The sequence below is a fragment of the Uliginosibacterium paludis genome, assembly GCF_039631355.1.
GTDB lineage: Bacteria > Pseudomonadota > Gammaproteobacteria > Burkholderiales > Rhodocyclaceae > Uliginosibacterium > Uliginosibacterium paludis.
This window is the reverse complement of record NZ_JBDIVF010000001.1, coordinates 609361-665798: the sequence shown is the minus strand read 5'-3', so window position 1 is coordinate 665798 and position 56438 is coordinate 609361. Positions and strand designations below refer to the sequence as shown.

49 protein-coding genes and 1 tRNA gene (2 of these 50 only partly in view) are annotated in these 56438 nt (G+C 66.6%); 11 read left to right on the top strand and 39 right to left on the bottom strand.

The features are described from left to right. The 6 genes from ABDB87_RS03195 to ABDB87_RS03170 form a co-directional block, all read right to left on the bottom strand. A protein-coding gene (locus ABDB87_RS03195; RefSeq protein WP_345924044.1) for a glutathione S-transferase family protein crosses the window boundary here: on the bottom strand, positions 1 to 627 show its 5' portion. Its footprint begins 57 nt before the window's first position; only the first 627 of its 684 coding nucleotides appear in the window; the start codon lies at positions 625 to 627; its stop codon lies off the left edge, out of view. 71 nt (positions 628 to 698) lie between these two features. Beyond that, entirely contained in the window at positions 699 to 3791 is a 3093-nt protein-coding gene (locus ABDB87_RS03190) for an efflux RND transporter permease subunit (RefSeq protein WP_345924042.1), read from the bottom strand. 10 nt (positions 3792 to 3801) lie between these two features. Further along, a complete protein-coding gene (locus ABDB87_RS03185) occupies positions 3802 to 4962 on the bottom strand; it encodes an efflux RND transporter periplasmic adaptor subunit (protein WP_345924040.1) in 1161 nt (386 codons plus the stop codon). An 11-nt stretch (positions 4963 to 4973) separates the two neighbouring features. Beyond that, positions 4974 to 6401 (bottom strand): efflux transporter outer membrane subunit, encoded by a 1428-nt coding sequence (locus tag ABDB87_RS03180; RefSeq protein ID WP_345924038.1) that lies wholly within the window; start codon positions 6399 to 6401, stop codon positions 4974 to 4976. Beyond that, positions 6398 to 6979 (bottom strand): TetR/AcrR family transcriptional regulator, encoded by a 582-nt coding sequence (locus tag ABDB87_RS03175; RefSeq protein ID WP_345924036.1) that lies wholly within the window; start codon positions 6977 to 6979, stop codon positions 6398 to 6400. Before ABDB87_RS03175 ends, ABDB87_RS03180 begins: the two co-directional genes overlap by 4 nt. A 72-nt stretch (positions 6980 to 7051) precedes the next feature. Then, on the bottom strand, positions 7052 to 7999 hold the full coding sequence (locus ABDB87_RS03170; RefSeq protein WP_345924034.1) for a LysR family transcriptional regulator: 948 nt from the start codon (positions 7997 to 7999) through the stop codon (positions 7052 to 7054). A gap of 86 nt (positions 8000 to 8085) precedes the next feature. Between ABDB87_RS03170 and ABDB87_RS03165 the strand changes: the two genes are divergently transcribed. Then, positions 8086 to 9576 carry an MFS transporter gene (locus tag ABDB87_RS03165; RefSeq protein WP_345924032.1) on the top strand — a complete coding sequence of 497 codons (1491 nt, stop codon included), beginning with the start codon at positions 8086 to 8088 and terminating at the stop codon, positions 9574 to 9576. Positions 9577 to 9580: 4 nt separating this feature from the next. Here the strand turns inward: ABDB87_RS03165 and ABDB87_RS03160 are convergent, their stop codons facing one another. Further along, entirely contained in the window at positions 9581 to 9904 is a 324-nt protein-coding gene (locus ABDB87_RS03160; protein WP_345924031.1) for a hypothetical protein, read from the bottom strand. 122 nt (positions 9905 to 10026) lie between these two features. On the opposite strand from ABDB87_RS03160, the gene ABDB87_RS03155 reads away from it, so the two are divergent. Beyond that, on the top strand, positions 10027 to 11709 hold the full coding sequence (locus tag ABDB87_RS03155; RefSeq protein WP_345924029.1) for a histidine-type phosphatase: 1683 nt from the start codon (positions 10027 to 10029) through the stop codon (positions 11707 to 11709). Positions 11710 to 11775: 66 nt separating this feature from the next. Here the strand turns inward: ABDB87_RS03155 and ABDB87_RS03150 are convergent, their stop codons facing one another. Continuing rightward, entirely contained in the window at positions 11776 to 14013 is a 2238-nt protein-coding gene (locus tag ABDB87_RS03150) for a right-handed parallel beta-helix repeat-containing protein (RefSeq protein WP_345924027.1), read from the bottom strand. A 182-nt stretch (positions 14014 to 14195) separates the two neighbouring features. Here ABDB87_RS03150 and ABDB87_RS03145 point away from each other — a divergent pair, with 182 nt between their 5' ends. Both ABDB87_RS03145 and ABDB87_RS03140 read left to right on the top strand, forming a co-directional pair. Beyond that, positions 14196 to 14930 carry a response regulator gene (locus ABDB87_RS03145; RefSeq protein WP_345924025.1) on the top strand — a complete coding sequence of 245 codons (735 nt, stop codon included), beginning with the start codon at positions 14196 to 14198 and terminating at the stop codon, positions 14928 to 14930. Then, positions 14915 to 16078, top strand: a complete 1164-nt coding sequence (locus ABDB87_RS03140; RefSeq protein WP_345924023.1) for a sensor histidine kinase — start codon at positions 14915 to 14917, stop codon at positions 16076 to 16078. The genes ABDB87_RS03145 and ABDB87_RS03140 overlap by 16 nt, the downstream gene beginning before the upstream one ends. Before the next feature lie 4 nt (positions 16079 to 16082). On the opposite strand, the gene ABDB87_RS03135 is transcribed toward ABDB87_RS03140, so the two are convergent. Further along, a complete protein-coding gene (locus ABDB87_RS03135) occupies positions 16083 to 16478 on the bottom strand; it encodes a cupin domain-containing protein (protein WP_345924021.1) in 396 nt (131 codons plus the stop codon). Between the two features lie 181 nt (positions 16479 to 16659). Between ABDB87_RS03135 and ABDB87_RS03130 the strand changes: the two genes are divergently transcribed. Next, positions 16660 to 17520, top strand: coding sequence for an NAD(P)-dependent oxidoreductase (locus tag ABDB87_RS03130; protein ID WP_345924019.1), 861 nt, complete (start codon positions 16660 to 16662; stop codon positions 17518 to 17520). Between the two features lie 71 nt (positions 17521 to 17591). Here ABDB87_RS03130 and bfr read toward each other — a convergent pair whose 3' ends face one another. From bfr to dacB, 8 genes are all read right to left on the bottom strand, one after another. Next, positions 17592 to 18071 (bottom strand): bacterioferritin, encoded by a 480-nt coding sequence (gene bfr, locus ABDB87_RS03125; protein WP_345924017.1) that lies wholly within the window; start codon positions 18069 to 18071, stop codon positions 17592 to 17594. A 193-nt stretch (positions 18072 to 18264) separates the two neighbouring features. Beyond that, positions 18265 to 18510 (bottom strand): (2Fe-2S)-binding protein, encoded by a 246-nt coding sequence (locus ABDB87_RS03120; protein WP_345924015.1) that lies wholly within the window; start codon positions 18508 to 18510, stop codon positions 18265 to 18267. 182 nt (positions 18511 to 18692) lie between these two features. Continuing rightward, on the bottom strand, positions 18693 to 19673 hold the full coding sequence (locus tag ABDB87_RS03115; RefSeq protein WP_345924013.1) for a dipeptide ABC transporter ATP-binding protein: 981 nt from the start codon (positions 19671 to 19673) through the stop codon (positions 18693 to 18695). Beyond that, complete coding sequence (locus ABDB87_RS03110; protein ID WP_345924011.1) at positions 19670 to 20638, bottom strand: ABC transporter ATP-binding protein; 969 nt, start codon at positions 20636 to 20638, stop codon at positions 19670 to 19672. Before ABDB87_RS03110 ends, ABDB87_RS03115 begins: the two co-directional genes overlap by 4 nt. Positions 20639 to 20642: 4 nt before the next feature. Then, positions 20643 to 21548 carry an ABC transporter permease subunit gene (locus ABDB87_RS03105; RefSeq protein WP_345924009.1) on the bottom strand — a complete coding sequence of 302 codons (906 nt, stop codon included), beginning with the start codon at positions 21546 to 21548 and terminating at the stop codon, positions 20643 to 20645. Between the two features lies 1 nt (position 21549). Continuing rightward, positions 21550 to 22560 (bottom strand): ABC transporter permease subunit, encoded by a 1011-nt coding sequence (locus tag ABDB87_RS03100; RefSeq protein WP_345924007.1) that lies wholly within the window; start codon positions 22558 to 22560, stop codon positions 21550 to 21552. 216 nt (positions 22561 to 22776) lie between these two features. Beyond that, on the bottom strand, positions 22777 to 24381 hold the full coding sequence (locus tag ABDB87_RS03095) for an ABC transporter substrate-binding protein (RefSeq protein ID WP_345924005.1): 1605 nt from the start codon (positions 24379 to 24381) through the stop codon (positions 22777 to 22779). A 217-nt stretch (positions 24382 to 24598) separates the two neighbouring features. Next, a complete protein-coding gene (dacB, locus tag ABDB87_RS03090) occupies positions 24599 to 26017 on the bottom strand; it encodes a D-alanyl-D-alanine carboxypeptidase/D-alanyl-D-alanine endopeptidase (RefSeq protein WP_345924003.1) in 1419 nt (472 codons plus the stop codon). 116 nt (positions 26018 to 26133) lie between these two features. On the opposite strand from dacB, the gene ABDB87_RS03085 reads away from it, so the two are divergent. Beyond that, positions 26134 to 27081 (top strand): patatin-like phospholipase family protein, encoded by a 948-nt coding sequence (locus ABDB87_RS03085; RefSeq protein WP_345924001.1) that lies wholly within the window; start codon positions 26134 to 26136, stop codon positions 27079 to 27081. 11 nt (positions 27082 to 27092) lie between these two features. Here ABDB87_RS03085 and fghA read toward each other — a convergent pair whose 3' ends face one another. Both fghA and ABDB87_RS03075 read right to left on the bottom strand, forming a co-directional pair. Next, positions 27093 to 27941 (bottom strand): S-formylglutathione hydrolase, encoded by an 849-nt coding sequence (gene fghA, locus ABDB87_RS03080; RefSeq protein WP_345923999.1) that lies wholly within the window; start codon positions 27939 to 27941, stop codon positions 27093 to 27095. 10 nt (positions 27942 to 27951) lie between these two features. Then, entirely contained in the window at positions 27952 to 29076 is a 1125-nt protein-coding gene (locus tag ABDB87_RS03075) for an S-(hydroxymethyl)glutathione dehydrogenase/class III alcohol dehydrogenase (RefSeq protein ID WP_345923997.1), read from the bottom strand. 241 nt (positions 29077 to 29317) lie between these two features. Between ABDB87_RS03075 and ABDB87_RS03070 the strand changes: the two genes are divergently transcribed. Both ABDB87_RS03070 and ABDB87_RS03065 read left to right on the top strand, forming a co-directional pair. Then, entirely contained in the window at positions 29318 to 30217 is a 900-nt protein-coding gene (locus ABDB87_RS03070; protein WP_345923996.1) for a LysR family transcriptional regulator, read from the top strand. A 194-nt stretch (positions 30218 to 30411) separates the two neighbouring features. Continuing rightward, positions 30412 to 30876 (top strand): hypothetical protein, encoded by a 465-nt coding sequence (locus tag ABDB87_RS03065; protein WP_345923995.1) that lies wholly within the window; start codon positions 30412 to 30414, stop codon positions 30874 to 30876. Between the two features lie 28 nt (positions 30877 to 30904). Here ABDB87_RS03065 and ABDB87_RS03060 read toward each other — a convergent pair whose 3' ends face one another. The 4 genes from ABDB87_RS03060 to ABDB87_RS03045 form a co-directional block, all read right to left on the bottom strand. Continuing rightward, the gene (locus ABDB87_RS03060) at positions 30905 to 32131 is read right to left on the bottom strand and encodes an MFS transporter (protein WP_345923994.1); all 1227 of its coding nucleotides are present in this window, start codon (positions 32129 to 32131) and stop codon (positions 30905 to 30907) included. Next, positions 32128 to 33225 carry an alpha/beta hydrolase gene (locus ABDB87_RS03055; RefSeq protein ID WP_345923992.1) on the bottom strand — a complete coding sequence of 366 codons (1098 nt, stop codon included), beginning with the start codon at positions 33223 to 33225 and terminating at the stop codon, positions 32128 to 32130. The genes ABDB87_RS03060 and ABDB87_RS03055 overlap by 4 nt, the downstream gene beginning before the upstream one ends. Positions 33226 to 33244: 19 nt before the next feature. Beyond that, positions 33245 to 34294, bottom strand: coding sequence for an NAD(P)-dependent alcohol dehydrogenase (locus tag ABDB87_RS03050; RefSeq protein ID WP_345923990.1), 1050 nt, complete (start codon positions 34292 to 34294; stop codon positions 33245 to 33247). A 169-nt stretch (positions 34295 to 34463) separates the two neighbouring features. Next, on the bottom strand, positions 34464 to 35354 hold the full coding sequence (locus tag ABDB87_RS03045) for a LysR family transcriptional regulator (RefSeq protein ID WP_345923988.1): 891 nt from the start codon (positions 35352 to 35354) through the stop codon (positions 34464 to 34466). Between the two features lie 176 nt (positions 35355 to 35530). Between ABDB87_RS03045 and ABDB87_RS03040 the strand changes: the two genes are divergently transcribed. Further along, on the top strand, positions 35531 to 37594 hold the full coding sequence (locus ABDB87_RS03040) for a prolyl oligopeptidase family serine peptidase (protein WP_345923986.1): 2064 nt from the start codon (positions 35531 to 35533) through the stop codon (positions 37592 to 37594). A gap of 358 nt (positions 37595 to 37952) precedes the next feature. Here the strand turns inward: ABDB87_RS03040 and ABDB87_RS03035 are convergent, their stop codons facing one another. The 11 genes from ABDB87_RS03035 to ABDB87_RS02985 all read right to left on the bottom strand — a co-directional run bounded on the left by ABDB87_RS03035 (position 37953) and on the right by ABDB87_RS02985 (position 49380). Continuing rightward, positions 37953 to 39107 (bottom strand): FAD-dependent monooxygenase, encoded by a 1155-nt coding sequence (locus ABDB87_RS03035; protein WP_345923984.1) that lies wholly within the window; start codon positions 39105 to 39107, stop codon positions 37953 to 37955. A gap of 11 nt (positions 39108 to 39118) precedes the next feature. Next, a complete protein-coding gene (gene pepP / locus ABDB87_RS03030; RefSeq protein WP_345923982.1) occupies positions 39119 to 40441 on the bottom strand; it encodes a Xaa-Pro aminopeptidase in 1323 nt (440 codons plus the stop codon). Between the two features lie 47 nt (positions 40442 to 40488). Then, entirely contained in the window at positions 40489 to 41169 is a 681-nt protein-coding gene (murU, locus tag ABDB87_RS03025) for an N-acetylmuramate alpha-1-phosphate uridylyltransferase MurU (protein ID WP_345924680.1), read from the bottom strand. 5 nt (positions 41170 to 41174) lie between these two features. Then, on the bottom strand, positions 41175 to 42188 hold the full coding sequence (locus tag ABDB87_RS03020; protein WP_345923981.1) for a PhoH family protein: 1014 nt from the start codon (positions 42186 to 42188) through the stop codon (positions 41175 to 41177). A 4-nt stretch (positions 42189 to 42192) separates the two neighbouring features. Next, complete coding sequence (locus ABDB87_RS03015; protein ID WP_345923979.1) at positions 42193 to 42594, bottom strand: VOC family protein; 402 nt, start codon at positions 42592 to 42594, stop codon at positions 42193 to 42195. Between the two features lie 25 nt (positions 42595 to 42619). Further along, positions 42620 to 43372, bottom strand: coding sequence for an amino acid ABC transporter ATP-binding protein (locus ABDB87_RS03010; RefSeq protein WP_345924678.1), 753 nt, complete (start codon positions 43370 to 43372; stop codon positions 42620 to 42622). Between the two features lie 10 nt (positions 43373 to 43382). After that, positions 43383 to 44036: an amino acid ABC transporter permease gene (locus ABDB87_RS03005; protein ID WP_345923977.1), complete on the bottom strand. Its 654-nt coding sequence runs from the start codon at positions 44034 to 44036 to the stop codon at positions 43383 to 43385. A gap of 81 nt (positions 44037 to 44117) precedes the next feature. Continuing rightward, entirely contained in the window at positions 44118 to 44918 is an 801-nt protein-coding gene (locus tag ABDB87_RS03000) for an amino acid ABC transporter substrate-binding protein (protein WP_345923976.1), read from the bottom strand. A gap of 94 nt (positions 44919 to 45012) precedes the next feature. Continuing rightward, positions 45013 to 47676, bottom strand: a complete 2664-nt coding sequence (locus ABDB87_RS02995) for a zinc-dependent metalloprotease (RefSeq protein WP_345923974.1) — start codon at positions 47674 to 47676, stop codon at positions 45013 to 45015. Beyond that, positions 47666 to 49000, bottom strand: a complete 1335-nt coding sequence (gene miaB / locus ABDB87_RS02990; protein WP_345923973.1) for a tRNA (N6-isopentenyl adenosine(37)-C2)-methylthiotransferase MiaB — start codon at positions 48998 to 49000, stop codon at positions 47666 to 47668. The genes ABDB87_RS02995 and miaB overlap by 11 nt, the downstream gene beginning before the upstream one ends. Positions 49001 to 49029: 29 nt before the next feature. Beyond that, positions 49030 to 49380, bottom strand: a complete 351-nt coding sequence (locus ABDB87_RS02985) for a hypothetical protein (RefSeq protein WP_345923971.1) — start codon at positions 49378 to 49380, stop codon at positions 49030 to 49032. A 196-nt stretch (positions 49381 to 49576) separates the two neighbouring features. Here ABDB87_RS02985 and ABDB87_RS02980 point away from each other — a divergent pair. Beyond that, positions 49577 to 49653: transfer RNA gene (locus ABDB87_RS02980), tRNA-Met, on the top strand. A gap of 66 nt (positions 49654 to 49719) precedes the next feature. Here the strand turns inward: ABDB87_RS02980 and ABDB87_RS02975 are convergent. The 5 genes from ABDB87_RS02975 to ABDB87_RS02955 all read right to left on the bottom strand — a co-directional run bounded on the left by ABDB87_RS02975 (position 49720) and on the right by ABDB87_RS02955 (position 55770). Then, positions 49720 to 50481: a sulfite exporter TauE/SafE family protein gene (locus ABDB87_RS02975; RefSeq protein ID WP_345923970.1), complete on the bottom strand. Its 762-nt coding sequence runs from the start codon at positions 50479 to 50481 to the stop codon at positions 49720 to 49722. A gap of 33 nt (positions 50482 to 50514) precedes the next feature. Further along, positions 50515 to 52737, bottom strand: coding sequence for a patatin-like phospholipase family protein (locus ABDB87_RS02970; protein WP_345923969.1), 2223 nt, complete (start codon positions 52735 to 52737; stop codon positions 50515 to 50517). A gap of 163 nt (positions 52738 to 52900) precedes the next feature. Beyond that, positions 52901 to 54199 (bottom strand): TRAP transporter large permease, encoded by a 1299-nt coding sequence (locus ABDB87_RS02965; protein WP_345923968.1) that lies wholly within the window; start codon positions 54197 to 54199, stop codon positions 52901 to 52903. A 9-nt stretch (positions 54200 to 54208) separates the two neighbouring features. Next, a complete protein-coding gene (locus tag ABDB87_RS02960) occupies positions 54209 to 54727 on the bottom strand; it encodes a TRAP transporter small permease (protein ID WP_345923967.1) in 519 nt (172 codons plus the stop codon). Positions 54728 to 54786: 59 nt separating this feature from the next. Next, complete coding sequence (locus ABDB87_RS02955; protein ID WP_345923965.1) at positions 54787 to 55770, bottom strand: TRAP transporter substrate-binding protein; 984 nt, start codon at positions 55768 to 55770, stop codon at positions 54787 to 54789. A gap of 197 nt (positions 55771 to 55967) precedes the next feature. Between ABDB87_RS02955 and ABDB87_RS02950 the strand changes: the two genes are divergently transcribed. After that, positions 55968 to 56438: the 5' portion of a winged helix DNA-binding protein gene (locus ABDB87_RS02950; RefSeq protein WP_345923963.1), read on the top strand. 69 nt of this gene lie beyond the right edge of the window; only the first 471 of its 540 coding nucleotides appear in the window; the start codon lies at positions 55968 to 55970; its stop codon lies beyond the right edge, outside the window.

Genomic DNA, 56438 nt, shown 5'->3' with positions numbered 1-56438 from the left:
CACGCGTTCGAGCCAGGCGGTGATGTGCGGAGCCTGGCTGGCGGCCGCGCTGCGCGAGAAGAGGGCTTCGAGCGCGAAGCTCATCTGGAAGTCGGCGAGGCTGATCGCGTCCCCCGCAAACCAGGTGTGCGTGGCGAGGTGGGCGTCGATGAACTTCGTGGCCGTTTCGAGGTTGGGTGCGATCAGTTTCGTGATGACCTTGTCGCACAGACCGCGCGCAATCGGCTTCACGAAGAAGGGCATGGGCTGACGCGGGATGGTGCTGAACACCAGCTTCATGACCAGCCAGTTCATCAGCGAACCTTCGGCGTAATGCAGCCAGAAGCGGCACAGGCGGTGGGCTTCGGTGCCGCGCGCGGGTTCGAGCCCGGCGAGTTCGGCAGGTGCCTGTGCGCCGTAGATTTCGGCGATGTATTCCAGGATCGCGGCGGATTCGGCCAGTACCAGGCCGCCGTCATCCACGACCGGCGCCTTGCCCAGCGGATGGATCTTTTTCAGCGAAGCGGGCGCGAGCCGGGTGGCCGGATCGCGCTTGTGCTCGACCATTTCGTAAGGCAGGCCCAGCTCTTCGAGCAGCCAGAGGATGCGGTGGGAACGGGATTTTTCGAGGTGATGGACGATCAGCATGCGGGGCTCCTGTGAGTGGGGCGGGAATGCCGGCAGGATATCAGCCCTGCCGGCATCCGGTTCGCCCGGCCTCAGTGCTTCGCGGGGCGTGAAAGCATCCGCCGGCCGAGGGCGGCCAGGTCGTCCACCATGGTGAAGACCGCCGGGATTACCAGCAGGCTCAGCAGGGTGGAGGTGATCAGGCCGCCGATCACGGTCACCGCCATCGGGCTGCGGAAGCTCGGGTCGGCGTTGCCCATGCCGAGCGCGATCGGCAGCATGCCCGCGCCCATCGCGAGGGTGGTCATGATGACCGGGCGGGCGCGCTTGTGGCCGGCATCGATGAGCGCGTCGAAGCGGTTCAGCGGCGCGGTGGTCGGCACGCCGTCCGGGCCGGGATGGCCGCGGCGCGCCTCGATTGCGTATTCCACCAGCAGGATGGAATTCTTGGTGGCGATGCCCATCAGCATGATCAGGCCGATCAGGGACGAGAGCGAGAAGCTCTTGCCGGCGAGCAGCAGGGCAACGAAGGCGCCGCCGAGCGAGAGCGGCAGGGCGGCGAGGATGGTGACCGGCTGCAGGAAATCCTTGAACAGCAGCACCAGCACGATGTAGATCGCGAGGATGCCGGTGAGCATGGCCAGACCGAAGCCGGAGAAGAGCTCTTCCATCATCTCTTCATCGCCCTGAGTGAGCTGGCGCACGCCGGGCGGCAGGGCCTTGATCGAAGGCAGCTGCGCCACCGCCTCGGTGACCTTGCCCAGCGGAATGCCGGAGAGCTCCACTTCGATGGTCACGCTGCGGGCGCGGTTGACGCGGTCGATGCGAGCCGGCCCGCCGCCCTGATCGATGGATACCACCTGGCTCAGCATCACCGGGCCGCGGCTGCCCGGCACCATCAGGCGGCCGAGCTGTTCGAGATCCTTGCGCACCGATTCCTTCAGCGTGACCACGATCGGGATCTGGCGCTGCTCCAGATCCAGTTTGGAGAGCAGCTGGTCGTAGTCGCCCACGGTCGTCACGCGCAGGGTCTCGGCGATCGCGGCGGCGGTCACGCCCAGTTCGGCGGCACGTGCGAAGTCCGGCCGAAGGATGACTTCATTGCGGACCAGGCTGGCGGTGGATGCGATGTTGCCCAGGCCGGGAATCGTGCGCAGATCCTTCTGTACGGCGTCTGCAGCTTCGGCCAGCGCCTGCGGATTGTCTCCGGTGAGCACCAGCTGGTACTTCTCGCCCGAGCCGCCAAGGCCTACCTTGCTGCGCACGCCGGCGAGCCCGCTCATGGCCTGGCGGATGTCGGCCTCGACGGTCTGCTTCACCGGGCGCTCGGCGCGCGGATCGAGCAGCACGGTGAGGGTTGCGGTGTGCACGTTCTGCGAGTTGGCGGCCGCCATGATGTCTCCGCCCACCGAGCCGCCGCCGATGGTGGTGTAGACGCTGCGCACGTGGCGCACGCGGCTCAGGCGCTGGCGGGCGTCCTCGGCCGCCGCGCGCGTTTGCGGCAGCGTGCTGCCGGGCGGCAGCTCGAGCATCACCTGGGTCTGCGAGTTGTCGTCCGGCGGCACGAAGCCCTGCGGCAGCAGCGGGATCAGCATCAGCGAACCGATGAAGAAACCGCCTGCCGCGATCAGGGTGAGCCAGCGGTGGTGCAGGGTGAGGTGGCTCAGGCGCAGATAGGCGCGCATCCAGAAAGGCTCGGCCGCCGGCTTCGCATGCGGCTTCATCATGTATGCCGCCATCATCGGGGTCAGCAGGCGTGCCACCATCAGCGAGGTGAAGACGGCGATCGAGGCGGTCCAGCCGAACTGCTTGAAGAACTTGCCGGCGATGCCATCCATGAAGGCGGTGGGCAGGAAGACGGCGATCAGCGTGAAGGTGGTGGCCACCACGGCTAGGCCGATTTCCGAGGCCGCTTCGATGGCCGCCTGCAGTGGCGTCTTGCCCATGGCCAGGTGGCGCTCGATGTTCTCCACCTCCACGATGGCGTCATCGACCAGCACGCCGATCACCAGCGAGAGCGCCAGCAGCGTGATGCCGTTGAGGGAAAAGTCCATCAGGTGCATGCCGAGAAAAGCCGGCAGGATGGAGAGCGGCAGGGCCACCGCCGAAATCAGCGTCGCTCGCAGGTTGCGCAGGAAGAGCCAGACCACCAGCACTGCGAGCAGGGCGCCCTCGTAGAGCAGATGCATGGAGGCTTCGAACTCTTCCTCGGCGGTGTCGACGAAGTTGAAGGCCTCGGTGATTTCCAGGTCGGGGCGCTCGGCGCGCAGCTGGTCGAGCGCGGCTTTCACATTGCGGCCCACTTCCACTTCGCCGGCGCCGCGGCTGCGCGAGATCTCGAAGCCGATCACCGGCTTGCCGTTGAGCAGTGCCTGCGAGGCGGGTTCGGCAAAGCTGTCCTGCAGGGTGGCGACTTCGTCGAGCCGGAAGCGCTGGCCGCCGGGCAGCGAGAGCTCCAGCCGTGCCAGCCGGCCCACGTCCGGCACGCGTGCGGTCAGGCGGATCGGCTGCTTGTTGTCGCCCAGTTCGGTCGAGCCGCCGGTGGCCTCGGTCTGTACCTCGCGCAGCTGGCGCGATACCTCGGCCGCACTGGCGCCGATGGCTTCGAGCTTCACCGGATCGAGTTCGACCTTCACTTCGCGGCTGAGCCCGCCCACCCGATTGACTGCGCCCACGCCCTTCACCCCCATCAGGCGGCGCGAGAGCGTGTTGTCGACATACCAGGAGAGTTCGCCGTCATCCATGCGATTGGAATGCAGCGTGTAGGCCAGCACCGGGCCGCCGGTGATGTTCAGCTTGCTGATGATCGGATCACGCAGGTCAGCCGGCAGGTCGGAGCGCACGCCCTGTACGGCCGAGCGCACATCGTCCACGGCTTCCTGCACCGGTTTTTCGAGCCGGAACTCGGCGGTGACGCTGACCACGCCGTCCTGCACCCTGGTGTAGAGATTCTTGAGCCCCTGAACCGGCGCGATGGCGTTTTCCAGCTTGCGCGCCACCTCGGATTCGAGCTGGGCCGGGGCCGCGCCGGGCAAGGATGCCGAGACGGTGACAGTGGGCAGATCCATGTCGGGCAGGTTCTGCACCTTCAGCGCATGGAAGGCATGCAGGCCTGCGAGACTCAGCAGGATGAAGAGCATCACCGAGGGAATCGGGTTGCGGATCGACCAGGTCGAGAGATTCATCGTGCGTCCCTCAGCGTGCGGGCGCGGCGCTGTCAGCCAGCTGCACCGTGTCACCCTCGCTCAGGAAGGCGCCGCCACTGGCCACCACGCGTTCGCCCGGCTTGAGGCCATCGAGCAGCTGCTGGCGGTCGCCCACCAGACGTCCCAGCTTCACACGCCGCAGCGATACCCGCATGTCATTGCTCACGACGCAGACGAGGTGATAGCCGTCACGCGCGACGATGGCGGACTGCGGTACCACCAGCGCGGTCTGCTCGCCCAGCACGATTTCGCCGCGCAGGTAGCTGCCGGGCCGGATCGGCGCCGCATCGCGCTTCTCGGGCGAAAGGATGTCGACCCAGGCGACGCCGCGCCGGCTGGAGGCATCCACGGTCGGGGAGGTCTGGCGCAGCTTGCCCAGCCAGACATTGCCCGAGGCCGACTGGATGCGCACGGTCTGGCCGGGGCGCAGCTGCTCCAGCTCTTCGGCACTGAATTCGCCGCGCCATTCGATGCGGCCCTGGCGGATCAGGCGAAACATCTCGGCACCCTGTGCGGGCACCGAACCGGTCGTGGCGCTGCGGGATGAAATGATGCCGTCATCCGGTGCGCGCAATGTGGCCTGCGCCAGACGCAGCTTTTGCGCGTCGAGCTGGGCCTGGGCCGAGTCGACCCGTGCCAGCGCGGTCTGCTCGCGGGTGAGGAGTTGCTGCACCTGCTGCTCGCTCAGCGCGCCGGTGCCCTGCAGGCGGCGTGCGCGCTCGCCATCGGCCCTCGCCTCCTGCGCCGAGGCATGCGCTTCACGCAGGCTGGCGTCGGCCAGGCGCAGATCGGCTTCCACCGTGTCGCGCGTGAAGCTGGCCAGCACCTGACCCTTGCGGACACGGTCGCCGACGCTGGCGAGGAGTTCGGCCACCCGCAGGCCGGCCGCTTCGCTGCCGATCACCGCTTCCTGCCAGGCGGCAACCGTGCCGTTGGCGCTCAGGCTGCGTGGCAGGGATTCGGTGCTGGCAGAGATCAGGTGCACGCTCAGCGCGGGGCGCGGGGCCGCCTTGCCGGCGGCGCTGGCGTCGGCCTGCGCGAAGAGGGGCAGGGTGGCCGCGAGGGCGGCGAGCAGGGCGAGGCTGGCCAGGGCGGCCTGGCGAGGCGACAGCGGAAATTTGGCGGCGAGCGCGCGGAGACGGGACTTCATGGGGATTCCGTTCAGGCTGCAGGGTTTGTTTCGGAGGGGCTGGCGAGCGGTTGGAAGCCACCGCCCATGGCGCGATAGAGCGTGATCCAGGCGCGCTGGCGTTCCAGATCGAGCGCGGAGGCGTTGAGCTCGGCCGCGCGCGCCTGGCGCTGGATTTCTTCGAAATCGAGCTGGCTCAGCATGCCTTGCTGCAGCAGGCGCCCGTTGGATTCGAGCAGCACATGCGCCTGCTCCGAGGCCTTGCGGCTTTCCTGCCAGCGCTGTTCGCTGGCCTGCAGTTGCAGCAGGGCTTCTTCCACTTCGCGCACAGCCTGGCGAACGCTGGCCCGCCAGGCCGCGAGGCTGGCGTCCAGATCGGCTTCGGCGGCGGCCTGTTGCGCGGCGAGCCGGCCACCATCGAAGAGCGGCAGCGAGAGCGCGAGCGGTCCGAAGGTCCAGGTGCGGCCTTCGCTCGAAACGCCGCCGCTGACATAGTGACCGCGCCCGATGAAGCCTTCCAGGCTCAGGCGGGGCAGACGCGCCGATTCCGCCTGCATGACGCGGGCCTGCGCCTGCAGCACCTCGCGCTCGGCGATCCGCACATCCGGCCGCTGAGCGAGCGTGCGGGCGGGCAGGGCTGAAATCGCGAAGGGCTGCGGCTGGCCCTCGCGGGCGAGCGCCGGCTCGAGGGTGGCGCGCAGCGCGCTTTCATCACGGCCGCTGAGGGCGACCAGGCCCTTGATGTCGGCTTCGCAGGCGGCTTCCTGCTGCAACAGCCGGCTGCGGGTCTCGGCGAGCTGGCTGCGCGCGGTGGCGAGCGCCGGGGCTGCGCTCATGCCGGCTTCCAGGCTCAGGCGGGTCAGGCGCTCGGTTTCGGCGCGCGAGGCGGCGTCGTCCCGGATCAGCCTGAGCTGTGTGCGGCAGCTGCGCGCCTCGTGATAGAGGCCGGCCACTTCGGCCGCCACCAGAATGCGGGCGTCATGCCATTTCGCCTCCGCGCTTTCCAGTCCGGCGCGCGCTTCGATGCGGTCTGCGCCGCGCAGGCTGGCGAGGCTCAGCTCCCAGTTCATCTGCAGACCGGCCTGGGCCTGGGTCAGCGGTGGCGTGTAGAGCGGCGACGAGGTGCGGCTGCCGGAGGCCACGGCTGACACCTGCGGCAGCAGGGCGGCGCGGGCCTGTGTCTGCTGCGCGCGAGCCTGGGCGATGCGGGCCTGGGCGGCCGCCACGCTGGGGCTCACGCGCTGCGCGTCTTCGATCAGGCTGGCGAGTTCGGGTTCGCTGCCAGACGCCCACCAGCGCTCGAGCTCGACCGTGCGGTCGGCCTCCGGCAGCGGTGCCGACCAGCTTGCCGGCGGGGTGGCGTGCGGCAGGCCGGCCGGCTGGAGGTTGGCACAGGCGGCCAGCCCGCTCAGCATCAGGGCGGCGAGGGCGACGTGGCGCGGGAGGATGCTGCGGGTCATGCCGGGTCCTTGCAGTGAATGGCCCGAGCCAGAAAGCGGTAGCCCGCCCGTTTGCTGGCTGCGGCCAGTGCGGGGTTGGCTGCGGCGAAGCTCACGGTGGCGTTGGCGATGGCGTTCATGACCCATTCGGCATAACAGTCTGCTTCCGTCTCGTTCATGTCATCGAATTCCAGCCGTACCGGCGGACAGCCGACCTCCGCGCCGAGCCGGCTGGCAGCTTCCAGCAGCTCGGTTGGCAGCTTGCCGGAGGCCGCCAGCTGGTTGATTGCCGAGTGCGCGGCCGGATGCGCGAGGCCCCAGTCGATGTAGTTGTCCCAGGTGCGGCGGGTGCGCAGCTCGGGCGGATCCTGCGGGCCGTGGCCGGCGGCCAGCGCCTCGCGCAGCGTGTCGAGCAGATGCACGAAGAGCGCCTGCAGGAGCAGGTCCTTGCTGGTGAAGTAGTGGAAGAGCGTGCCTTCGGCGACGCCGGCGAGTTTCGCGATGGAGGCCGTCGAGGCGCCCAGACCCTGGCCGGCGATGGCTTGGGTGGCGGCGTCGAGCAGCGCGCGCGGCTTGTCTTCACTGCGGGGGCGGGCCATGGCTCTTTATTAATTGAGTAATCAATCAATAATATCCCGCGCAGATTGCGGCCGGCAAGCGGGGGGCGGGGGTCAGTTGCCGTGCCGGCGGCCGGGCCGATGGGCGGCGGGCAAGGGGCCGGGAGGCAGGGCGAGGCGTGCGTCGAGGGCTTCGAGAAAGACCCGCACCTTCGGTGGCATCAGCCGGCGCGAAGGCAGCAGCGCATACATCAGCGCGGGCTCCGGCGTGAGGTCCGTCAGGATGGGCACGATCTGGCCGGCTTCAAGGGCTTCGCGGCAGTAGTTGCTGGAGAGCAGGCCCACACCCAGCCCGGCCACCACACCTTGCAGGCGGATGCCGACATTGGGTGCGCGCAGGCGGGAGACCGGCTGGAATTCATGCAGCACGCCTTCCGCGTCACGCAGGCGCCAGACCGGCTCTTCCGGGCTGTTGAGGCAGGGCAGGGCTGCGAGCTCGGCCAGGCTGGCGGGCGTGCCACCGGCGCGGGCGAGCAGTTCGGGCGCGGCATAGAGCCCGCGCGGCATGGCATAGACGCGCCGCGCCACCTGGTCGGAATCGGGCAGCTCGCCGGTGTGCATGCGGAACACGATGTCGAAATGCTCGGCGCGCGGGTCCGGCGCGCGCGAGGAAAGATCGATGTCGATTTCCAGTGCCGCATGCTGCGCAAGCAGCGCGGTCACGACTTCGCCCAGGCGCAGCAGGCCGAATTCGTAGGGCGCGGCGATGCGCAGCAGGCCGGCCGGTGTCTCGCCCCGGCTCTGCGTGTGCGCCAGGGTTTCATGCAGGCGCTCGACCAGGGGCCGGGTCTGCTCGACCAGATGGGCGCCTTCGTCGGTGAGGCGCAGGTGGCGGGTGCTGCGCTCGAACAGGCGCACCCCCATGCGTTCCTCTAGCCGGCGGACGGTGCGGCTGACGGTGGATTTGGGCAGGCCTCGGCGGTCCGCCACGCGGGTCATGTTGCCGGCCTCGGCCACGGCGAGGAAAAGCGCGAGATCGTCCAGCGGAATTGTTTCTTCCATGGAACAAAGTGTTTGTTTCTGGTGGTTTATTGTAAGCCTTGGTGGCACGTAAGATGGAGGCCAGTTCAGCCGGAGGATGTTCCGCCATGTCCCATCAAGCCCTGCCAGCCCATGCCGTGCCGCGTGCGCTCGGCCATGTGATGGGGCTGGTGACGGCGGCGGACTTCGTCTCCTCGCTCAGCGTGATCATGGCCAGTGCCGAAATCCGCGGCGGGCTGGACGCCACGCCGACCGACTTCATCTGGCTGCTCACCGCCTATGCCGCGACCGGCATGCTCACCCTGCCGCTGATCGAGCGACTCGCCCGGCGCTGGCATTACCGCGACCTGATGGCCGCAGGCCTAGCGCTCTTCGTGACCGGTGCGCTGTGGGCCGCGCTGAGCGAAGGGCTTGCCAGCGTGCTCGCGGCCCGGGTCCTGCAGGGGATTGGCGGCGGCGGCCTGTTCACGATGTCGCGCGTCTATCTGCAGCTCGCGGTGCCGGCCCAGGCGCGGCCGACTCAGCTCAAGGGCTATATGGTCGGCCTGCTGGCGGCGACCGCGCCGATGTCCTGGCTGACCACCGTACTGGTGCAGGCCTGGGGCTGGCAGTCGGTGTTCGTGCTGCAGGCGGGCTTCGCCGCCGTGGTGCTGCTGATACTGCTCGGCACCGTGAAGAGCGAGCGCCACACGCCACGCTCCCTGGGCGAGCTCGACTGGTTCATGGTGCTGGCCTTCGGCCTGGGCGGACTGCTTCTGCTGCACGGCATGGAAGACCTCGAACTGATGCGGCTGGATGCACGGCAGCTGGCGCATTTCGGCGCGGCGGCGGCCTGTCTGGCCTTCGCGGGCTGGCGTCTGCACGGTCATCATGATCCGCTGCTCGACACCCGTGTCATCAATGGTCGGCGCTATCTGGTCGGCCTCGGTTTCTACGGGCTCTACTACCTCATCAACGGCGCCACATCCTTCATCTATCCGCGCCTCTTCGAGGCCGGTGCCGGGCTGCCGCTGGAGACCACCGGCCTGCTGCTCTCCTTTGCCGGCGGCACGACGGTGCTGCTAATGCCGCTGTACTTCAGGCTGGCGCCGCATCTGGGCGACCGGCGCCGGGTCATTGCGGCGGGCTTTGCCGTGGCGGCGCTGGCGCTGCTGTGGATGCGTTTCACGCTGACCAGTGACACGCCCTGGCTTCAGCTCCTCGGGCCGATGGCGCTCAAGGGCCTGTTCCCGGTGCTGGGCGTGATCCAGATCGCCGGTCTGACCTATCGTGATGTGCCGCACGAGGATTTTGCGCACGCTTATGCGCTGAAGAACATTGTGCGCCAGCTTGCCAATACCTTTGCTGCGGGCATGGCGAGCCAGAGTTGGCAGCAGTTCGGCGCGCAGTACCGCACGGTGCTGGTCGAGCGGGTGAATCCGCTGGATCCGCGTTTTCTGGCGAGTCCCTTTTCGCACGATCTGGCCGGGCTGGCACAGCTCTCCGCACTGATCGATCGCCAGGTCACCGTGCTGGTGGGCAACAGCCTGCTGGGCATGCTGGCCCTGCTGTGCCTGGCGGGGATTCCGCTGGTGCTGATGCAGAAGCGCCTGCAGTGAAGGCTCAGCCGACCCAGCGGGTGGCTTCCAGCAGCCAGAACGCCGCCAGCAGCGGCGGCATCAGCCAGCAGGTGAGCAGGCCGAGGCGCAGCGGTCGCTGAAGGTGGCTTTCTGCCGGCAGCCGTGGCCGGCACAGATGGCCCAGCGCCAGCACCGGCAGGTAGAACGCGAACCACAGGATCCAGGCGATGGCATGCGCCACGCAGGCGTAGCCGCTGCATTCGCGCGCGAGCATGCGCACCGCCACGATGGCGAGTGCCACGAGCATCACGAGAAAGATCCGGGTCGAGGTGGTCCAGCGCATGGCTCGCAGGGTGACAAGCCTCATCGGATGCGACAAGACGATGAATCACCTTGTGACAGTTTCCGCGTCCGCGCGCGGCATCGTCAGATCCCTGAAATATCTGCAGGTCATAGTGCCGGGTTTTCGTCCCGAGTCACTACCAGATCATGACAACGCCCATCCTTCGCGCGCAGCACGTCCTGCCTGCGCTCCTCGCTGCATTGCTCGCCGCCTGCGGTGGCGGATCCTCCGACAGCGGCAGCGATGCTGCATCCAGCAGTGCCTCCAGCCGCGCCGCGAGCAGCGCAGCCAGCAGCACCGCGAGCAGTGCGGCGGCATCGTCCAGTGCCGCGTCGAGCACTGCTTCGAGTGCCGTAAGCTCGGCTTCCAGCGTGAGCAGCAGCACGCGTGCCGGCTATTACGCCACCAAGACCAACTATCAGCCGCAGCAGGCCGTTTCCAGCTACGAGGCCGCTCCGGCAGGCTTCACTCCGGTTTATACGCAGCTCGTTGCACGCCACGGCACGCGCGGGCTCTCCAGCATGAAATATGACGATGCGGTGCTCAATATGTGGACCCGTGCCAAGGCCGATGGCGCGCTGACCGCACTGGGCGAGCAGCTCGGCCCCGATGTCGAGAAAATCATGAAGGCCAACTTCCTGATGGGCTACGGCGTGAGCGGCATCAGCACGCCCGGCTATGGCAACCTGACCCAGGTCGGCGTCAGCGAACACAAGCAGCTGGCTGTCCGCCTCGCTTCGCGCATGAATGCGCTCTTCGCGGGTGCCGGTTCGCGCAAGATTGAAATCATGAATTCCGGCCAGGATCGCGCGGTTGACAGCTCGACCTTCTTCTCCGGCTCGCTTGCCAGCACGCTGCCGGCGATTGCCGCGAACGTGACGACCCCGGTGGTCAACCGCTACCAGCTCTACTTCCACAAGCTCAGCAGCAGCAAGGATGCCGTGACGGACACCGCCAGCATCAATTACGCCGTGCTGCAGGCCAGCCTCGCCTATCAGCAGTTTGCCGCGGCCACCGACACCAATGGCTACGGTATGGAAGTCGCCGCGAAAATCGCGGCGGTGCGTGCCAGCGCGCCGGTGAAGGCCGCGGCCCGCACGGTGCTGGAGCGTCTCTTCACGACGGCTTTCCTCGACAAGATCGATGCCGGCACCTACAGCTTCTCCAACAACAGCACCCGCAGCTACACCAGCGCGGACGGGCTCTTCACCAACAGCCTGACCGGCGACGGCAAGACGAAGATCACCAGCTCGGTGGATGCGGCGGCACTCATCTATGAGCTCTACATCATCGCGCCGGGCATGCGCAACGAGGCCCCGGTCGACTTCAGTCAGTACATGCCGCTGGCCCAGGCCGAAGTGTTTGCCGGGCTGCAGGATGTGGATGACTTCTACAACAAGGGACCGTCGGCCACCGAGTACGGCAATCTCACCTGGAATATGGCGCAGGGCCTGCTGAAGGATTTCTTCGACGAAGTCAGCACGATTGCCGCCGGTGACTCCACGCGTGCGGCGCGCCTGCGCTTCAGCCATGCCGAGAACCTGATTCCCTTCATCACCGCGATGGGCATCGAGGGCGCGGCCACCCAGTTGCCCAAGGCACAGACCTACAGCTATGACAACAACCCCTGGCGCGGTGAAACCGTGTCGCCGATGGCCACCAACGTGCAGTGGGATGTATATCGCGACAGCGCCGGCACCCTGATCGTGAAGATGCTGTTCAACGAGAAGGAAGTCGATTTCCGCGCCAGCTGCGCCTCGGCGCGCTACGGCAGCAGCGCACATTTCTATGACTTCGCGAAGCTCAAGGCTTGTTATTACCCGTCCTGATCCGCGCCGCAGGGCATGAAGAAAGGGCCGCATCCGCGGCCCTTTGCTTTTGACGTTTGCCCTGACTCAGCGACGCTGCAGGAAGCCACCGGCGTCCGGCGAGCCATCAGCCTTGCGGCCGATCTGTGCCGGCACCCTGATCGACACGAACTGCTCTGCGGAGGCCGACGAAAGCCCGCCGGTGATGAAGGCATTGCCGTCACCGATCCGACCGACAATGGCGTCGTCATACTTGCCGGTGTAGTCGCTGCGCAGCGAGAGATTGTCGCTGAAGCTGCCCTGCGTCTCCGGACCACCGTAGGGGCTGGGGCGGAAGATGTAGTTGAAGCGCACGTTATCGAAGGCGGTGTTGCCGGTGACCGTCAGCGCGCCCGGGTTGAAGTTGTCGGTGAAACCGTCCAGCTGGTTGTGGAAGGCCACGCTGTTGCGGATCACATGCGCCACCGGCTGACCTTCTCCGCCGAGCTTGAAGCCGTTGTTGCCGTTGCGGAAGGCGTAGCTGCTCTCGATGGTGACCGGCTCGTTCGGGCCGTCCTCGATCTTGTTGAAGAGATCCCAGCCGTCGTCCGCATTGTCATACGAGATGCAGCCGCGGAAGAGGTTGCCCGGGCCTACGCCCAGCTTGGCGGCGAAGCCGTCGGCGTTGATGGCCGAAGGGTCGCGGTTGTCATGCGAGATGCTGTTGAGCACCTGGTTGTAGCTGGGCCACAGCGCGCGCTCGTCACCGAGGGCGGTGATCTGGAAACCGGTGTCGATGTTGCCGTGCGTGTTCATGCGTTCGAACACGTTGTGGCTGCCCGAGACGCGGAACTGCGCACCGGAGACCTCGATGCCGCTGAAGTGCCAGTAGCTGGCATCCATCGCGAACTTGCCGGTAAAGACGGCGGCTCCTTCGGCGACCAGGCGCTTGGGCGCATCCGGGCTGCCGCTGAGCGCGATGCCCATCGTGGTGGCGCCATAGCTGCCGGGCAGCAGGTGCAGCGTGCCGCCGGGGGCGACGCTCTCGAGCGCGCTGGCGAGATCGAGCGGGCGTGCGCTGGAGCCATCACCGCTGGCAAAGCCTTTGGGCGAGGCATACACATTGGCCGGATCGGCCACCCGCACGCGGCTGACGGTCAGCGTTCCGGTGCTCGTTTCCTTGCCATCCGCCTGGCTGAAGCTCAGGTCGAAGCGGCTGGAGGCTGCATTGATGCGCATCGGCTGGCTGAAAAGTTCGCCGGCCTTCAGGGGCTGGCTGGTAGCGACCGGCTGGCCGTCCTGCAGCACGGAAATGACACCGTCACGGCTTGCGCGGGCCTGCAGGCGATAGATGTTGCCTGCGGTACGGCTCGGCGAGGCCACCTCGAAGCGCAGGGCTTCGGCCGGCGCCACGAACTTCGGCGCGGCCACGGTCTGAGCGGCGCTCTGGGTGAGGCGGATGTTGCTGACCGTGATGCGTGCGTTGCGCGAGGCGTAGAACCCCACATACATGCTGCCGGCATCGACGCTCTGGACGATGTTGGCGTTCGCGCCGGCCACCTTCATGCGGCGGGCCTTGCTGCCGTCTGCTGCAGCATAGCCGACGATGAAGCCCTCATTGGTACGCTCGAGCGACATGTGCACGGTGTCCGGCGTCTTCAGGCCGGCGCTGCCGTCGATGAAATCCACCTTCGGAATGATCGCGCCCGCATCCCCCCAGCGGTGATTCACGCCGTCGCGATAAATGGTCTGCAGCAGGAAGCGGCCTTCGTTGTTCTTGGTGTTCTGCATGATCGCGTTGGCGACCATGTTGGAGGCGGCGGGGAATTCCTCGTAGCCCGCCTGCAGCGGCTCGCGACGCGGTGCGCCGATCGTGTCGCGCACCATCAGGCCGGCACTTTCCTGGCCATTGGTGGTGGCGAGCTTGCCATTGACGAGCAGCTCCGGGCCGAACTGCTCCACCTTCACATCGGCTTCCAGCACGAAATTCCGGTTCGTCGGCAGGCGGGTGTAGAAGAAGGTCAGGCCGTCATGCGTGTTGGCGATCTTGCCGCCGCGGCTCTCGATGCTGAAGCTGCCGTCCGGCCCGCTCGATTCCTCGCGACCCAGCGGCGTTGCGCTGCCTTCGCGCCACACATTGTTCACGCCGACCTTGGCCGGCAGGATGGTGGAGGAGTAGTTCAGATCGGTCGATTGACCGAAGGCGATGGCGCACCAGGTGCTGCCGTCCATCAGGGTGTCTGCGTCGCAGGGGCTTCTGACCTGGTCGGGCTGGACGCTGCTGCCGACGCCCGCGCAGGCGGCGAGCGAGCTGGCAAGCAGGATGAGGGGGAGCTGCTTTGACATGTGTTCCGGACTCCAGGTTTTTCGGGGGAGGGTTCGCGGTCACGAACCGGGACAACACTAGCGAGCGAATGTGGATGTTCCGTGGAGACGACGCACATTTGCCGAGCATCGGTATGCATTCGCCTGACGAACGGCTGCGTCGTATAATTGTTTGATGTTTCTGATGTTTTTCGCGTTTTCAAATGCCCGATCTGAATGACGTCGTCCTTGCGGATGCGCCCCTGGTGCTGGTCGTGGAGGACGAGGCCGCGCTGGCCGACATTCTCTGCGCCTATCTCGTCCGCGATGGCCTGCGCGTGACGCGTGCGGGCAGTGGCCCGGCGGCACGGCAGCTCTTTGCCGCGGAGTCGCCGGACATCGTGCTGCTCGACATCCGCCTGCCCGGCGAAGACGGTGTGGACGTGCTGCGTGCGATCCGGCGCGCCGGCGAGACGCCGGTCATCATGACCACCGCACTCGCCGATTGCGCTGACAAGATGCAGAGTCTGCAGCTGGGGGCAGACGACTATGTGGTGAAACCCTATAACCCGGCCGAGGTGGTGGCCCGGGTGCGGGCGGTGTTGCGCCGCACCTACCGGGGCGCGCCCGCAGTGGAGCCGCCGCAGCCTCTGCGCATCGGCCGGCTCGAGATCGATCACCAGGCCTGGCGTGCCTGCCTGCATGAAGCCAGCGGCGAGCCCCGTACGCTGCCGCTGACGCTGACCGAATTCCGCCTGCTCGCCTGCCTCGCGGGTCAGCCGCGACGCTGCTTCTCGCGCAGCGAGCTGATCGAGGCCTGCCTGCCCGAAAGCGACGCGCTCGACCGCGTGATCGACTCGCACCTCTCCAAACTGCGCAGGAAGCTGCAGGACGCCGGCGGCAGCGAGTTCCTCGAAACCGTGCGCGGCATCGGATACCGGCTGTGTCCCGCGTCCTAGACCGGATCTGGGTCCGCTTCGGTCTGGGCATCGCCAGCGCCGTGCTGGCGAGCATGCTGGTGCTGGGCGGCACGATGATCGTCTATGGTCGTGTCCAGTTCTGGCGCTTTCATGAAGCCCTGCCGGCAGCAGTGCGGGCAGAGTTCGACGAACTTCGCAGCAAGGGACTGGAGGGCGGGCCGCGCGCGTCGGAAATCTATCGTCAGTATTCGCTGGATGACGACCCGTGGGATGTCGACAAGCTCGCCATCCTGATCGGCTTGGTGGCCTGCCTGCCGGTCGGCCTGATGGCCGGATTCTGGATCTCGCGCATGGTCATGCAGCCGATCAGCTCGGTGGCGCGCGCGGCCGGGCGCGTCGCGCTGGGTGACTTCGGCGCGCGTGCCCGGGTGCCGCGGCGGGCCGGCGAGATGGCCGATCTGGTGCACGACTTCAACCTGATGACGAGCTCGCTGGAGGCGCTCGAGCGGGAGCGCAAGTCCACGCTGGCCGCGCTCTCGCACGAATTGCGCACCCCGCTGGCGGTGCTGCAGGCACGGCTGCACGCACTCTGCGATGGCGTGATTCCCGCCGAGCCGGCTGAATTCACGCGTCTGCTCGAGCAATGCCAGCATCTGAGCCTGCTGGTGGGTGACCTGCATACGCTCTCGGTGGCCGATGCGGGCCGGCTGCCGCTGCATCGCGTGGCGCTCGACATTCCCTCACTGGTGCGGGATACCCTCGAGAACCACGCGCGGCGGCTCGATGACGCCGGCATGGCGGTAGAGCTGGAGGTGCGCGCCGTGGTGCCGCCGGTGCTCGCGGATGCCGACCGCATCCGTCAGGTACTCAACAACCTGATCGAGAACGCCATCCACTACGCCCGTGACGGACGCTGGCTGCATCTCTGGGTGCGCAGCACGCCGGGCGAAGTCCAGATCACGGTGAGCGACGCCGGCAGGGGCCATCCCGATGGTCTGGATGAGCGGGTATTCCAGCGCTTCACCCGGCTGGATGCTTCGCGCAACCGCGCAACCGGTGGCAGCGGGCTGGGGCTCTCCATCGTGCGCACGCTGATCGAGCTGCATGGCGGCACGGTGAGCGTGGGGCGTTCGAGCCGGGGCGGCGCGGCCTTCACGATCAGCATTCCGCGCGGCATCCTGCCCTGAAGCTTCAGCCGCCTGTTGCCTGCCAGGGGCCCGGCACCGCGAAGGCTTCGTCCGGACCGGGCCAGGGCGGCAGGGTGACCGCCACCGCAGCGAGATTGCCGGGGCCGGTATTGCGGAACTGGAAATGCGTGCCCCGGGGAATCGTGAGACACAGGCCGGGCGCGAGCGACACGATCTCCTCACGGCCAGCCTGGCTGCGCCACATCTCGCCCGTGCCCTGCAGCAGATACCAGATTTCTTCCACCTGGCGGTGCGCCACGGCGGCTGAAACGGCGCCGGCTGCGAGCGTGAAGTGCGCCATGCTGCCGCCTTCAAGCGCGAGCAGTACGCGCACATCGGAGCCGTCCGGCGCGGTGACGGTAGGTGTGGCGGGCAGGGGCAGGCTGGCGAATGCCGTCATCGGAGTCCTCGTGCTTGAAGGGCGGTGAGCCGTCAGCATAAACGCTGGCCGGGTCGGCATAGCCAACATCAGCCGGCGGCGATTGGCAGCCGCGCGTGACCGAGGCACCATGGCGGGTTTCCGCCCTGATCCGCCCGCATGGCTGCGCGGCGGGGGCATCTGCAGCGTAAGGAGTGGTTTCGTGGCACGTATCGGTTTTCTGGGGCTGGGCATCATGGGGCGCGCAATGGCCGCCAATCTGATCAAGGCCGGTTTCGAGGTGACGGTGTGGAACCGTTCGGCTGAGAAATGTGCGCCGCTGGTGGCGCAGGGCGCGAAGCAGGGCGCAACGCCGCGTGAGGTGGCCGCCTCCTGCGACTTCACCATCGCCATGCTGGCTGACCCGGCGGCGGCGCGGGAAACCGTGTTCGGTGCAGAGGGCGTGCTGGCCGGCATCGGTGAAGGACGGGGTTACATCGACATGTCGACGGTGGATGACGCCACCGCACGCGAGATCGCCGCGGCGATTGCCGGTCACGGCGGACGCTTTCTCGAAGCGCCGGTGTCGGGCACCAAGAAGCCGGCCGAGGAGGGCACGCTGGTGATCCTGGCCGCAGGTGACGAAAGCCTTTATGAGGAAGCCGGCGCGGCCTTCGACAAGCTGGGCAAGAAGCGGGTGTTCCTCGGCGAAGTCGGCCAGGGCGCGCGCATGAAGCTCGTCGTCAACATGATCATGGGATCGATGATGGTGGCATTGAGCGAAGGCCTGGCGCTGGGGCTCAAGGGCAATCTTGATGGCGCGCAGATCCTCGACGTGATCGAGGCGGGCGCGATGGCCTGCCCGATGTTCAAGGGCAAGGGCCCGATGCTGCTGCAGGACGACGCCACCACCAGCTTCCCGCTCAAGCACATGCAGAAGGATCTGCGCCTCGCGCTGGCGCTGTCTGAAGAGCTGGGACAGTCGCTGCAGGCCGCATCCGCCGCAAACGAGGTCTTCAAGCGGGCGAACATCGCCGGCCATGGCGATGATGACATCGCCGCGGTCTATCGCGTGGTGAAGTAGGGCAGGGCGCGCAAAAAGGCCCGGCCTGCCTGCGGCAGCCGGGCCTTTTTTCATCGGGCCGATCCGGCGGCTCAGGAGCCTTCGGTTTCGAGCTGGCTCTGCAGGTAGTTCTGCAGGCCGACTTTTTCAATCACGTCGAGCTGGGTTTCCAGGTAATCGATGTGTTCCTCGGTGGCATCCAGGATCTTCATCAGGATGTCGCGCGAGACGAAATCGCGCACCGATTCGCAGTGGGCGATGGCTTCCTTCAGGTCGCCGTGCGCCGTCTTCTCGAGCGTCAGGTCGCCGTTGAGGCACTCCGGCACGGTTTCACCGATCAGCAGCTTGTTGAGGTTCTGCAGGTTCGGCAGGCCGTCGAGCATCAGGATGCGCTCGATCAGGTAGTCGGCGTGATGCATCTCTTCGATGGATTCCTTGTACTCGTGCTTGCCGAGTCGCTCGAAACCCCAGTGCTTGTAGATGCGGGCGTGCAGGAAATACTGGTTGATGGCGCTCAGCTCGTGGGTCAGCTGGCGGTTGAGCAGTTGAATGACTTTCTTGTCGCCTTCCATGCGATGCACTCCTCTCGTGTTGGGGGGGAATACCTGAGGGGCGGAGGCACGTGCAGGAGCGCCGTGCCGGTCAGGCATGGTCCCATTGTGCATAAGGATATTGCGCCAGATCAAGGTCGTTTTCCCTATGAGCCGGATCAGCGCTTTCCATTACGCAGCGAGAGAGGGGCGCGGCGCCCCGGCGGCGGCTCGCTCAGGCGGCGGCGAGCACCCTTTGTGCGGATTCGGTGATCGCTTCTTCCGCGCGGCGCAGCAGGGAGACCGGCTGTGCATGGCCGGCGTGAGCCGCCTTGAGGCAGGCATGGGCGCACTGCGCACAGCGCCCGCATGAACTCGTCACGCCCAGCGTATCGCGCAGGTCGCGCACCGTGCGCGCGCCATTGGCGGCGGCCCGGGTGATATCGCGATCGGTGACGGCATGGCAGACGCAGACGTACATGGCAGGTTCCGGATGAAGAGTGGCTTCCTGTTGAGTACAGTAATGCGAACTGTTCGCAATTGCAAACTATTTCTGTGGCAGCGCCTGCGTTGCCCGCGGGGGCGGCCGGGGCGCCCGACGCAGTCGGGCTTCCGCATGAAGAAGCGACCCGGCCCGCCCGTTTGCAGACGCCCGGGCCCGGCCTAGAGCTCTTCGGCGCGGTGGCAGGCGGCGAGGTGGCCGCCCACCGTGCGCAGCTCCGGCACGTCGATGCGGCAGGCATCGATCGCATGCGGGCAACGCCGATGGAAGGCGCAGCCGGGCGGGGGATCGAGCGGCGAGGGCAACTCGCCCCGGGCGAGGAAGCGTACCTGGCGCTGTCCGGGATCGACGCGGGGGGTAGCCGAGAGCAGGGCACGGGTATAGGGATGGCGCGGATGGTCGAAAATCTCGCGCTTGCTGCCGTGCTCGACCACGCGGCCCAGATACATCACCAGTACTTCGTCTGCGATGTGTTCCACCACGGCGAGGTTGTGGGAGATGAAGACGCAGGCCACACGGGTTTCGGCCTGCAGATCCATCAGCAGGTTCAGCACCTGGGCCTGGATCGACACGTCCAGCGCGGAGACGGGTTCGTCCGCGACGATCAGCCTGGGGCCGGTCATCAGTGCGCGGGCGATCGCGATGCGCTGACGCTGGCCACCGGAGAACATGTGCGGGTAACGGCCGTAATGTTCCGGCCGCAGCCCGACCCGCTCCATCATGGCGCAGGCGCGTTCATGCCGGCCTGCGGCATTCAGTGTGGTGTGGATCTTGAGCGGCTCTTCCAGCATGCTGCCGACGCGCTTGCGCGGGTTGAGGCTCGCATAGGGGTTCTGGAACACCATCTGGACCAGCGGGCGCAGGCGCTTTTTCTCTGCCGCGTCAGCGATGGCCAGATCCGTGCCTTCGATGCGCAGATGCCCGGCAGTGGGCGTCTCGATCATCATGATCTGGCGGGCCAGCGTGGTCTTGCCGCAGCCGGACTCGCCCACCACCGCCAGGGTGCGACCGGATTCGAGATGGAAACTCACCCCGTCGAGCGCGCGCACCAGGCCCTTGGGCTTGAGGAAGCCGGTCGAGACCGGGTAGTGCTTGGCCAGGCCGTCGACCTGGAGCAGGAAGTGCGTGGTGGTGTCGTTCATGCGGTCCCCTGCGGGAAATGGCAGCGTACGGTGGCCTCGGCGTGGCTGCCGGTGAGCACGGGGCGCTCGCTCTGGCAGCGGGTGGTCGCGAAGCTGCAGCGTGGCGCCAGCAGGCAGCCGGCAGGCCGGTCGAAGGCGCCGGGCACCACACCGGGAATGGTCTGCAGGCGAGCCTGACCGGCGTTGTTTTCGGGCAGCGCCGCCATCAGGGCCGAGGTGTAGGGATGTTGCGGATGGCTGAAGATCTCCGGCACGCGGCCGGTCTCCATGACCTGGCCGGCATACATCACCACGACCCTTTGTGCGGTCTGGGCGACCACGCCGAGGTCGTGGGTGATCAGCATCAGCGCCATGCCATTGTCACGCTGCAGGCGCAGCAGCAGCTCGAGCACCTGGGCCTGGACGGTCACGTCCAGCGCGGTGGTCGGTTCGTCGGCGATCAGGAGGCGCGGTCGGCAGGCGATTGCCAGCGCGATCATCACCCGCTGGCTCATGCCGCCGGAGAGCTGGTGCGGATAGGCTGCCAGGCGCCGCTCCGGATCCGGAATCTCCACCTCGCGCAGCAACTCCAGCGCCCGGGCGCGCAAGGCGCGGCGCGAGCCACCCTCATGTACCGAGAGCGTTTCGACCAGATGGTCACCCACCGTGTAGCACGGGTTGAGCGTGGTGCCGGGGTCCTGGAAGATCATCGCGATGTCGCGCCCGAGCAGGGCGCGGCGCTCGCGCTGGCGCATGCCCAGCAGATCGCGGCCATCGAACACGAGGCGTTCCGCGCTGACCCGCCCGGGCGCGTCGATCAGCCCCATCAGGGCGAGTGAGGTGACGCTCTTGCCGGAGCCGGATTCGCCGACGATGCCGACGATCTCGCCGGCGTCGATGCTGAGGTCGAGGTCTTCGACCGCCCGCATCGGACGCGCTTCGGCGCCGAACTGCACGTTCAGCTTGCTGATTTCGAGCAGTGCCATGAGCTTACCGTTTCAGTTTGGGGTCAAGGGCGTCGCGCAGTCCGTCGCCCATCAGATTGAAGGCCAGCACCGCCAGCAGGATGGCGAAGCCCGGCAGGCTCACCACCCACCAGGCGCTCTGGATGAATTCGAGCGCGCCGGAGAGCATCGAGCCCCATTCCGGTGTCGGTGGTTGCGCGCCCAGCCCCAGAAAGCCCAGCGCGGCGGCATCCAGGATCGCGGTTGAAAAGCCCAGCGTGGCCTGCACGATCAGCGGCGCCACGCAGTTGGGCAGCACGGTGGAGCACATCAGGCGCAGCGGGCCGGCGCCGGCGATCCGCGAGGCGATCACATAATCCTTCTGCAGCTCGCCCAGAGCGGTCGCGCGGGTGAGCCGCACGAAGGCCGGCAGCATCACGATGGCGATGGCATACATGGCATTGGCCAGGCCCGGTCCGAGAATCGCGATCACCGCCACCGCCAGGAGCAGGCTCGGCAGAGCCAGCAGCACGTCCATCATCCGCATGACGGCGGTATCGGTCTTGCCGCCGCGCCAGGCTGCGAGCAGACCGAGCAGGATGCCCAGCGAGAGGGACAATCCGACCGACACCAGACCGATCGCGAGCGAGAGCCGGGTGCCATGGATCAGGCGCGAGAGCATGTCGCGGCCGACCGCATCGGTGCCGAGCAGGAACTTCGTGCTGCCGCCATCTTCCCAGGCCGGCGGCACCAGGATCGCGTCCCGGTATTGCTCGATCGGCGAGTGGGGCGAGATCACGCCAGCCAGGATCGCGAGCAGCAGGAAGGTGATGACCAGGACCAGCCCGGCAACCGCGCCGCGGTTGAGGCGGAAGTCGCGCCAGAGTTCGGCCATCGGCGAGGGTGGAACGAGTGGCGCAGCCGCCACGGCATTGGAGATAGGCGGATTCATGTCAGCGGGCATGGCGGATGCGGGGATTGGCGGCGCCGTAGAGCAGGTCCACGATCAGGTTCACAAGAATCACGAGCGTGGCGGACATCAGGATGCCGCCCTGCACGACCGGATAATCGCGGCGATGGATGGCTTCCACCATCCACTTGCCGATGCCGGGCCAGGAGAAGATCGTTTCGGTCAGGATCGCGCCGGCGAGCAGCGTGCCCACCTGCAGGCCTATGACGGTGATGACCGGAATCAGCGCATTGCGCAGTGCATGACGGACGACTACCCGCAGCGGCGAAAGGCCGCGCGCGCGGGCCGCGCGCACATAGTCTTCACCCAGCACTTCGAGCATGGCCGAGCGCGTCATGCGGGCCAGCGTGGCCAGCGGGATGGTGCCCAGCGCGATGGTCGGCAGGATGAGGTGGGACAGCGCCGAGAGGAAGGCGCCTTCGTCGTCGGAGAGCAGGGTGTCGATCAGCATCATGCCGGTGACACGCGCCGGGTCGTATTCGATGGCGAGCCGGCCCGAGACCGGGGTCCAGCCCAGATGCACCGAGAAGAACAGGATCAGCAGCAGCGCCCACCAGAAAATGGGCATCGAGTAACCGGTGAGTGACACGCCCATCACGCTGTAATCGACCACCGTATTGCGGCGCAGGGCGGCGATGATGCCGGCCGGAATGCCCAGGCAGAGTGCGAACACGATCGCGCAGAGCGAGAGTTCGAGGGTGGCCGGAAAACGGTCGAGGAATTCGCGCAGCACCGGTTCGTGAGTGACGATCGAGCGGCCGAGGTCGCCCCGGGCGGCTTTGGCGACGTAATCGACATATTGCACCGGCAGCGGACGGTCGAGTCCGTACTGCGCGATCAGCGCGGCGTAGCGCTCGGGCTCCATGCCGCGTTCGCCCGACATCGCCTCGACCGGATCGCCCGGAATCAGGCGGATCAGCGCGAACACCAGCAGCGTGATGCCGATGAAAGTGGGTATGACGACGGCAAGCCGTCGCAGGATGAATGTGATCATCGATGAATCCTGGCAGGGAACGGAGCGGTGTCGGCAGGCGGGCGCAACGGAAACCGCAGGCGCTTCATGGCGCCGGCAACGAGGCCGGACACGAACCGCAGAGCGGAACGGGGCACGCGCCGGAAAAGACACAGACCCCCTGCCGGCGATGCCCCCTTCATTCAGGGCGCAAGGCGTGGCAGGGGGCGGGTTCCGGTCGTGCCTCCGGGCCGGCGCTTACTTGCCGTTCACATCCACCTTCTGGAAGTAGTGATTGGTCGGCACGGCAGCCATCTTGAAGCCGCTCACGCTCTTTCTGACCGGCTCGAAGCGCACCGAGTGGGCGATCGGCACCCAGACGGCCTCTTCTTTCACGATTTCCTGTGCCTTCTCGTAGAGCTTCGCGCGATCGGCCTGTTTGGGCGTGCTGGCGGCTTTCTTGATCAGCGCGTCATAGTCCTTGTCGCACCAGCGGGCGAAGTTGCCACCGCCGGCAACGGCGTCGCAGGAGAGCAGGTTGCCGAAGAAGTTGTCAGGGTCTCCGTTGTCACCGCTCCAGCCGAACATCACGGCCTGGTGCTCGCCATTCTTGGCGCGCTTGCGGTACTCACCCCATTCGTAAGTCACCAGCTTGGCGGTCACGCCGATCCTGGCGAGGTCGGCCTGCACCATCTCGGCCATGCGCTTGCCGTCCGGGTTGTAGGGGCGCTGCACCGGCAGATACCACAGCTCCATCTCGAAGCCATCCTTGTAGCCGGCCTTGGCGAGCAGGGCCTTGGCCTTGGCGGCGTCGAAACTGTAATCCTTGATCTTGTCGTTGTAGGACCACAGGATCGGCGGGATCGGGTTCTTGGCGGCCTGACCGGCGCCCTGGTAGATCGTCTCGATCAGCGCCTTCTTGTCGATGGCCATGTTGATGGCCTGACGCACCAGCTTGTTGTCGAAGGGTTTCTTCTCGACGTTCAGCGCGATGTAGCCGACATTGAGCCCTTCCTTGGTCAGCAGGTTGATCGACTTGTCGGCTTTCAGCGCAGGCAGGTCGGCAGGCTTCGGATAAGCCATCAGCTGGCATTCGCCGGCCTTCACCTTGGCCAGGCGCACCGAGGCGTCCGGCGTGATCGCGAAGATCAGGTTGTCGATCTTCGGTCGGCCTTCCCAGTAGTTTTCATTGGCCTTGTAACGGATCACCGCGTCCTTCTGGTAGGAGACCAGGCGGAAGGGACCGGTGCCGAGCGGTTCGCTGTCGACCACTTCCGGCGTGCCGGCGGCCTTCATCTTGTCGGCATATTCGGCGGACTGGATCGACATGAAGTCCATCGCCATGTTGGCGAGGAAGGGCGCGAGCGGCGACTTCAGGCGGAAGACGACGGTGTAGTCATCGAGCTTTTCGACGCGATCGACCACCTTGCCCATGCCCATGTCCTGAAAGTAGGCGTAGTTGGTGCCGGGCGTGTTGTTGTGGAAGGGATGGTTTGCGTCCGCCATCCGGTTCCAGGTAAAGAGCACGTCGTCGGCGTTGAAGTCGCGCGAGGGCTTGAAGCGGTCGGATGCGTTGAGTTTCACGCCCCGGCGCAGCTTGAAGGTGTAGGCGAGGTTGTCGGGCGAGACTTCCCATGCGGTCGCGAGCCCCGGCACGATGTTGGTGGTGCCGACTTCGAATTCGACCAGGCGGTTGAAGAGCTGGGCCGAGGTGGCGTCATGCGTCGTGCCGGTCGTGTAGAACATGGGATTCATGCCCTCGGGGCTGCCTTCGGAGCAGTAGACGAGGGTCTTGGCCGCATGGGCCTGGGTGCCGGCGAGCCCGAGAAGCAGGGCAGCGGCGAGGGCAGTCTTGTGCAACATTGGGGGTCTCCCGAGAGTGGTGCGTCATGAGTTGCCGGAGTGACGGCTTGTGGCCGATGGCCCCTGCGGCGTGGGCGCATTTATACCGTACGCCATCGGATCTTGTCGGCATACCGCTTATAGGAAAATCCTGATTGTCTTTACTTTGTAGGCTGCTTTTTGACCTGCTTCAAAAAGTGCGGCGTCCGGCCGGCGCGGGAGCCCGGCCGGCGCAGTCTTACTGGCCGTAGAGGGCCTGCAGCAAGGCCTCGACCACCCGCTCGGCTTCGGGTGCTTTCGGATGGTTCATGATCAGCGCGAAGGCCTGCCAGTTGCCCTGGGCATCGAGCAGATAACCGGCGGCGGATTTCACCCCGTCCAGCGTGCCGGTTTTCACATAGCCACGGCCGGCGAGCGGGCTGTCGATGAGTCGCGAGCGCATCGTGCCGTCACGCCCGATGACCGGCAGGCCCTGCACGAACTCCGGCATGCGCGGGCTGGCCCAGGCGCTGCGCAGCAGGGCGCCGAACTGCGCTGGCGTACTGCGCTCGACGCGCGAGAGGCCGCTGCCGTTCTCGAGCACCCACTGCGCCGGATCCAGTCCGCGCTGCGGCATCCAGGCCTGCAGGCGGGCAATGCCTTTCTGCGGCGTGAGCGCACCACTGCTATCGTCTCCCAGCGTGAGCAGCACCTGACGCGCCATCACGTTGTTGGACCACTTGTTCATGTCGCGCAGCACTTCGGGCAGGGCGGGCGACTCCCAGGTCGAGAAGGGCGCTGCGGCCAGCGGCGCCGCACCGGCTCGCGTTTCGCCGGACCAGCTGCCGCCGAGCTCCTGCCATTGCGCGCGGACCACCAGACCGGCCCAGCGCAGGGCGTCATCCACCTTGAGATTGAGCTGCCGTTCGCCGCAGCTCGTCGGCAGGCGGCCCTCGAGCTTCAGCGCGAGACCGCGGCCCTCGGGGCGGAAGCTGCCGCGCACGGTATTGCGCCAGTCGACGCAGGGGCCGCTGCTGCTGCGGATGTCGTTGCTGATCGGCAGCGGTGCGGCAGGTGTCAGCAGGCTGATCGCGACCGGGCTGTTCGGCGCGCCGGGCACAAGCCGCAGCGAGAGCGCGCCGAAGTTGACGAGGAAAGCTTCCGGCCGGGCGTTGTAGGCGCGGTGCTGCGCTTCGTCGAAAGGCGCTTCGACCGGCGGCAGCGCGTAGAGGCTGCTGTCGATCAGGATGTTGCCGCGGATCTCGCGCAGCCCGCGCGAGCGCCAGTCGCGCAGCCACTGGCCGAGGCGATCCCAGGTCAGATCAGGGTCGCCGCTGCCGGCGATCACCAGATCGCCTTCAAGCACGCCGTCGCGCAGCGGGCCGGTAAGCCAGGCGCGGGTCTTCCAGGTCCAGGCCGGGCCGAGCTGATCCAGCGCGGCATGGGTTGCCAGCAGCTTCATGACGGAGGCCGGATTCATCATGCTGCCGGCATTGTGGCTGTAGCGAACGCTGCTGCCGCTGACCGGCCCGGCCCACAGGCCGATGGCGGATTCGGGAATGCCGGCAGCCCGTGCGGCGCTGGCCACGCCCTCGGGCAATGCCGCGCGTGCGCCGTGGAGTGCGGGAAGCGTGGCCAGGAAGGTGACGCAGGCGAGTGTTCTGATCAGCGTGTTCATGGCCGGCATTGTAAGCGCCGCAATGCTCACGACCGTCTGCCCGGTTGTATGCTCGGGGCCGGAGTGTGGCACTGTGGTGCCGGCGTTTTCATCCTGTCCTGTCTGGGAGTCGTTTCTTGAATCAGCACAAACCCCGCATCGGTCTGGCCCTTGGCAGCGGTTCCGCGCGTGGCTGGTCGCACATCGGCGTGATCCGCGTTCTGGAAGAAGCCGGTATCGTGCCGGACGTCATCTGCGGCACTTCGGTGGGCGCCATCGTGGGGGCGGCCTATGCGGCGGGCGAGCTCGACCGTTTCGAGGACTGGGTGCGCGGCGTGACCTGGAAGTCGGTGGTCAGCATGCTCGACATCAAGATGGGCGGCGGTCTGATCGAGGGCAGCAAGCTGACCGAATTCTTCCGCAGCCGTTTCAGCGATGGCGGTATCGAGCAGCTCGAAAAAACCTTTGCCTGCGTGGCCACCGATCTGGTCAGCGGGCGCGAAGTCTGGCTGCGCGAAGGCAGCGTGATCGACAGCGTGCGCGCCTCGATTGCCCTGCCGGGACTCTTCACGCCGGCGGTGCTGGGCGGGCGCATGCTGGTGGATGGCGGGCTGGTCAATCCGGTGCCGGTGTCATTGTGCCGGGCGCTGGGGGCGGACTTCGTGATCGCGGTGGATCTGAACTGGAATCTGGTCGGCCGGCGCAACCGGGTGTCGGGCGAGACGCGGCAGGAGCATCGTGCCGAGGTCGAAGCAGTGGTGGAGGCCGATCAGCCGGCCACCAAGCGCGGCATCATGGAAGCGGTGCTGGCGCGCTTCAAGCCCGGCTTCTTCGGCAATGCCGAGGCCCGTGCTGCCGGCACGCCCTCGATGCTGGACGTGCTCACCACCAGCCTCAACATCATGCAGGTGCGCATCACCGAAAGCCGCCTGGCCGGCGAGCCGGCCGACGCGATGATTCGGCCGCGCCTCTCGGATGTGGCGGCGATGGATTTCCACCGCGCGGTCGGCACCATCGAAGAGGGCCGCCGCGCGGCGGAATACGCGATGCCGATGATCCAGGACCAGCTCGGCAGCTTCCGCTGAGCCGTGCCGGATCAGTCGGCTTTGAGGGCCTGCGCGTGATGCCGCAGGTGATCCTCTATGAAGCTCGCGATGAAGTAGTAGCTGTGGTCGTAGCCCGCCTGCATGCGCAGCTCAAGCGCATGGCCGGCCGGGGCCGCCGCGCCGCGCAATGACTCCGGCATGAGCTGGGTGTCGAGAAAACTGTCGCGGTCGCCTTGGTCGATCAGCAGCGGCAGCCGCTCCGGCGCGTTCGCGATGAGCAGGCTTGCGTCCCACTCCGCCCACTTGCTGCGGTCTTCACCCAGATAGCGGCTGAAGGCCTTTTCGCCCCAGGGGCATTGCACCGGATGGCAGATCGGCGCGAAGGCGGAGACCGATCGGTAGCGCCCCGGGGTGCGCAGGGCAGCGACCAGCGCGCCGTGCCCGCCCATTGAATGCCCGGATATGCCGCGTGCATCCGAGGCGGGGAAGTTCGCCTCGATCAGCGCGGGCAGCTCCTGCACCACATAGTCGTGCATGCGGTAGTGCCTGCTCCACGGGGCTTCAGTGGCATTCAGGTAGAAGCCGGCGCCATGGCCGAAGTCCCAGGCGCCGTCCGGGTCGCCGGGCACCTCGGCGCCGCGCGGGCTGGTGTCGGGGGCGACGATGATGAGCCCCAGCTCGGCGGCGAGGCGCTGCGCGCCGGCCTTCTGCATGAAGTTTTCATCCGTGCAGGTGAGCCCCGAGAGCCAGTAGAGCACTGGCAGCTTGCGACCCGATTCGGCCTGCGGCGGCAGGTAGATCGCGAACACCATGTCGCAGCCGAGCGTGGCCGAACGATGGCGGTAGCGCTTGTGCCAGCCGCCGAAGCTCTTGTTGCAGGCGATGTTTTCGAGGCTCATGGCGTGTCGCTCAGAAGTGGATGACCGTGCGGATGCTCTTGCCTTCATGCATCAGGTGGAAGGCTTCATTGATCTCGGCCAGCGGCATGTTGTGGGTGATGAACACGTCCAGCGGAATTTCGCCGCGCTGCGCCTGCTTCACATAGCTGGGCAGCTCGGTGCGCCCCTTCACGCCACCGAAGGCCGAGCCGCGCCAGACGCGGCCGGTTACCAGCTGGAAGGGGCGGGTGGCGATTTCCTGGCCGGCACCGGCGACACCGATGATGGTGGATTCGCCCCAGCCCTTGTGGCAGCACTCGAGTGCTGCGCGCATCAGCTTCACATTGCCGACGCACTCGAAGGAGTAGTCCACGCCGCCGTCGGTCATCTCCACGATCACGTCCTGGATCGGGCGCTCGAAATCCTTCGGATTCACGAAGTCGGTCGCGCCCAGCTGCTTTGCGATCTCGAACTTCGCCGGGTTGATGTCCACCGCGATGATGCGGGCGGCTTTGGCCATCGTCGCGCCGATGATGGCCGCGAGGCCGATACCGCCGAGGCCGAAGATCGCGACCGTGGAGCCTTCGGTAACTTTTGCTGTGTTGAGCACGGCGCCGATGCCGGTGGTGACGCCGCAGCCGAGCAGGCAGACCTTGTCCAGCGGCGCGTCCTTCGGGATCTTTGCCAGCGAGATCTCGGGCAGCACGGTGTATTCCGAGAAGGTCGAGCAGCCCATGTAGTGGTAGATCGGCTGGCCCTGGTAGGAGAAGCGGGTCGTGCCGTCCGGCATCAGGCCCTTGCCCTGGGTGGCGCGCACCGCCTGACAGAGATTGGTCTTGCCTGACTTGCAGAACTTGCACTCGCGGCATTCGGCCGTGTAGAGCGGAATCACATGGTCGCCCACTTCGAGCGAGGTGACGCCTTCGCCCACCGCTTCGACGATGCCGCCGCCTTCATGGCCCAGGATGGCCGGAAAGATGCCTTCGGGATCGTCGCCCGACAGCGTGAAGGCGTCCGTATGGCAGACACCGGTCGCCACGATGCGCACCCGCACTTCGCCCTTCTGCGGCGGGGCCACATCCACTTCGACGATCTTCAGCGCTTCGCCGGGGCCGAAAGCGACGGCAGCGCGGGATTTGATGGTGGTCGCAGACATGGGGCTCTCCTGTTCGGGGGTCGGGATGCGGGCGAGTCTAATTGAAGGACGCTGCGGGATAATTTTCCAGGCGGGGAAAGACTGTTGCTGATGAGGGATAATCTGGGGAGTGGGGAGTGGGGAGTGGGGAGGCGAGTGCCTGGCCGACAGGCAGGGTCGTGGCCTGGATGCAGCGCAGCGGAATCCGGGGCGGATTTCTGGCAGGCGTCCGGTCTTCAAGAGCTTCAGGAAAGGAACGCGCATGAATCGCTGGGAGGGGCTGGACGAGTTTGTGGCCGTCGTGGAGTGCGCGAGCTTCTCGCGCGCGGCCGAGCGCCTGCGCGTGTCGTCTTCGCATGTGAGCCGCCAGGTGGCACTGCTCGAAGACCGACTGCAGGCGCGCCTGCTCTACCGCACCACGCGCAAGGTGTCGCTGACCGACGCCGGCCAGGCCTTCTACGCCCGCTGCCAGCGCCTGATCGAGGAGCGGGATGAAGCCTTCGTCGCGGTGAGCGATCTGCATCGCGCACCCAGCGGCCTGTTGCGGATGACGGCAGCGGTGGCCTATGGCGAGCGCTTCATCGTGCCGGTGGTCAATGCCTTCATGAGCGCGCATCCGCAACTGCGGGTGGAAATCGAGTTGACCAACCGGGTCATGGATCTGGTGCAGGAGGGGTTCGATCTCGCGATCCGCATGGGCCGGCTGGAGAGTTCCAGCCTCATCGCGACCCGCATCGCGCCACGCCGCATGTTCCTCTGCGCCGCGCCGGCCTATCTCGAGCGTTACGGCCGGCCGCACACGCTCTCGGAGCTCGCCGCGCACAACTGCCTGATCGGCAGCAATGACACCTGGATGTTCCGCGATCAGGGCCGCGAGTATCCCTTCAAGCCGCGCGGCAACTGGCGCTGCAACAGCGGCGACGCGGTGCTCGATGCGGCCCGGCGCGGTCTCGGCCTGTGCTGCCTGCCTGACTACTATGTGCGCGACGCCCTCGCGCACGGCGAACTGGTGTCGCTGCTCGAAGACTGCCAGCCGCCTGACACGGCGGTCTGGGCCGTCTCGCCCCAGCGCCGTCATCCGCTGCCGCGCGTGCGCCTGCTGGTCGAGGCGCTGCGCGACGCACTGGCCGGGCGGCCCGAGTACCGCAGCGAGGCCGGCTGAGCGCCCGCGCCGATCGGTGCGCGGTCGGCAGGCTCGCCGAGATGCTTTGCCGGGCTGGCCGGTGTCGTCTCGTGCCCTGCATGGCCGGATCAGGCGGAAAACGTTCGGGAAATCAGGGGGCGAGCTTGTCAGGTTTGCGCATGAGCCGGTGTCTTCCTCGCCGGGGTGCGCGCGGTATGAAAAAGGTGGATCCGATGCGTGTGATGTTGAAAGTGGTGTTGATCCTGCTCGGCATGGCGGACCTGGCCCTTGCGGCTCAGGCGATCGCCTCGGGGCTGCGCTGGGCGAACCAGGCGCATTACCGCGAAGCGCACTTCATCGTGACCGGCAGCGTGGCCGGCACGCGCCGGAGCAGCCCCTGGCTGAAGGGCGAGATCGAGGGGGCGGCCGAGCGTTTCCAGGACAGTTCCGTGTCGGCGGAGGAATGGCCCGATGTGGTGGCGCGCATGCCGGTGGGCGCTGCCATCCCGGTCCGCTACAACCCCGGGATGACTTCCATGCGCTTCGGCTCGGAAAGCCTGCGGGTGATCAGCCGCGACTGGCGTTTCGAGCGGGATCGCGCCTTTCTGGCCTTCTACTTCGGCGGCCTGTTCCTGCCGACCCTGATCGGCGCGCTGGCCTTGCGCCTGACCCGCCCGGGAAAGCCGGCGCAGCCCTGACAGGACTCGGGCTACACCGGTCGCCGTGTCAGCACGAGCCGCGGCAGGGGCTGCGCGAGGCTTGTGCGCGGGCAGTCAGGAAGGCGAGGAGGGCGGCGAGCAGCAGCACGGCCGCGCTGACGCCGAAGGTGCTCCGGTAGCCGCTCGTGTCGAAGAGCAGACCACCGGTGGCGGAGCCCGCCGCGATCGCGAGCTGGATCACGGCCACCATCAGGCCGCCTCCGGCTTCCACATCCTGCGGCATGGCCTGCGCCACCCAGGACCACCAGCCGACCGGTGCGGCGGTGGCGAGAAATCCCCAGCACGCGAGCAGCACGGTGACCGGGATGATCCATGCGCCGGCAGGAATCAGGGCCAGTGCGAGCAGGGCCATCAGCAGCGGCGTGGCCAGCAGCGCGCGGTAGAGCCCCTGGCGCAGCAGCCTGGTGCTCCAGCTGGTGCCGACGAGCCCGGCCAGGCCGATCGCCAGCAGGACCAGCGAGAGCCTGGCGGGGCTGGCATGGGTGACGGTTTCAAGGAAGGGTCGCACATAGGTGAAGAGCAGGAACTGGCCGGTGAAAAACGCTCCGCAGGCCGCCATGCCGAGTGCCACCGGGCGGCTCGACAACATGCTGAAAGCATGCCCCGCGCCCTTGCGGCGGCGCTGGGCCGGCATCGCGGGCAGACTCGCCCACTGCCAGACCAGTGTGACGAGGGCCACCGGAATCAGGCACAGAAAAGCGCCGCGCCAGCCCAGTACCGAGCCCAGATAGCTGCCCAGCGGCGCGGCGACCACCGTGGCCAGCGCATTGCCGCCGTTGAAGATCGCCAGCGCGCGCCCGACCTGTGCTGGGGGCACGAGACGCATCGCCGTGGCGGCCGAGAGCGACCAGAAACCGCCGACGACCACACCGATGAGGGCGCGGCCGGCCAGGTAGGGGCCATAAGCGGAGGCCATGCCGACCATCGCGCCCGAGACCGCCATCAGCGCTGTCAGGGCCAGCAGCAGCCACTTGCGGTCGAGCTGGCCGGCCAGCGTCGGGATGCACAGGCTGGTTGCCACCGCGAAGGCGCCGGAGATCGAGATGCCTTGCCCGACGAGGCCTTCGGTGAGCTGCAGGTCGACCGCCATCGGCGTGAGCAGGCTCACCGGCATGAACTCGGAGGCGATCAGCGTGAAGACGCACAGCGACATCGCGAAGACGCCGCTCCAGTACGCCGGTGCCGCGACTTCGGCGCCGGCGCTGCCCGGTTGTTGTTGCGTCAAACCTGTCATGCCAGATGCTGATTGAAGAAGCTCGTGATCCGGTCGAAGGGGATGATGTCGACGCGGTCATACAGGTCCACATGGTTGGCGCCCGGAATGATCATCAGCTCTTTCGGTTCTGCCGCTGCGGCGTAGGCCGTTTCGCTGAAGTAGCGCGAGTGCGCTTTCTCGCCGTGGATGAAGAGGACCGGCCGCGGCGAGATTTCCGCGATGTAGCTCAGGATCGGCATGTTCATGAAGGACAGCGGCGTGGTCTGCGTCCAGGCATTGCCGGAGTTGACGGCGCGCGGATGGTAGCCGCGCGGCGTCATGTAGTAGTCGTGATAGTCGAGCAGGAACTGCGGCTCGTCGCCCTTGAGCACGTTGTAGTCGGGCTGGTAGGCCGGGCGGCCTTTCTCCGCATCCTGCCAGCGCTGGCGGCTCAGCTGCTCGAGCGTCTGCGTGCGCTGGGCGAGCGTGACGCTGTCGTTGTAGCCGCGTGACATGACGCGCGTCATGTCATACATCGTGCTGGTAACCACCGCCTTGACGCGCTTGTCGACCGCCACCGCATTGAGCGCCATGCCGCCCCAGCCGCAGATGCCGATCATCCCGATGCGCTCGCGATCGACTTCCGGCTGCAGCCCCAGGCAATCGACGGCGGCGCTGAAGTCTTCGGTGTTGATGTCGGGCGACGCCACATTGCGCGGTTCGCCACCGCTTTCCCCGGTGAAGGAGCCATCGAAGGCGAGGCAGGCAAAACCGCGTTCGGCCATGGTCTGTGCGTAGAGACCGGAGGATTGTTCCTTCACCGCTCCGAAGGGGCCGCCCACCACGATGGCAGGCAACTTGCCGCGGGCTGCTTTCGGCAGGTACAGGTCCCCCACCAGGGTGATGCCGTAACGGTTCCTGAAGCTCAGCTTCCGGTGATTGACCTTGTTGCTGCGTGGAAAGGTCTTGTCCCACTTCGAATTGGGCTGCTTCGCTGCCGCCTGTGCCGGGCCTGCGCCGAGCATGCCGGCGCCCAGTGCCGCGATACCGGCGCCGGTCATCCGCATCATCTCGCGGCGGCCCTGATCGGGCGTGCTTGCGGGGGGGAGGGGTGTTTCGTTGTGGTCGTTCATGTCGAGTCTCCGGATGGGGTCAGTCGGACAGCGTGGCGTTGTCGATGACAAAGCGATATTTCACGTCGCTTGCCAGCATGCGTTCGTAGGCCTGGTTGATTTCGTCTGCGCGGATCAGTTCGATGTCGGCCACGATGCCGTGTTCGGCGCAGAAATCGAGCATTTCCTGGGTTTCGGGGATGCCGCCGATCATCGAGCCGGCGATGGCGCGGCGTCGGGTGATCAGGTTGAAGACATTCGGCGAGGGATGCGGCGAGGCCGGGGCGCCCACCAGGGTCAGTGTGCCGTCGCGCTTGAGCAGCGCGAGAAAGGCGTCGAGATCATGCGGCGCCGCGACCGTGTTGAGGATCAGGTCGAAGCTCTTCGCGTGCTGCGCCATTTCGTCCGCATTGCGGGACACCACCACTTCGTCGGCGCCGAGCGCCTTCGCATCCGCGCGCTTGGATGCGGATGTGGTGATGGCCACCACATGTGCACCCAGCGCATGGGCGAGCTTGATGCCCATGTGCCCCAGGCCGCCGATGCCGACCACGCCGACCTTCTTGCCAGGGCCGGCCTGCCAGTGGCGCAGCGGCGACCAGGTCGTGATGCCGGCGCACAGCAGCGGTGCGACCGCTGCCAGCTGGGTTTCCGGATGGCGGACGCGGAGCACATAGCGCTCGTGCACCACGATCTGCTGCGAGTAGCCGCCCAAAGTGTGGCCGGGCGCATCGGCAGTCGGCCCGTTGTAGGTGCCGACCATGCCATCGCAATAGTTCTCGAGGCCCGCATCGCAATCCTCGCAGTGCTGGCAGCTGTCTACGATGCAGCCGACACCGACCAGGTCACCGATGCTGAAGCCCGACACATGCGTGCCGACGGCGGCTACGCGGCCGACGATCTCGTGTCCCGGCACGCAGGGGAACAACGTACCGGCCCACTCGGCACGGACCTGGTGGATGTCGGAGTGGCAGACGCCACAGAAGGCGATATCGATCTGCACGTCGTGCGGGCCGGGTTCGCGACGCGTGATCTGCAGGGGTTCGAGCGCTTGGTCGCCGGCGTGAGCACCGTAGGCGTTTGTTTTCATGAGAACTCCTCGGGAAGGGATGCACGGCACCACAGGCACCGTCGAGGCGTTCATCTTTGCAGCGGAGCGGATTCAGGCGATAGCCGGATGCTGGCGACTTCTTGCCTGATCCTCCGCGAAGAGACCGGCGGCGCCGGCAGGCTGCCGGCGCTCAGTGCTCAGAGCGGCCTCAGCCGATCAGGGCTTCAAAGGCCAGCGCGCCCTGGCTGACCGGTCTGCGCGGCAGGCGGAGCCGGTAGAGGTCGCGCAGGATTTCGCCTTCGGCGATCTCGATGCTCTGGACGCGGCCCAGCGCGATGGCGTCCGCAGCGGCCGCTTCAGGCACCAGTCCCAGACCGAGGCCGGCCGCAGCCATCTGCACGATGATTTCGTTGCTGCCCGCTTCCAGCGTGCGTGCGGCCTGGATGCCGAGCCGGCGCATTTCCGCTTCGACCACGCTGCGACTGCCTGAGCCGGGCTCGCGCAGCAGCCAGAGCCAGCTCGAAAGCTCGGCCGCCAGCGGCTTGCGACCGGCCGGAAAGCTGCCGGCCGCCGCGACCAGCAGCATGCGCTCACGGCGCCAGGGGCGGATCTCCAGGCGCTCATCCTCGATGCTGCCTTCCACCAGCGCCACATCGACATCGCAATCGAGCAGCCATTGCGCGACCTGCTTCGTGTTGCCCGAGAGCAGGCGGATATTGATCAGCGGATGCTGGCGTGAGAACTCCGCGATGTATTTGGGCAGCCACCAGGCCGCGATGGTGGTTGAGGCGCCAATCGTGAGGCCGCCGCGTTCGAGCTCCGAATAGGCCTGCACCGCTTCAATCGCGGCGCGCTCCATTGCGAAAATGCCGCGTGCATACTTGTAGAGCATCTGCCCGGCTTCCGAGGGGCGGAAGCTGCGCCCGCCGCGCTCCAGCAGCACCACCTGGAGCTGGTCTTCGAGTTCGCGTACGGCCTTGGACACCGCCGGCTGACTCACGCCCTGCACCTCGGCAGCGCGCGAGAAGCTTTTCTGTTCGACAACGGCAGCAAAGATGCGGAGCAGGTGCAGGTTCATGATGCGGGGGCGGGTGGGCACGGCGAGCTGCCGCGTGCCTGCATTCTAGCCGGGATGCCGCCGGCTGCCGGAATACGGCGCCTGCCGGGGGACTCGCCGCTCGGGTAGAGTGAGGCTTTCGCTCCTGCGCCGGCTTCAGGCCGCCCGTCTTCATGTCTTTCACCGCTTTTTGCCGCGCCCTCTGGCTCCTGCCCATCATGATGATTTCCCAGCAAGCCCTGCCAGTCGAACCCGCCGATCCCCGTCTCTGGCTTGAGGAGGTCGACAGCCCCCGCGCGCTGGACTGGGTGCGTGAGCACAACGCCCGCACCGTGGCGCAGTTCGAGGGCACGCCGACCTTCAGCAAGCTCGAGGCCGGCATTCTTGCCGCCCTGGATGACCCGGCGCGCATCGCGCAGGTCCAGCGCATGGGCGGGCTGTACTACAACTTCTGGCGCGATGCCGCGCATCCCCGCGGGCTCTGGCGGCGCATCAAGCCGGCAGACTACGGCAAGCCGGATGCCGTCTGGGAAACCGTACTGGATCTCGACGCACTGGCAGCCAGCGAGAAGGAGAACTGGGTCTACAAAGGGGCGCACTGCGCACCGGACGGGTCCGGCCGCTGCCTGCTGATGCTCTCGCGTGGCGGGGCAGATGCGGTGGTGGTGCGTGAATTCGATCTGCGGACCCGGGCCTTTGTTGCCGACGGCTTCCGGCTGCCCGAGGCCAAGACCGAGGTGAGTTGGGTTGGTCATGACGAGATTTTCGTCGGCACGGATTTCGGCCCCGGTTCGCTGACCGATTCCGGCTACCCGCGTGTCATCAAGCGCTGGAAGCGTGGCACGCCGTTGTCGGCGGCAGTTACCGTGCTGGAGGGGCAGGCGACCGATGTGTCGGTTTCCGCCTGGGTGGAGCGTTTTTCCGGCGGGCACTACGAGGTGCTGCATCGGGCGACCAGCTTCTACACCAGCAGGACCTGGCTGAAGGAGGGCGGCGAGACCTGGGCCGTCGAATTGCCTGAGGACGCGATGCTGCGCTTCTTCGAGCGGCAGATGCTGGTGCAGCTGCGCTCCGACTGGGCCATCGAAGGCCAGCCCAGGCATCTGGCTGGCAGTCTGCTGGCGATCGACATCGACGCGTTCCGCGCCGGCCAACGCAATTTCCAGACCCTGTTCGTGCCCACCGCGACCTCGGCCATCGAAGGCATGGTGTCGACGCGTCATCACCTGATCGTGAATCTGCTCGACAAGGTGGCCGGCCGCCTGCTGGAGTATTCCTTCAGGGATGGCCAGTGGGCGTCCCATGCCGTGCCTGCACCGGCGCTTGGCAGCCTGCAGCTTGCGGACCTTGCCGGCACGCAGGCCGACCGGGCAGACGACTATCTGCTGCAGACGGTCGATTTCATTACACCCGCTGCCCTCTATCTCGTGCAGGCGGGCCGGGACGAGCGCCAGCTGCTGGCGAGGCAGCCGGCGCTGTTCGACGCCACGGGGCTTCACGTGCAGCAGCAGGAAGCCGTGTCGAAAGACGGTACGCGCGTTCCGTATTTCATTGTCATGCGTGAGGGGCTCGCCGCGGATGCTGGCCATCCCACCCTGCTGTATGGCTATGGCGGTTTCGAAGTGTCGCTCACGCCCTGGTATTCAGTGAGTGCCGGCAAGGGCTGGCTGGAGCGCGGTGGCGTCTATGTGGTGGCCAATATCCGCGGCGGTGGCGAATTCGGGCCGCGCTGGCACGAGGCCGCGCTGAAGGAGAAGCGGCAGAACGCGTATGACGATTTCATCGCGGTGGCCGAAGACCTGATCGCGCGGGGCATCACCCGGCCGCAGAAGCTCGGCATCATGGGCGGCAGCAATGGCGGCCTGCTGATGGGTGTGATGCTCACCCAGCGGCCTGATCTCTTCGGTGCCGTGGTCTGCCAGGTGCCGCTGCTCGACATGCAGCGCTACAACAAACTGCTGGCGGGCGCTTCATGGATGGCCGAGTACGGCAACCCCGATCTGCCCGAAGAATGGGCCTACATCCGCCGCTATTCGCCCTACCAGAATCTGAAGCCGGGCCAGGTCTATCCGGAAACGCTGTTCACCACGTCCACGCGTGACGACCGTGTTCACCCCGGCCATGCACGCAAGATGATGGCGAAGATGGAAGCCGATGGCGCGAGCAAGGTCTGGTACTACGAAAACCTCGAGGGCGGCCACGCCGGCGCGGCAGACAACCGGCAACTGGCACACACCAGCGCGCTGGCCTACACCTTCCTGTGGCAGACCTTGTCGCGTTGAAGGTCTGCGGCGCCCGGTCGAATGCCGGCCTTGCCGAGCGAAGCGCTTGCGGCGCGCTTCGTCTTGCTCAGGGTGCCCAACGAAGACGCAGTTCCACGCAGCTGACGCGCCTCTTGTAGGGCACCCTGAGCGCAGCGAAGCGCGCCGCATGAGGGGGCGGGCGCGAGTGAATTTGCGGGCCAGGTTGAGCTTGTGCGTCGATCAACTCCGGCATTGGCTGACGCGGCGGCGCGCCGGGGCTCTCTACGGCGCGCTTCGCTTTGCTCAGGGCTTCTTCGGCGCGCTTCGCTCCGCTCAGGGCGCCCTACGGTACGCGATGGATGCATCATGCTGCGAACCCAGCACCCCGCACCGAATTTCAGGGCCAGGCCCGTGCGCCGTAGATCATGCGCTTGGCGACGAACTGCCGCAGGGGCGGGAAGGCGTCGAGGGCGATGAGGCCGGCACCGCGAAGATGCGTCATGAGCGGCAGCTCGGTGGAGAAGCTGCGCACCAGCAGGTCGGTGAAGCCGGCCGCGCCTTCGCGGTCGAGGCGGCGCCGACGGCTGTAGCGCGCCAGCAGAGCGGCGCTGCCAGGGTCCGTCGCGGCAATCAGGGTTTCGGCCAGTTCCCAGACGTCTCGCAGCGCCAGGTTGAAGCCCTGGCCGGCCACCGGATGCAGGGTCTGCGCGGCATTGCCGAGCCACACGCAGCGATCCGAGGTGATCTCGCGGCGCATGCGCAGGCCCAGCGGATGATGGGCACGATCGCTGATCGAGGTGAGCACGGCGAGTCCGCCCAGCGCGCTGTTGAGCGCGGTCAGCCAGTCGCTGTCCGGCGCCTGCATGAGGGCTTCGGCGCGGGCGGCCGGGACGGTCCATACCACGGCATAGCGCTCGCCGAAGGGCAGCAGTGCGATCGGTCCGCGCGGGGTGAAGCGTTCGTGTGCCAGGTGGCCGTGCGGGCTGGCCGGCGTGGCCAGGCAAATCAGCGCGTGCTGGTCGTAATCGCGCTGGCGCGTTGCGTCGCCATCGGGGATGCGTCCCTCGCAGCGCAGCAGCAGTTGCGCACCTTGCGACACGAGGCCGCCGGCCGGCGATTCGAGCCCGACCTCGATGTGGCCGGCTTCGGCGCGGGCGGAGACGACCCGGTGTTCGTGCCGGACCGGAATACCCTCTGCCTCGGCGCGCGCCCGCAGTGCGGCGGCCAGATCACTGGCGCTCAGCACATAGCCCAGCGCGGGGAGTTTCTGCTCGGCTGCTTCGATGCGGGTCTGGCCGCCACCGCCCTGTTGCGTTACCAGGATGTGTTCGATCGGGGTGGCGCGGCTTGCCGGCCAGGCATGAAGCAGTTCGAGAAGCTCGCGACTGCCGTGCGAAAGGGCCAGCGTGCGGGTGTCGCGACCGGCCGTGTCGGCGCTGCGCGCATCGAAGACGGTGACCTGATGGCCGTGGCGATGCAGGGCGAGGGCTGCGGCCAGACCCAGCGGACCGGCGCCGGCGATGAGGATGCGGGAAGTGTCCTGCGTGCTCATGGCGTACCTGCTCAGTGACCCGCCATCGCGGCTTCGACATCCTTGATGCACTTGGGCGCCGCGCTGGTCAGCACGTCCGGCCGGGTCGGGGTGACATGCACGTCGTCCTCGATGCGGATGCCGATGTTCCAGAAGGCTTCGGGAATATCGTCGGCCGGGCGGATGTAGCAGCCCGGTTCGATGGTCAGCACCATGCCCGGCTGCAGTTCGCGCCAGGCGCCGCCGGTCTTGTATTCGCCGCAGTCGTGCACGTCGAGCCCCAGCCAGTGGCTGGTGCGGTGCATGTAGAAACGGCGGAAGGCACTGGTTTCGATCACTTCATCCAGGCTGCCCTTGAGCAGACCGAGATCGATGAGGCCCTGCGAGAGAATGCGCACGACAACGTCATGCGGATCGCTGAAGGCCTTGCCCGGCACGCATTCGGCAATCGCAGCCTTCTGCGACGAGAGCACCAGCGCGTAGAGGTCGCGCGCGGCACCTTCGAAACGACCATTGACCGGGAAGGTGCGCGAGATGTCGCCGGCATAGCTGCGGTATTCGCAGCCGGCATCGATCATCAGGAGGTCGCCGTCGCGCAGCAGGCCGTTGTTGGCGCTGTAGTGCAGCACGCAGGCATTCGCGCCGCCTGCGACGATGGCGCTGTAGGCCGGGGCTTCCGCGCCCTGGCGGCGGAATTCATGGAGCAGTTCGGCCTCGATCTCGTATTCGTACATGCCCGGCCGCAGCGCGCGCATCGCGCGCAGGTGGCCGGCCGCTGAAATCTCGGCGGCCCGGCGCATCAGCGCGATTTCGCTGGCGTCCTTGAAGAGGCGCATCTCGTCGAGCAGAACCCGGACGTCGCGGATGTCGGCCGGCGCGCTGACGCCGTTGCGCGCGCCCGAGCGCACGGCGTTGAGCGCTGCCATGACCTGGCTGTCATGCGAGGCGTCGTGTCCCAGCGAGTACCAGAGGGCGGGCTGGTTGCCGAGCAGCACGGAGAGCTGTTCGGCCAGCGTGTCGATGGTGAAGGCTTCGTCAAGGCCGAACTGTTCGGCTGCGCCCTCAGGCCCCCAGCGGAAGCCTTCCCAGATTTCGCGCTCTTCATTCTTCTCGCGGCAGAACAGGATGCTGCGGGTGTCTTCGTCCTCATTGGCGATCAGCACCAGGACGGCTTCGGGCTCGGTGAATCCGCTGAGGTAGTAGAAGTAGCTGTCGTGACGGTAGAGGTATTCGCTGTCGCGGTTGCGAAGGCGTTCGGGCGAGGTCGGGATGATGGCCACGCCGCCGCCGGCCTTGCGGAGCTGTTCGGCGAGCCGCTTGCGACGGCTGGCAAAGGGTCTGGGGTCGAATGTCATCGGGATTGTTCTTGTCTGATACGGGGTCGGCGCTGCGTCTGCGGGACTCAGCTCCGGGTCTTCAGTTCGTCATCCAGCGCGGCCAGGCGCTGCGGGGTGCCGACGTCTTCCCATCGGCCCTGGAAGTGCTCGCCCGAGAGGCGCCCGGCGTCGATGGCCGAGAACAGCAGCGGGGCGAGTTTCGCCTTGACGCCGGCTTCCAGGCCAGCGAAGAGCTCGGGTCGATAGACACCGACCCCGGAGAAGGTGAAGCGGGCGCCGCCATCGCGCAGGATCAGCCCGGAGGCGTCCAGCACGAAGTCTCCCTCGGGGTGATGCGGCGGATTGTCGACGAGCGCCAGGTGAGCCATGCGGCCCTGGGTGATGCGTGCGATTGCGCGGGCGCAGAATGTGGCGAAATCCATCTCGCAATACACATCGCCATTGACGACCAGAAAGGGGCTGTCGCCCAGCAGCGGCAGCGCGGTGGCGATGCCGCCGGCGGTTTCGAGGGCCTCGTCTTCAGGCGAGAAACGGATGCTGGCTCCCCACTCGCTGCCGTCACCCAGGCGCTCTTCGAGCATGTGGCCGAGGTGGGCATGGTTGATCACGATCTCGCGCAGACCCGCGCGGACCAGGCGCTCGATATGCCACACGATCAGTGGCTTGCCGCCGGCAAAGAGCATGGGCTTGGGGCAGTGATCGGTGAGCGGGCGCATGCGCTCGCCGCGACCGGCTGCAAGAATCATCGCTTTCATCGGGCTTCCTCCGGACGGGAGCTGCTGGCCGCGGCCCGCTCGTAGGCGTCGACGATGCGGGCGACAAGCGGGTGGCGGACCACGTCTTCCTTGGCGAACTGGGTGTAGGCGATGCCGCGCACGTCGGACAGCGTCTTCACCGCGTCGAGCAGGCCGCTCTTGTGACCGCGCGGCAGGTCGATCTGGGTCAGGTCGCCGGTGACCACCGCACGCGAGCCGATGCCGATGCGGGTCAGGAACATCTTCATCTGCTCGGGCGTGGTGTTCTGCGCTTCATCGAGAATGATGAAGGCATTCGACAGGGTGCGGCCGCGCATGAAGGCCAGCGGTGCGATCTCGATGCACTGGCGTTCGAACATCTTGGCGACGCGGTCGAATCCCATCAGATCATAGAGCGCGTCATAGAGCGGGCGCAGATAGGGATCGACCTTCTGGGTGAGGTCGCCGGGCAGGAATCCGAGGCGCTCGCCGGCTTCGACCGCGGGGCGTGTGAGGATGATGCGCTGCACCTGCTCGCGCTCGAAGGCATCCACCGCGCAGGCCACCGCGAGATAGGTCTTGCCGGTGCCGGCCGGGCCGAGGCCGAAGGTGATGTCATGACTCTGGATTGCGCGCAGGTATTCGTTCTGGCGCGGCGTGCGGCCATGCAGTTCGGTGCGCCGCGTCAGCAGCGTGGGCGCGGCCGGGCTGGTGGCGTCCTGCTTGGCGAGCTCGATCAGGCCCAGCTGCAGGTCTTCGACTGTGAGCGGCTGATCAGCACGGCGATAGAAAGCCTGCAAGGCGTTGCGCGCCGCATGGATCTTGGCCAGCTCACCGTGCAGCGTGAGCGTCTCGCCGCGCCGGGCGATGGCAACGTCATAGGCGGTTTCGATCTGGCGCAGATTGTCGTCCAGCGCGCCGCAGAGGTTGGCCAGCCGGCGATTGTCTGGCGGCGAGAGCTGGAGTTCGAGACGGCGGGGGCGGGCGGGGGCGACGGGGCGCGGCGCTTCGGATGAGGGAGTGCGGGGCATGGGGTCAGCTTGCCTGGGCCGGCTGGGTGCCCGGCCTGTCGTGAAACACGGCTTCGATGTTGTAACCGTCCGGATCGCGGACGAAGGCGGCGTAATAGCCGGCGTGATACTGCGGACGCGGACCGGGAGCGCCGTTGTCGCGGCCACCGGCGGCGAGCGCTGCCGCATGAAAAGCCTGCACGGCCGCGGTGCTGACGGCATGAAAGGCGATGTGGCTGCGCGGCGTGAAGGGCGTGCCGGCCGAGATCCAGAAATCTCCGCCCGGGTCGGTGCCGGCGCCGTCGCCGAAACCGGCCGCATCACCGAGATCCAGCCTGAGCGTGTAGCCCAGCGTCGCCAGCACTTTCTCGTAGAAAGCCTTGCTGACGGCGAAGTCGCTGACATTGATTCCTGTGTGGTCGATCATCGCGCGGGCCGGATCGGTAAAAGGGCTACAGCATGTTATCGAGAAATGCCCGCGCACGGGGATGCTCGGGGCTGGCGAAGAACTCGGCCGAGGGGCGTGCCTCCACGATCAGGCCCTGATCCATGAAGATCACCCGGCTCGCGACTTCGCGCGCAAAGCCCATTTCATGCGTGACGACCAGCATGGTCATGTGCTCGTCGGCCAGCTCGCGCATGGTACGCAGCACTTCGCCGGTGAGTTCCGGGTCCAGCGCCGAGGTGGGCTCGTCGAAGAGCATGATGTCCGGCTCCATCGCCAGCGCACGGGCAATCGCCACGCGCTGCTTCTGGCCGCCGGAGAGCCGGCCCGGGTAGGCGTCGCGCTTGGCAGAGAGGCCCACCTTGGCAAGCAGCGCTTCGGCGCGCGGGATGATCACGTCACGCGTCATGCCCTTCACGGTGATCGGCGCCTCGATGATGTTCTGCAGCACGGTCATGTGCGGGAAGAGGTTGAAGTGCTGGAACACCATGCCGGTCTTGCGGCAGATGCGGCGCACCTCGGCTTCGGGCGCATAGCGGCAGTGGCCGGCGGCGTCGGTGTCGGCGAGCAGCTCACCCTCGATTTCGATCCGGCCGGCATCAATCGTTTCGAGGTGATTCAGGCAGCGCAGGAAGGTGCTCTTGCCGGAGCCGGACGGGCCGATCATGGCAATCACTTCGCCCTTGGCCATCTCCAGCGACACACCCTTGAGCACTTCGTTGTGACCGAAGCGCTTGTGGATCTGGCTGGCGCGGATCATCGGAGCGGTTTCATTCATCACAGACGGCATAGCGCTTTTCGAGGTACTGGAAGCCCCAGGTGAGGATCAGCGTCATCGCGAGGTAGAAGCAGGCCGCGACGACGAAGGGCGAGGTGGTGAAGTCGCGCTGTACGATGCCGCGCGCCGCGCGCAGGAGATCGTTCATGGCGAGCACATAGATCAGCGAGGTGTCTTTTACCAGCGTGATCGTTTCGTTGGACACCGGCGGCAGGATGCGGCGGATCATCTGCGGCAGCACGATGCGGCGCATGGTCTGGGCATAACTCATGCCCAGCACCTTGGCGCCTTCGTACTGGCCGCGGTCGATCGACTGGATGCCGGCGCGGAAAATCTCGGCGAAGTAGGCCGCGTAATTCAGCACGAAGGCCAGGATCGCGGCGGGGAAATCCGGCAGGCGGATGCCGATGCCCGGCACGAAGGGCAGGGCGAAGTAGATGAAGAGCATCTGCAGCATCAGCGGCGTGCCGCGCATGAGCCAGATGTAGCCATTGACGGTGGTCGACAGCAGCGGCCAGCGCGAGATGCGCCCCAGGGCGAGGGCAAGGCCCAGCGGAATGGCGAGCACGATGGTGATCAGGAAGACCTGGATCGTGACACCGGTGCCCTCGATGAGCTGGGGAAGAATGCGGAGGAGGTAATCCATGCTTGAAGCCTTCAAGACACAGCCGGCCCGCGGGCCGGCTGGTCGGAGTCCTGCACGGCGCCGTGGAGGCGCCGCCGGGGATTACTTGACGATATTGGTGCCGAACCACTGGGTGGAGATCTTCGCGGCAGCGCCGTCAGCCTTCATGTCGGCCATCGCCTTGTCGATCTTGGCGAGCAGCTCGGTGTCATCCTTGCGCACGCCCACGCCATAGTCTTCGGTGCCGAAGTTCTCTTCCAGCACGACATAGTCACCCGGCTTCTTGGCAGCGTAGTAGCGGCCCACCACTTCGTCGACCACGATGGCATCCAGACGGCCAGCGGAGAGATCCATCAGCGCGGTCACGTTGTCGCCGAACTGCTTGAGTTCCTTCAGCGCATTGCCAGCCGGATCCTTCTTCACGGCATCCACGGCGGAGGAGCCTTCCTGCACGCCGACGATCTTGCCGGCCAGTTCGGCCTTGGTCTTGATCGGCGAGCTGGCCGCCACGATCACGATCTGATGGTTCTCGAGGTAGGGCGCGGTGAAACCGATGTTGGCGCGGCGCTCTTCGGTGATCGTGAGGCCGTTCCACAGCACGTCGATGCGGCGGCCGTTGAGCTCGGCTTCCTTGGCGCTCCAGTCGATGGGCTTGAATTCGACTTCCATGCCCAGGCGCTTGGCCGCTTCGCGGGCCATGTCGATGTCGAAGCCGACGAGTTCGTTCTTGTCGTCGCGGAAGCCCATCGGCGGGAAGTGATCGTCCAGACCGACGACGATCTTCGTGGCGGCCGCCGGTGCGGAGGCGGCTGCAGGGGCCGGCGCTTCTTCCTTCTTGCCGCAGGCGGAGAGGATCAGGCCTGCGGTGAGCGAGGCGGCGAGGAGCGTGGTGAGTTTTTTCATGGCGAGGTCTTCAGGCAGAACGGGAAGCGGCGGGCCGCCGGAGCGGCAAAGGCGGAATTGTCGCCCCCGCTGCCGAGCGGGGCAAGCGCTGCGATCAGGGCGTTTGACGCAACAGGGGGGCGTTCAGGGTTTCATTCAGGGTGTCGAGCGCGTCCTGCAGATGGGCGCGCGCCTCCGGGCTGCGGCTACCCTGACTCACGGCGCGGCGCAACGATGCCTGCAGGCTGCGCGCTTCGGCGCGGAACACCGAGCGGGCATCTGCCGGAGTGTCTTTCCCGGCCAGGATCTGGCCGCTCAGCCGGGTAAGCCAGGCGCGCTGCAGCATGCGGCGCGGCAGCGGAATGTCGCGGCCGGTATCGAGCTCCGCCCAGATGTCACGGCGCAGGCTGCGGTGCAGTTCGGTCAGGCGGTAAGCCTCGCCGCCCAGTGTTTCGGAGTCGAGCAGACGCTGGCTCAGGCGATTCGAGAAAAGCAGGTCCAGCAGATTGCTCTGCACCGCGAGGCCGTTGTTGAGGATCGAGGGCTGCGGCGCAAGCGAGGTACGGTCGAAGGGCGACGGCGCCAGTCGGCGCAGCAGCGCAGGGTCCAGCCTGAAGCTGTCCGGCTGGAAGAGGCCTTCGCTGAGCGCGGCCAGGGTGGCGCGCTGGGTGGCGGCCGGCACCGGGACGAACACGTCGCGCCGGGTCGCCGAGGTCGCCCGGTTGACACGGATGCCACCGATATTGCGGGCCGCCGCGTTCGCCGCATCACCGATGAGCCGGAAGCTTTCGGCAACGGCGATGCGCGTCTCGCTGTCTTCCTGATCGCGCTCGCTGGCCGGACGCCGTGCAAGGCCCTGCCAGAGCTCCCGCGAGAGATCCAGGGTGTGGCGCAACCAGGCGACCGGATCCTGGCCGAGATCCTGACGGGCAACCGCCGGGTCGACGCCGGAGCCCTGCCAGCCGCTGCCCGCGTCGGAGTCTTCGCCATAGGCCAGCAGCGGGTTGTCGAACGCGCGCTCGGCAATCTGCTTCAGGCTGAGCCGCTCGGACTCCGCCGGGAAGGGCGTGTAGCCGTAGGCGATGGCCCACAGGTCATAGGCTCCGAGCATCTTCTGCGTCATGGCCGGGCGCCGGGCCGGCTTGCCGGGCCAGCGGTTGAGCGGGAGGTAGTCCATCACCGAGCTGCTCAGCCCGTGCTGCTCGACGAAGGCCGGATCACGCAGCTGGGCGAGCGTGTAGGCGGTCGAGGCGCGGAAGTTGTGACGCAGCCCCAGCGTGTGGCCGACCTCGTGCATCACGACCCAGCGCATCATGTCCTGCGCCAGGGCCTCGGCTTCGGGGCCGTCCGGCGTGAGCGCGCCTTGTGCTTCGGCGCTCAGCAGCGCTTGATGCAGCTGAGCAAAGCTTCTGGCGGCGAAATCGCAATCCTCGTCTTCTTCGGCATGCTGCGCGTCCTGGAAGGCCACGCTGCGGCGCGCATTGCGCTGATGCTGATCGCTCAGCACGATGCGGGCGGCGAGGATTTCGCCGCTGCGCGGGTCGGTATAGGAGTAGCCGACCGAGGCGTTGGCGTCGGTGCCCAGCACCCAGCCGACGGTGGCCTGCGGCATCGGGCCGCTGCGCGGCTTGCCGTCTTCGGGCGCGTCCTGCACCCGGATCGCGTCCTTGAAGCCTGCGCCTTCAAAGGCCCTGTTCCAGGCCAGGATGCCCTGGCGCACGGTTTCGCGGTAACGGGCCGGGATGCTGCGGTCGAGCTCATAGACGATGGCTCTGACCGGCTCCGACACGCTGGCCGCCGGATCCTTCTTTTCCAGGCGCCAGTGGTTGATCACGAAGCTGCGCGGAGATGTGGCGGTTTCCCGGCTGAAGTCGTAATGCTCGGTGGTGAAATAGCCGACTCGGTGGTCTGCAGGCCGGCCCGGCATGGCTTCCGGCAGCTTCGCGAAACGCAGCGAGATCCCCATGAACATGCTGCGCGCATCGACCAGGGTTTCCGGCTGCGAGGGCTGGACTGGCTGGCCCGGTACACCGGACGCCAGCGCGGCTGCCGCATAGTGCTGGCGCAACTCGAAACGGGTCGCTTCCGCTGTGGCGCTCACATTCTGGATCAGGCTGTTGCCGCGGTCGAACTGGTAGGGCTGGCGGTACATGGACTGCAGCGCGCTGGCCGTGGCCGAGAAGTCGGTCAGCAGCAGCGCGTTCAGATCGACCAGGATGGCACGGCTCTGTGGTTCGGGCTGACTCAGGATGGGGGCGCTGCCGCGCAGGCTGTCGGAGAACGCGCTGGCCACGGCCGAGCTCATGGCCTCGTTGCCCGGGGCCTTGTGGCGGGTATTGCGTTCGATCCACTGGACGCGGTCCGACAGGCGCTGGAAGTAGCCGACGCCGGCGTCCAGCATCAGCCCGCTCAGGAACCATTTTTCGCCGATGCCCTGGCTGCGCTGGGCAGTGAAGAAGAAATCGCGCTTGAAGTCTTCTTCATGGAGCTCCAGCAGCCAGCGCTCGTCTTTCTGATACACGTTCAGATAGCCGGGAACGCGCTTGAAGTCCTTGATGACCTCGGCATACGGGCGGAGGTTGCTGGCCTGACTGCTGGCCGAGGCACTCGCGCCGCGCGCGGCAGTGGCGGCGGGAGCTGAGGCGGCCGCCGACGGTGCGGCGCTGAGGGCGCGAGGCGAGCTGGGTGCCTTGCCCGGCGCGTGGGCACAGGCGCTGAGCACCAGGCTCAGGACCACGCCCGTGGTCAGCAGGTGCAGACCGGAGCGTTCATTCCGCAATTTCGACCTCGCCGCGCAGGGAGTGCGGCAAGGCCGCGGTGATCTTCACATTGATGAAATGTCCGATCTGGCGCGGGTTTCCCTTGAAATTGACGACGCGGTTGTTGTCGGTGCGGCCGGCGAGTTCGCCCGGATCTTTCTTCGAGCGCCCTTCGACGAGCACGCGCTGCACGCTGCCGACCATGCTTTCGCTTACCGCCGCCGCGAGCTCCTCGATGCGCTTCTGCAGGCGCGAGAGCTGGGCGAGCTTCACGCTCTGCGGCGTGGTGTCCGCCATGTCGGCCGCGGGCGTACCGGGGCGCGGGCTGAAGATGAAGCTGAAGGACGCATCGAAACCGATCTCGTCGATCAGCTTCATGGTGGCTTCAAAGTCTGCCTCGGTCTCGCCGGGGAAGCCGACGATGAAATCGGTCGACAGCGAGAGGTCCGGTCGGGCGGCGCGCAGCTTCCTGACCACCGACTTGTATTCGAGGATCGTATAGCCGCGCTTCATGGCGGCGAGTACGCGGTCCGAGCCCGACTGCACAGGCAGGTGCAGGTGCGAGACGAGCTTGGGCAGCTTCGCGTAGGCCTCGAACACGCGTGGCGTCATCTCGCGCGGATGCGAGGTGGTGTAGCGGATGCGCTCGATGCCGGGGATCTCATGCACGCATTCGAGCAGGAAGGCGAAGTCGGCCATCTCGTCCGAGCCCGGTTCGACCGGCGCGCGCCAGGCATTCACGTTCTGCCCGAGCAGGGTGACTTCCTTCACGCCCTGTTCGGCGAGGCCTGCGATTTCAGCCAGCAGATCGCCCAGCGGACGATAGATCTCGTCGCCACGGGTATAGGGCACGATGCAGTAGGTGCAGAACTTCGAGCAGCCTTCCATGATCGACACGAAGGCGGTCGCGCCTTCCACGCGGGCGGGCGGCAGCGCATCGAACTTCTCGTTTTCGGGGAAGCTGATGTCCACCTGCGACTTGCCGCTCTCGCGCCGCGCTTCGATCAGCTCGGGCAGGCGGTGCAGGGTCTGCGGGCCGAAGACCACATCCACATAGGGCGCGCGGGCGATGATGGCTTCGCCTTCCTGCGACGCCACGCAGCCGCCGACACCGATGATCAGCTTCGGGTTGGATTGTTTCAGGTGCTTCACCCGGCCGAGGTCGTGGAACACCTTCTCCTGCGCCTTTTCGCGCACCGAGCAGGTGTTGAAGAGGATCACGTCGGCTTCTTCGGGATTGTCGGTCTTGACCAGTTCTTCACCGGCGGCGAGCACGTCGGCCATCTTGTCCGAGTCGTACTCGTTCATCTGGCACCCGAAGGTGCGGATGTACAGCTTTTTCATCTGACAGCTTTACAGGAGTGGGGCAGGGTTCAGAACGGCCAGAACCATTTCTTGGGGTTGAGAAGCGGTGCCTTGGCAGCGGCTTCGGCTTCGGTCAGCATCCAGACCTTCGTGACTTCCCTCTGCTCGCTGATCTGCACACGCACCGCATAACGCAGGCCGGAGTCGAGCGCCTGCGTGAGCACCAGCATGTTGTTGGTGTTGTAGATCTGGGCGCCGACAGACAGCGCGTAGCTGTCACCATCGAGCTTCACCACGCGGGACGACACGAGCTCCATGTCGGCCCGCAGCGCGTTCTCCGGAATGCTGCGGAGTTGCGCCTGCGCAGGCAGGACCAGGAAGAAACCGAGGCACATCACCAGCCGCAGGAGAGCTTTCATGGTGTATTGGCAGTGTAAACAGGGGCAAAAGGAGGCCTGAATGGTCGGCCATCGCCTCAGCAAAGTCAATCGAGAAACCGCCAAGTCCATGATCCTGCGAGGGTTTGAAAGAAATCGAGACATTTCCCCGGTGCAGTGGCTCAATTGATGCGTTGCCAATCCGGAAATGCCTCGCTATAATCTCGCGCTCTTCGGCGGTGATGTAGCTCAGATGGTTAGAGCGATGGATTCATAACCCATAGGTCGGCGGTTCGACTCCGCCCATCACCACCAACGGTTTCAGCGAAAAGGCCACTTCCCCGGAAGTGGCCTTTTTGTTTGTTCCGTCGCGGGTCGGCCTCAGGCGACCATGTCCCAGGCGAGTTTGACGATCAGGGCGATCAGCAGGAAGAGGAACAGCACACGCACGAAGGCTGCACCCTGGCGGATGGCCAGCCGGGAGCCCACGAGCGCGCCGGCCATGTTGAATACCGCCATCGGCAGCGCCAGGCTGTAGATCACCTTGCCGGCCGGCACGAAAAACACCAGCGCCGCCACATTGGTGGCGAGGTTCACGATCTTGGCGCTGGCCGAGGCCTGCAGGAAGTCCAGCGCATGGCAGCGGATGAAGAGAAAGATCAGGAAACTGCCGGTGCCGGGGCCGAAGAGGCCGTCATAGAAGCCGATGGCGCCACCGATGAGCAGCGCCATCAGGCGCTCGCGCCGGCCGATCACCAGCGGTTTTCGCACCGCGCCGAAATCCTTCTTGAGGAAGGTGTAGATCGCCATCGCGATGATCAGCACCAGCACCAGAGGGCGCATCAGCGAAGCTGGCACGGCAGACACCGCCATCGCACCGCAGAAGGACATCACGAAGGCGGTGCCCGCCGCCGGCAGGACCAGGCCCCAGGGAATGCTGACCCGCTTCACCCAGGAGCGTGCGGCCATGGTGGTGCCACAGGCGGAGGTGAGCTTGTTGCTGCCGAGCAGGGTCGAAGGCTCGACACCGGGCAGGAAGTTGAACATCGCGGGGACCTGGATCAGGCCGCCACCGCCGACCGCCGCATCGATGAGACCGGCGCAGAAGGCGAAGAGACAGAGGAACAGGGTGGTGGTCAGCATGAGGCGGTGTTGCGGAAGCCGGAGGGTTGCGGTTCAGGGCGTGTAGCCCAGGTAGAGGTAGGCGCCCAGATTGGCGCCGTGGTAGTTGGACCAGCCTGTGCCCAGATAGAGCGGCCCCATGAAGGTGTCCATGCCGATCCAGAGGGATGCAGCCGGAATCAGCGGGGTGTCGGTGCCGGTTGTGAGCTGGCGGTAGACGCGTCCGAGCTCGAATGATCCTCCCAGATAGGTGCCGCTGCCCAGCGAAGGCAGCAGCGGACGGATCCGGTTGTAGACCATGAGGCGACCGAAGAGGCTGCCCTCGCCGAACAGTTCGCCCGTCTGCAGACCGGAGAGTTGCAGGAAGCCGCCCAGCTGCGGTGCATCCACAACCGATGCGCCGTGCGTGCGCACCGATTGCAGCGTGCCGCGCAGCGTCGTGGCGCCGAAGGTGTCGGCGAGATCGAGGCTCAGGCTGGCGTTGTGCTGCCGGCTCGACGTGCCGGCGGTGTCGCTCTTCACGTCGCCGAAGCGGTAGCGCGTGCTCAGGTGGTAGCCCTGACGCGGGAAGCGCGGATTGTCGAGCTGGTCGATGACGAGCGCGGCGCGCAGCCCGCTGTCATGTACCTCTTCCGAGACGCCTGCGGCCAGACCGGAGGCAATGCGGCTGCCGGTACGCCGGGTGAACAGGCCGGTGCGCAGCTCGCCGTAGCGGCCGAGGGCGTAACCGAGATCGGCGCCGTTTTCGGTGCTGTAGCTGCGCAGGTCGGCCACATGCAGGCCATTGGAGGCGTAGATCGGCTTGTCGATGCGGGCGAGCGTGATGCCCGGCGCAATGAACCAGGGCGTGCCCGCCAGCGGCTGATAGAACTCGCTGGCGATCCGGCTGCCCACGCCGAGCTGGAAATCATTGCGCCACTGGGCGCCCCAGCGGTTCAGCCAGGTCATCTGGTAGCTGCCGAGCAAAGTGACTTCCGATTTGCTGTAGCTGTCGAGGCTGATCTGGGTGCCGAAGCGCAGGTGGTTGGGGCCGATGCTGCGTTCGAGCGGCACGATGGTGGCGACCCGCTGACCGTCTTCGTCATGCAGGAAGTAGTTGATGCGGTCGAAGTCGCCACTGGCGTGCAGCGTGTCGAGCCGCTCGAGCAGTTCGCGCTGCGTCTGCGGTGCTTGCGGCGTTTCGATCCGGGCGCGTACTTCGTCGGCCGGCACATAGCGGGTCTGCGCGATTTCGACCCGAGCATAGGGAGCAGGCTCGCCGGCTGCCGCCGTGAGCGCACTGCGCCAGCGCTCCCAGGCTTCGGTGTCCAGCGAGAGCGCACGCAGGCGCTCGAGTGTGGCCGGAGCGAGCTTGCGGCCGCGCGCGATGATGGCGGGCGCCTCGGCAAAGCTGGCCGGCGTGTAGCCGTCGAGGTCCGGCTGAATCAGGATGTCCTGCGCGCCGAGCAGCTTGCGCTGCTCGATCACGTTGCGTCCCATGGCGATGTGCATCGACTGCGCCAGCACATCGATCAGCGAATGGATCTGACCGGCTTCCAGCGTGGGCGAGCCGACGTCGACGGCGATCACGATGTCGGCGCAGCGGCCCTTGATCTCTTCGACCGGCAGGTTGCGCACGAACATGCCATCGATGTAGTAGTGACCCTCGAGTTCCACCAGATCGAAGACGCCCGGCACGGCCATGCTGGCGCGCAGCGCGGTGGCCAGGTCGCCCCGGTCGAAGACATGAATGTCGCCACTGATGAGGTCAGTCGCGACCGCGCGGAAGGGGATGGGGAGCCGGTCGAAGCTGCCCGGCATGCTGTCACGTGTCAGCTCGCGCAGGAAACGGTCGACATTCTGCGAGCCGAGAATCCGCCGCGGCACGTGCACGCCGCTGCCATCGAGCCCCAGCGTGATGGCGGAGAGATTGCGGTCGTCGCCGTTTTTCGCCGCGAAGGGCAGATTCCGGCGGTCCGCCGTGCCGCTGAGCAGGCGTTGCCAGTCGGCATTGGCAATCCGGTCGATCACGCCATCGAGCGGCTGCCCGGTGGCATAGATGCCGCCGACCAGGGCACCGGCGCTGGTGCCGGCGATGCAGCTGATCGGGATGTGCAGCTTCTCCAGCTCTTCCAGGACGCCCAGGTGTGCCAGCCCGCGTGCGCCGCCGCCACCGAGAACCAGCCCGATCCGCGGCGGCGGTGTGCCGGCTGAAGCGGCGCTGGCGGCAACGCCGCACAGGCAGAGGAGGGCGGGCAGGGCAATGCGGCGGAGCGCGCGCAGAGGGCGGATCGGCATGGGTTTCGGAGCCCCGGGCGAAGGGCGCGGCTTGGTCGGGAGTGGCCGGCCCGCAGCGCGTACGGTGGCATGCCGCGGCGCCGGGCCGGCGGCTATTCTGCCAGCATGCGGCGCCGGATGACGAATCCTCGCTGTCTGCCGCGCTCGCGCCGGCGGCCTCTTTTCAGCCGATCATCTTGCCCGGCAGCCAGGTGATGAGGCCGGGGAAGGCATAGAGCAGCACGACTGCCAGCGCCATCAGCATGAAGTAGGGCATCGCGTAACGCGCGATGGTGGTGATCTGGCGCCCGGTGAGCCCCTGCAGCACGAAGAGGTTGAAGCCCACCGGCGGCGTGATCTGCGCCATTTCGACCACCACCACGATGAAGATGCCGAACCACAGCGGATCGATCCCTGCGGCCTGGATGGTCGGCAGCAGCACCGCCATGGTCAGCACCACCATCGAGATGCCATCGAGGAAGCAGCCCAGCACCACATAGAAGATGCCCAGCACGACCAGCAGCATGCCGGGCGAGAGCCCCAGCGTACCGATCCAGGCGGCAAGGTGGCGCGGCAGGCCGATATAGCCCATCGCCAGCGTGAGGAAGGCCGAGCCGGCGAGAATCAGCGCGATCATGCAGTAGAGCCGGGTTGCGCCCATCAGCGCGGCAATGAAGTTGCTGCGGTTGAGCGTGCGCTGCGCGGCCGAGATGATCAGGCTGCCGACCACGCCGATGCCGGCGGCTTCGGTCGCGGTGGCCACCCCGGTGTAGATCGAGCCCAGTACGCCGGCAATCAGCAGCACGACCGGAATCAGGTGGCGCGAGGCGCGGAGCTTGCCGGCCAGATTGGTCCGGATGTCGGCCGGTGGAATCTTTTCCGGATTGAGCAGCGACCAGATCACCACCCAGCCCATGAACAGCGCGGCGAGCAGGATGCCCGGCAGCACGCCGCCGATGAAGAGCTTGGCGATCGAAACATCTGCCGACACGCCGTACACGATCATGATGATCGAGGGCGGAATCAGCAGGCCCAGGGTGCCGGCGCCGGCCAGCGTGCCCAGCGCCATCGATTCCGGATAGCCACGCCGGGTGAGTTCCGGCAGCGCGATCTTGCCGATGGTGGCGCAGGTCGCTGCCGAGGAGCCGGAGACCGCGGCAAACAGCGTGCAGCCGATGATGTTGGTATGCAGCAGGCGACCCGGCAGACGCTCCAGCCAGGGGGCGAGCCCCTTGAACATGTCTTCCGAGAGTTTGGTGCGGAAAAGGATTTCGCCCATCCACAGGAACAGCGGCAGCGCCGTGAGCGTCCAGGCCGAACCCGATCCCCAGATCGTGACGGCCATGCCGTCACCGGGCGAGCGCGGCGTGAAACCCAGCATGCCCATCACGCCGACCGCGATCAGGGCGAGGCCGATCCACAGGCCACCGGCCAGAAACAGCAGCATCAGGCCGATCAGGAGTGCAGCAATCGTGAGGTCCATGTCAGCGTCTCATTCCATGTGGGCGGGTTCGTCGTTCGCGTGGGCGAAGCGGTGCGGGGCGCGGCCGAGCGAGGTGGTGACGAGGTCATCCAGCAGCGCGATGAAGAAGACCAGGCAACCTGCCGCCATGCCGATCTGGGGAATCCACAGGGGCGTGGCATCAACGCCGGGCGAAACGTCGCCGAACTGGTGCGACTGCCAGACCAGCTGGATCGAATACCAGGCCAGCGCGCCACTTACCAGCGTGCCGGCGGCGAGCGACATCCATTCGGCCGCGCGCCGCATCTTCGGGCCAAGGCGCTCGATGACGAGGCTCACCCGGATGTGTTCGCCATGCTTGAAGGTGTAGGCCAGTGCGAGGAAGCCGCAGGCCGCCATGCAGTAGCCAGCGTAATCGTCGGTGCCGCGCAGGTAGATGCCCAGCGGACGGCTGACCACGCCGGTCATGACCATCACCAGCGTCGCAATCATGCCCAGGGCGGCGGCGGCACCGCTGGCGCGGTACAGCGCATTGAGCAGAGTTCTCATGTCGGAATCCTTGAACGCCAATGAAAAGCGGCGGGTCATGCCCGCCGCTTTCGTGTTGCTTACTTCTTGTAGGCCTCGAGCACCTTCTTGCCTTCGGGGCCGGCGGATTCGGCCCACTCGGCGGCCATCTTCTCGCCTACCTTGACGAGGCCGGCCTTGAGTTCGGCAGAGGCCGGGGCGATCGTCATGCCGTTCTTCTTCAGCTCATCCAGATACCAGGCCGTCTTCTCTTCCGAGATCTTCCAGCCGCGTGCTTCCGCGGCGGCGGCGGCCGTGGTCACCGCCTTCTGCGTGGCCGGGTCGAGCGCGTCGAAGGCTTTCTGCGACACGATGACAATGTTCTTCGGCAGCCAGGCCTGCACGTCGTAGAAGTACTTCAGCTGTTCCCAGCTCTTGGTGTCGTAGCCGGTGGCGCCCGAGGTCACGTTTGCCGACACCACGCCGGTGGAGAGGGCCTGGGTCAGGTCCGCCGCCTGCACGGTGACGGGCTGCGCACCCATCAGCTCGATCATGCGGGCCACGGTCGGGCTGTAGGAGCGGATCTTCAGGCGCTTGAGCGCATCCATCGAGCTGACTTCGGTTTTCGAGTAGAGGCCCTGCGGCGGCCAGGGCACCGAGTAGAGCAGCTTGATGCCGTTCTTCGCCAGCTTCGCTTCGACCGCGCTCTTCGACGCGACCCAGAGCTTCTTCGCGTCGGCATAGCTGGTGGCGAGAAAGGGTACGTTGTCGAGCGCGTAGATCGGATCTTCATTGGCCATGCCGGAAATGATGATCTCGCCGATCTGGGCCTGGCCGCCCTGCACCGCACGCTTGATCTCGTTGGCCTTGAACAGCGAGCCGTTGGCATGCACGGTGATCTTGAGCTTGCCGCCGCTGGCCTTGTCGATATCGGCCACGAACTGCTGGATGTTTTCGGTGTGGAAGTTGCTGGTCGGGTAGGGCGTGGGCATGTCCCAGGCGGTCTGGGCGTGGGCGCCGGCAACAAGGCCCAGCGCGGCAATGGCGGTACTCAGGGTGTGGCGAAGGCTGCGGGCGGTATTCATCGGAAAATCCTCCGGAAGGTCGGGATGAAGGCAACGCAATTTCGGGGCGCAAGGACAGGAGAGGCTGCCTGACGCATCTAATGTAGCGGCAAGTTGTTTTCAAAACACATATATTTCGTATGTGTTTTGTAGACGTAGAATCGTTTTCGCAAGCCGTATAAGGTGGCTCACAACCCGGAATACCGAGGAGGAAAAACATGGTCAGGAACCCGGCCGAACCCGCAAGAGAGAGCGTCCGCATCGTGTCGTCGGAGCATCTGGTCTCGCCCAAGTCGCCCGAACTCTCCGAGATGGAGTTCGGCCTCATCATCGCGTGGCATGCGTTCTCGCGCTGGATGATGCGTTGCATGAATGCCTCCGGCGTGAAGGACATGACGCCGATCGATGTGCTGGTGCTGCACCATGTGGCGCATCGCAATACCGAGAAACGCCTGGCCGACATCTGCTTCGTGCTCAATGTGGAAGACACGCACGTCGTCTCCTATTCCCTGCGCAAGCTGGCCGGGCTGGGCTTGGTGAGCAGCGCGCGCAACGGCAAGGAATCCTTCTTCTCGGTGACGCCCGAAGGCCGCGAAGTCTGCATGGTCTATCGGGACGTGCGCGAAGCCTGGCTGATGCCAGCCTTCTCCGGCAGCGCGGAAGACAACGCCCGCATCGGGGACCTCGCC

Bases quoted from the DNA above. Each gene is read 5' to 3' on its own strand.
- ABDB87_RS03190 (WP_345924042.1), bottom strand. From the start codon at position 3,791: ATGAATCTCTCGACCTGGTCGATCCGCAACCCGATTCCCTCGGTGATG.
- ABDB87_RS03185 (WP_345924040.1), bottom strand. From the start codon at position 4,962: ATGAAGTCCCGTCTCCGCGCGCTCGCCGCCAAATTTCCGCTGTCGCCT.
- ABDB87_RS03180 (WP_345924038.1), bottom strand. From the start codon at position 6,401: ATGACCCGCAGCATCCTCCCGCGCCACGTCGCCCTCGCCGCCCTGATG.
- ABDB87_RS03175 (WP_345924036.1), bottom strand. From the start codon at position 6,979: ATGGCCCGCCCCCGCAGTGAAGACAAGCCGCGCGCGCTGCTCGACGCC.
- ABDB87_RS03170 (WP_345924034.1), bottom strand. From the start codon at position 7,999: ATGGAAGAAACAATTCCGCTGGACGATCTCGCGCTTTTCCTCGCCGTG.
- ABDB87_RS03165 (WP_345924032.1), top strand. From the start codon at position 8,086: ATGTCCCATCAAGCCCTGCCAGCCCATGCCGTGCCGCGTGCGCTCGGC.
- ABDB87_RS03160 (WP_345924031.1), bottom strand. From the start codon at position 9,904: ATGAGGCTTGTCACCCTGCGAGCCATGCGCTGGACCACCTCGACCCGG.
- ABDB87_RS03155 (WP_345924029.1), top strand. From the start codon at position 10,027: ATGACAACGCCCATCCTTCGCGCGCAGCACGTCCTGCCTGCGCTCCTC.
- ABDB87_RS03150 (WP_345924027.1), bottom strand. From the start codon at position 14,013: ATGTCAAAGCAGCTCCCCCTCATCCTGCTTGCCAGCTCGCTCGCCGCC.
- ABDB87_RS03145 (WP_345924025.1), top strand. From the start codon at position 14,196: ATGCCCGATCTGAATGACGTCGTCCTTGCGGATGCGCCCCTGGTGCTG.
- ABDB87_RS03135 (WP_345924021.1), bottom strand. From the start codon at position 16,478: ATGACGGCATTCGCCAGCCTGCCCCTGCCCGCCACACCTACCGTCACC.
- bfr (WP_345924017.1), bottom strand. From the start codon at position 18,071: ATGGAAGGCGACAAGAAAGTCATTCAACTGCTCAACCGCCAGCTGACC.
- ABDB87_RS03120 (WP_345924015.1), bottom strand. From the start codon at position 18,510: ATGTACGTCTGCGTCTGCCATGCCGTCACCGATCGCGATATCACCCGG.
- ABDB87_RS03115 (WP_345924013.1), bottom strand. From the start codon at position 19,673: ATGAACGACACCACCACGCACTTCCTGCTCCAGGTCGACGGCCTGGCC.
- ABDB87_RS03110 (WP_345924011.1), bottom strand. From the start codon at position 20,638: ATGGCACTGCTCGAAATCAGCAAGCTGAACGTGCAGTTCGGCGCCGAA.
- ABDB87_RS03105 (WP_345924009.1), bottom strand. From the start codon at position 21,548: ATGAATCCGCCTATCTCCAATGCCGTGGCGGCTGCGCCACTCGTTCCA.
- ABDB87_RS03100 (WP_345924007.1), bottom strand. From the start codon at position 22,560: ATGATCACATTCATCCTGCGACGGCTTGCCGTCGTCATACCCACTTTC.
- ABDB87_RS03095 (WP_345924005.1), bottom strand. From the start codon at position 24,381: ATGTTGCACAAGACTGCCCTCGCCGCTGCCCTGCTTCTCGGGCTCGCC.
- dacB (WP_345924003.1), bottom strand. From the start codon at position 26,017: ATGAACACGCTGATCAGAACACTCGCCTGCGTCACCTTCCTGGCCACG.
- fghA (WP_345923999.1), bottom strand. From the start codon at position 27,941: ATGAGCCTCGAAAACATCGCCTGCAACAAGAGCTTCGGCGGCTGGCAC.
- ABDB87_RS03075 (WP_345923997.1), bottom strand. From the start codon at position 29,076: ATGTCTGCGACCACCATCAAATCCCGCGCTGCCGTCGCTTTCGGCCCC.
- ABDB87_RS03070 (WP_345923996.1), top strand. From the start codon at position 29,318: ATGAATCGCTGGGAGGGGCTGGACGAGTTTGTGGCCGTCGTGGAGTGC.
- ABDB87_RS03065 (WP_345923995.1), top strand. From the start codon at position 30,412: ATGCGTGTGATGTTGAAAGTGGTGTTGATCCTGCTCGGCATGGCGGAC.
- ABDB87_RS03060 (WP_345923994.1), bottom strand. From the start codon at position 32,131: ATGACAGGTTTGACGCAACAACAACCGGGCAGCGCCGGCGCCGAAGTC.
- ABDB87_RS03055 (WP_345923992.1), bottom strand. From the start codon at position 33,225: ATGAACGACCACAACGAAACACCCCTCCCCCCCGCAAGCACGCCCGAT.
- ABDB87_RS03050 (WP_345923990.1), bottom strand. From the start codon at position 34,294: ATGAAAACAAACGCCTACGGTGCTCACGCCGGCGACCAAGCGCTCGAA.
- ABDB87_RS03040 (WP_345923986.1), top strand. From the start codon at position 35,531: ATGATGATTTCCCAGCAAGCCCTGCCAGTCGAACCCGCCGATCCCCGT.
- ABDB87_RS03035 (WP_345923984.1), bottom strand. From the start codon at position 39,107: ATGAGCACGCAGGACACTTCCCGCATCCTCATCGCCGGCGCCGGTCCG.
- pepP (WP_345923982.1), bottom strand. From the start codon at position 40,441: ATGACATTCGACCCCAGACCCTTTGCCAGCCGTCGCAAGCGGCTCGCC.
- murU (WP_345924680.1), bottom strand. From the start codon at position 41,169: ATGATTCTTGCAGCCGGTCGCGGCGAGCGCATGCGCCCGCTCACCGAT.
- ABDB87_RS03020 (WP_345923981.1), bottom strand. From the start codon at position 42,188: ATGCCCCGCACTCCCTCATCCGAAGCGCCGCGCCCCGTCGCCCCCGCC.
- ABDB87_RS03015 (WP_345923979.1), bottom strand. From the start codon at position 42,594: ATGATCGACCACACAGGAATCAATGTCAGCGACTTCGCCGTCAGCAAG.
- ABDB87_RS03010 (WP_345924678.1), bottom strand. From the start codon at position 43,372: ATGATCCGCGCCAGCCAGATCCACAAGCGCTTCGGTCACAACGAAGTG.
- ABDB87_RS03005 (WP_345923977.1), bottom strand. From the start codon at position 44,036: ATGGATTACCTCCTCCGCATTCTTCCCCAGCTCATCGAGGGCACCGGT.
- ABDB87_RS03000 (WP_345923976.1), bottom strand. From the start codon at position 44,918: ATGAAAAAACTCACCACGCTCCTCGCCGCCTCGCTCACCGCAGGCCTG.
- miaB (WP_345923973.1), bottom strand. From the start codon at position 49,000: ATGAAAAAGCTGTACATCCGCACCTTCGGGTGCCAGATGAACGAGTAC.
- ABDB87_RS02985 (WP_345923971.1), bottom strand. From the start codon at position 49,380: ATGAAAGCTCTCCTGCGGCTGGTGATGTGCCTCGGTTTCTTCCTGGTC.
- ABDB87_RS02975 (WP_345923970.1), bottom strand. From the start codon at position 50,481: ATGCTGACCACCACCCTGTTCCTCTGTCTCTTCGCCTTCTGCGCCGGT.
- ABDB87_RS02970 (WP_345923969.1), bottom strand. From the start codon at position 52,737: ATGCCGATCCGCCCTCTGCGCGCGCTCCGCCGCATTGCCCTGCCCGCC.
- ABDB87_RS02965 (WP_345923968.1), bottom strand. From the start codon at position 54,199: ATGGACCTCACGATTGCTGCACTCCTGATCGGCCTGATGCTGCTGTTT.
- ABDB87_RS02960 (WP_345923967.1), bottom strand. From the start codon at position 54,727: ATGAGAACTCTGCTCAATGCGCTGTACCGCGCCAGCGGTGCCGCCGCC.
- ABDB87_RS02955 (WP_345923965.1), bottom strand. From the start codon at position 55,770: ATGAATACCGCCCGCAGCCTTCGCCACACCCTGAGTACCGCCATTGCC.